The organism is Rhodanobacter sp. Root179, from assembly GCF_001428465.1.
GTDB lineage: Bacteria > Pseudomonadota > Gammaproteobacteria > Xanthomonadales > Rhodanobacteraceae > Rhodanobacter.
The window spans coordinates 1-56,213 of the sequence record NZ_LMHR01000083.1; the positions used below are offsets into that span (position 1 = coordinate 1).

The 56,213-nt window shown below is 65.5% G+C and carries 55 protein-coding genes, 1 tRNA gene and 1 pseudogene (1 of these 57 running past the window's edge); 16 read left to right on the forward strand and 41 right to left on the reverse strand.

The genetic code is table 11. The features are described 5' to 3' along the window. From ASD82_RS12055 to ASD82_RS18120, 5 genes and pseudogenes are all read right to left on the reverse strand, one after another. A pseudogene (locus tag ASD82_RS12055) lies at positions 1–342 on the reverse strand (nitrite reductase, copper-containing); the annotation flags it as partial. Between the two features lie 141 nt (positions 343–483). Then, a complete protein-coding gene (locus tag ASD82_RS12060; protein ID WP_056718073.1) occupies positions 484–1,734 on the reverse strand; it encodes an NnrS family protein in 1,251 nt (416 codons plus the stop codon). 149 nt (positions 1,735–1,883) lie between these two features. Continuing rightward, positions 1,884–2,654, reverse strand: a complete 771-nt coding sequence (locus ASD82_RS12065) for a helix-turn-helix domain-containing protein (RefSeq protein WP_056718074.1) — start codon at positions 2,652–2,654, stop codon at positions 1,884–1,886. Between the two features lie 39 nt (positions 2,655–2,693). Then, positions 2,694–4,094, reverse strand: a complete 1,401-nt coding sequence (gene hemN, locus ASD82_RS12070; RefSeq protein WP_056718075.1) for an oxygen-independent coproporphyrinogen III oxidase — start codon at positions 4,092–4,094, stop codon at positions 2,694–2,696. Between the two features lie 523 nt (positions 4,095–4,617). Continuing rightward, the gene (locus ASD82_RS18120; RefSeq protein ID WP_235580698.1) at positions 4,618–4,905 is read right to left on the reverse strand and encodes a hypothetical protein; all 288 of its coding nucleotides are present in this window, start codon (positions 4,903–4,905) and stop codon (positions 4,618–4,620) included. Between ASD82_RS18120 and ASD82_RS17775 the strand changes: the two genes are divergently transcribed. Continuing rightward, complete coding sequence (locus ASD82_RS17775; RefSeq protein ID WP_157599256.1) at positions 4,904–5,272, forward strand: STY0301 family protein; 369 nt, start codon at positions 4,904–4,906, stop codon at positions 5,270–5,272. The genes ASD82_RS18120 and ASD82_RS17775 overlap by 2 nt on opposite strands. A gap of 110 nt (positions 5,273–5,382) precedes the next feature. Here ASD82_RS17775 and ASD82_RS12075 read toward each other — a convergent pair whose 3' ends face one another. The 4 genes from ASD82_RS12075 to hppD all read right to left on the reverse strand — a co-directional run bounded on the left by ASD82_RS12075 (position 5,383) and on the right by hppD (position 9,497). Continuing rightward, a complete protein-coding gene (locus ASD82_RS12075) occupies positions 5,383–6,369 on the reverse strand; it encodes a fumarylacetoacetate hydrolase family protein (protein ID WP_056718076.1) in 987 nt (328 codons plus the stop codon). 81 nt (positions 6,370–6,450) lie between these two features. Continuing rightward, a complete protein-coding gene (locus tag ASD82_RS12080) occupies positions 6,451–7,083 on the reverse strand; it encodes a hypothetical protein (RefSeq protein ID WP_056718077.1) in 633 nt (210 codons plus the stop codon). Continuing rightward, on the reverse strand, positions 7,080–8,390 hold the full coding sequence (gene hmgA, locus ASD82_RS12085) for a homogentisate 1,2-dioxygenase (RefSeq protein WP_056718078.1): 1,311 nt from the start codon (positions 8,388–8,390) through the stop codon (positions 7,080–7,082). The genes ASD82_RS12080 and hmgA overlap by 4 nt, the downstream gene beginning before the upstream one ends. A gap of 12 nt (positions 8,391–8,402) precedes the next feature. Beyond that, on the reverse strand, positions 8,403–9,497 hold the full coding sequence (gene hppD / locus ASD82_RS12090) for a 4-hydroxyphenylpyruvate dioxygenase (RefSeq protein WP_056718079.1): 1,095 nt from the start codon (positions 9,495–9,497) through the stop codon (positions 8,403–8,405). A gap of 110 nt (positions 9,498–9,607) precedes the next feature. Here hppD and ASD82_RS12095 point away from each other — a divergent pair, with 110 nt between their 5' ends. After that, a complete protein-coding gene (locus ASD82_RS12095; protein WP_056718080.1) occupies positions 9,608–10,069 on the forward strand; it encodes a MarR family transcriptional regulator in 462 nt (153 codons plus the stop codon). Positions 10,070–10,120: 51 nt separating this feature from the next. On the opposite strand, the gene ASD82_RS12100 is transcribed toward ASD82_RS12095, so the two are convergent. From ASD82_RS12100 to ASD82_RS12110, 3 genes are all read right to left on the reverse strand, one after another. Then, entirely contained in the window at positions 10,121–11,629 is a 1,509-nt protein-coding gene (locus tag ASD82_RS12100; protein ID WP_056718081.1) for a peptide MFS transporter, read from the reverse strand. 134 nt (positions 11,630–11,763) lie between these two features. Further along, positions 11,764–13,263, reverse strand: a complete 1,500-nt coding sequence (locus ASD82_RS12105; RefSeq protein WP_056718082.1) for a peptide MFS transporter — start codon at positions 13,261–13,263, stop codon at positions 11,764–11,766. 73 nt (positions 13,264–13,336) lie between these two features. Next, a complete protein-coding gene (locus ASD82_RS12110; protein ID WP_056718083.1) occupies positions 13,337–14,185 on the reverse strand; it encodes a tryptophan 2,3-dioxygenase family protein in 849 nt (282 codons plus the stop codon). 323 nt (positions 14,186–14,508) lie between these two features. Between ASD82_RS12110 and pdhA the strand changes: the two genes are divergently transcribed. The 4 genes from pdhA to ASD82_RS12130 all read left to right on the forward strand — a co-directional run bounded on the left by pdhA (position 14,509) and on the right by ASD82_RS12130 (position 19,097). Then, positions 14,509–15,594 carry a pyruvate dehydrogenase (acetyl-transferring) E1 component subunit alpha gene (pdhA, locus tag ASD82_RS12115; protein ID WP_007808232.1) on the forward strand — a complete coding sequence of 362 codons (1,086 nt, stop codon included), beginning with the start codon at positions 14,509–14,511 and terminating at the stop codon, positions 15,592–15,594. A gap of 3 nt (positions 15,595–15,597) precedes the next feature. Continuing rightward, complete coding sequence (locus tag ASD82_RS12120) at positions 15,598–16,578, forward strand: alpha-ketoacid dehydrogenase subunit beta (protein ID WP_056718084.1); 981 nt, start codon at positions 15,598–15,600, stop codon at positions 16,576–16,578. A 112-nt stretch (positions 16,579–16,690) separates the two neighbouring features. After that, on the forward strand, positions 16,691–18,073 hold the full coding sequence (locus ASD82_RS12125; RefSeq protein WP_056718085.1) for a dihydrolipoamide acetyltransferase family protein: 1,383 nt from the start codon (positions 16,691–16,693) through the stop codon (positions 18,071–18,073). A 364-nt stretch (positions 18,074–18,437) separates the two neighbouring features. After that, the gene (locus ASD82_RS12130) at positions 18,438–19,097 is read left to right on the forward strand and encodes a HEPN domain-containing protein (protein WP_235580699.1); all 660 of its coding nucleotides are present in this window, start codon (positions 18,438–18,440) and stop codon (positions 19,095–19,097) included. 131 nt (positions 19,098–19,228) lie between these two features. Here ASD82_RS12130 and ASD82_RS12135 read toward each other — a convergent pair whose 3' ends face one another. The 5 genes from ASD82_RS12135 to ASD82_RS12155 form a co-directional block, all read right to left on the reverse strand. Further along, a complete protein-coding gene (locus ASD82_RS12135) occupies positions 19,229–22,498 on the reverse strand; it encodes a hypothetical protein (protein ID WP_056718087.1) in 3,270 nt (1,089 codons plus the stop codon). A gap of 8 nt (positions 22,499–22,506) precedes the next feature. Then, positions 22,507–23,922, reverse strand: coding sequence for a hypothetical protein (locus tag ASD82_RS12140; RefSeq protein ID WP_056718088.1), 1,416 nt, complete (start codon positions 23,920–23,922; stop codon positions 22,507–22,509). Between the two features lie 127 nt (positions 23,923–24,049). After that, positions 24,050–25,060, reverse strand: coding sequence for a WYL domain-containing protein (locus tag ASD82_RS12145; RefSeq protein ID WP_235580700.1), 1,011 nt, complete (start codon positions 25,058–25,060; stop codon positions 24,050–24,052). A 358-nt stretch (positions 25,061–25,418) separates the two neighbouring features. Beyond that, entirely contained in the window at positions 25,419–26,063 is a 645-nt protein-coding gene (locus ASD82_RS12150; protein ID WP_056718089.1) for a DUF6348 family protein, read from the reverse strand. Further along, positions 26,063–26,584, reverse strand: a complete 522-nt coding sequence (locus ASD82_RS12155; RefSeq protein WP_056718090.1) for a M48 family metallopeptidase — start codon at positions 26,582–26,584, stop codon at positions 26,063–26,065. Before ASD82_RS12155 ends, ASD82_RS12150 begins: the two co-directional genes overlap by 1 nt. Before the next feature lie 53 nt (positions 26,585–26,637). On the opposite strand from ASD82_RS12155, the gene ASD82_RS12160 reads away from it, so the two are divergent. Continuing rightward, positions 26,638–27,021, forward strand: coding sequence for a VOC family protein (locus ASD82_RS12160; RefSeq protein WP_056718091.1), 384 nt, complete (start codon positions 26,638–26,640; stop codon positions 27,019–27,021). A 7-nt stretch (positions 27,022–27,028) separates the two neighbouring features. Here the strand turns inward: ASD82_RS12160 and ASD82_RS12165 are convergent, their stop codons facing one another. The 3 genes from ASD82_RS12165 to ASD82_RS12175 all read right to left on the reverse strand — a co-directional run bounded on the left by ASD82_RS12165 (position 27,029) and on the right by ASD82_RS12175 (position 31,130). Beyond that, positions 27,029–29,257, reverse strand: coding sequence for a DUF5916 domain-containing protein (locus ASD82_RS12165; protein WP_056718092.1), 2,229 nt, complete (start codon positions 29,255–29,257; stop codon positions 27,029–27,031). Positions 29,258–29,408: 151 nt separating this feature from the next. Then, positions 29,409–29,732, reverse strand: coding sequence for a hypothetical protein (locus ASD82_RS12170; protein ID WP_056718093.1), 324 nt, complete (start codon positions 29,730–29,732; stop codon positions 29,409–29,411). Positions 29,733–29,765: 33 nt separating this feature from the next. After that, positions 29,766–31,130: a tryptophan--tRNA ligase gene (locus tag ASD82_RS12175; RefSeq protein ID WP_056718094.1), complete on the reverse strand. Its 1,365-nt coding sequence runs from the start codon at positions 31,128–31,130 to the stop codon at positions 29,766–29,768. Positions 31,131–31,266: 136 nt separating this feature from the next. On the opposite strand from ASD82_RS12175, the gene ASD82_RS12180 reads away from it, so the two are divergent. Beyond that, positions 31,267–31,596, forward strand: coding sequence for a YegP family protein (locus ASD82_RS12180; RefSeq protein WP_056718095.1), 330 nt, complete (start codon positions 31,267–31,269; stop codon positions 31,594–31,596). 51 nt (positions 31,597–31,647) lie between these two features. Here ASD82_RS12180 and rocF read toward each other — a convergent pair whose 3' ends face one another. The 9 genes from rocF to ASD82_RS12220 all read right to left on the reverse strand — a co-directional run bounded on the left by rocF (position 31,648) and on the right by ASD82_RS12220 (position 37,319). Continuing rightward, positions 31,648–32,580 carry an arginase gene (gene rocF / locus ASD82_RS12185; RefSeq protein ID WP_056718096.1) on the reverse strand — a complete coding sequence of 311 codons (933 nt, stop codon included), beginning with the start codon at positions 32,578–32,580 and terminating at the stop codon, positions 31,648–31,650. A gap of 287 nt (positions 32,581–32,867) precedes the next feature. Next, on the reverse strand, positions 32,868–33,326 hold the full coding sequence (locus ASD82_RS12190; protein ID WP_056718097.1) for a DUF3617 family protein: 459 nt from the start codon (positions 33,324–33,326) through the stop codon (positions 32,868–32,870). A 175-nt stretch (positions 33,327–33,501) separates the two neighbouring features. Next, on the reverse strand, positions 33,502–33,702 hold the full coding sequence (locus ASD82_RS17780; RefSeq protein ID WP_157599258.1) for a hypothetical protein: 201 nt from the start codon (positions 33,700–33,702) through the stop codon (positions 33,502–33,504). Between the two features lie 176 nt (positions 33,703–33,878). Further along, positions 33,879–34,115, reverse strand: a complete 237-nt coding sequence (locus tag ASD82_RS12195) for a hypothetical protein (protein WP_056718098.1) — start codon at positions 34,113–34,115, stop codon at positions 33,879–33,881. A 171-nt stretch (positions 34,116–34,286) separates the two neighbouring features. Further along, a complete protein-coding gene (locus ASD82_RS12200) occupies positions 34,287–34,538 on the reverse strand; it encodes a hypothetical protein (RefSeq protein ID WP_056718099.1) in 252 nt (83 codons plus the stop codon). Positions 34,539–34,763: 225 nt separating this feature from the next. Further along, positions 34,764–34,839, reverse strand: a tRNA-Thr gene (locus ASD82_RS12205). 39 nt (positions 34,840–34,878) lie between these two features. After that, complete coding sequence (locus tag ASD82_RS12210) at positions 34,879–35,544, reverse strand: SPOR domain-containing protein (RefSeq protein ID WP_056718100.1); 666 nt, start codon at positions 35,542–35,544, stop codon at positions 34,879–34,881. A gap of 36 nt (positions 35,545–35,580) precedes the next feature. Next, positions 35,581–36,324 (reverse strand): type III pantothenate kinase, encoded by a 744-nt coding sequence (locus ASD82_RS12215; protein ID WP_056718101.1) that lies wholly within the window; start codon positions 36,322–36,324, stop codon positions 35,581–35,583. Beyond that, the gene (locus tag ASD82_RS12220) at positions 36,321–37,319 is read right to left on the reverse strand and encodes a biotin--[acetyl-CoA-carboxylase] ligase (RefSeq protein WP_056718102.1); all 999 of its coding nucleotides are present in this window, start codon (positions 37,317–37,319) and stop codon (positions 36,321–36,323) included. The genes ASD82_RS12215 and ASD82_RS12220 overlap by 4 nt, the downstream gene beginning before the upstream one ends. A gap of 287 nt (positions 37,320–37,606) precedes the next feature. Between ASD82_RS12220 and ASD82_RS12225 the strand changes: the two genes are divergently transcribed. Next, entirely contained in the window at positions 37,607–37,852 is a 246-nt protein-coding gene (locus ASD82_RS12225; RefSeq protein WP_235577807.1) for a hypothetical protein, read from the forward strand. 27 nt (positions 37,853–37,879) lie between these two features. Continuing rightward, positions 37,880–38,638 (forward strand): M90 family metallopeptidase, encoded by a 759-nt coding sequence (locus ASD82_RS12230; RefSeq protein WP_235580701.1) that lies wholly within the window; start codon positions 37,880–37,882, stop codon positions 38,636–38,638. 10 nt (positions 38,639–38,648) lie between these two features. Here the strand turns inward: ASD82_RS12230 and ASD82_RS12235 are convergent, their stop codons facing one another. The 10 genes from ASD82_RS12235 to ASD82_RS12280 form a co-directional block, all read right to left on the reverse strand. Continuing rightward, entirely contained in the window at positions 38,649–40,070 is a 1,422-nt protein-coding gene (locus tag ASD82_RS12235) for an ATP-binding protein (RefSeq protein WP_056718105.1), read from the reverse strand. Continuing rightward, positions 40,036–40,728: a response regulator transcription factor gene (locus ASD82_RS12240; RefSeq protein ID WP_056391729.1), complete on the reverse strand. Its 693-nt coding sequence runs from the start codon at positions 40,726–40,728 to the stop codon at positions 40,036–40,038. The genes ASD82_RS12235 and ASD82_RS12240 overlap by 35 nt, the downstream gene beginning before the upstream one ends. Position 40,729: 1 nt before the next feature. Beyond that, a complete protein-coding gene (locus tag ASD82_RS12245; protein ID WP_056718106.1) occupies positions 40,730–41,047 on the reverse strand; it encodes a hypothetical protein in 318 nt (105 codons plus the stop codon). Between the two features lie 82 nt (positions 41,048–41,129). Beyond that, on the reverse strand, positions 41,130–42,110 hold the full coding sequence (gene dusA / locus ASD82_RS12250) for a tRNA dihydrouridine(20/20a) synthase DusA (protein ID WP_056718107.1): 981 nt from the start codon (positions 42,108–42,110) through the stop codon (positions 41,130–41,132). 63 nt (positions 42,111–42,173) lie between these two features. Continuing rightward, positions 42,174–42,422: a hypothetical protein gene (locus tag ASD82_RS12255; protein ID WP_056718108.1), complete on the reverse strand. Its 249-nt coding sequence runs from the start codon at positions 42,420–42,422 to the stop codon at positions 42,174–42,176. Positions 42,423–42,428: 6 nt separating this feature from the next. Continuing rightward, on the reverse strand, positions 42,429–43,787 hold the full coding sequence (locus tag ASD82_RS12260) for a C2 family cysteine protease (protein WP_056718109.1): 1,359 nt from the start codon (positions 43,785–43,787) through the stop codon (positions 42,429–42,431). A 197-nt stretch (positions 43,788–43,984) separates the two neighbouring features. Further along, positions 43,985–46,177: a hypothetical protein gene (locus ASD82_RS12265; RefSeq protein WP_056718110.1), complete on the reverse strand. Its 2,193-nt coding sequence runs from the start codon at positions 46,175–46,177 to the stop codon at positions 43,985–43,987. Between the two features lie 178 nt (positions 46,178–46,355). Further along, the gene (locus ASD82_RS12270) at positions 46,356–47,690 is read right to left on the reverse strand and encodes a hypothetical protein (protein ID WP_056718111.1); all 1,335 of its coding nucleotides are present in this window, start codon (positions 47,688–47,690) and stop codon (positions 46,356–46,358) included. Between the two features lie 246 nt (positions 47,691–47,936). Then, a complete protein-coding gene (locus ASD82_RS12275; RefSeq protein ID WP_235580702.1) occupies positions 47,937–48,914 on the reverse strand; it encodes a sigma-54 dependent transcriptional regulator in 978 nt (325 codons plus the stop codon). Positions 48,915–49,185: 271 nt separating this feature from the next. Next, entirely contained in the window at positions 49,186–49,818 is a 633-nt protein-coding gene (locus ASD82_RS12280; RefSeq protein ID WP_056718113.1) for a TMEM175 family protein, read from the reverse strand. Positions 49,819–50,056: 238 nt separating this feature from the next. Between ASD82_RS12280 and ASD82_RS12285 the strand changes: the two genes are divergently transcribed. Both ASD82_RS12285 and ASD82_RS12290 read left to right on the forward strand, forming a co-directional pair. Then, complete coding sequence (locus ASD82_RS12285) at positions 50,057–50,833, forward strand: ferredoxin--NADP reductase (protein ID WP_056718114.1); 777 nt, start codon at positions 50,057–50,059, stop codon at positions 50,831–50,833. Between the two features lie 129 nt (positions 50,834–50,962). Beyond that, complete coding sequence (locus ASD82_RS12290; protein WP_056718115.1) at positions 50,963–51,448, forward strand: DUF456 domain-containing protein; 486 nt, start codon at positions 50,963–50,965, stop codon at positions 51,446–51,448. A 22-nt stretch (positions 51,449–51,470) separates the two neighbouring features. Here the strand turns inward: ASD82_RS12290 and ASD82_RS12295 are convergent, their stop codons facing one another. Both ASD82_RS12295 and ASD82_RS12300 read right to left on the reverse strand, forming a co-directional pair. Continuing rightward, positions 51,471–52,139: a hemolysin III family protein gene (locus ASD82_RS12295; protein ID WP_056718116.1), complete on the reverse strand. Its 669-nt coding sequence runs from the start codon at positions 52,137–52,139 to the stop codon at positions 51,471–51,473. Positions 52,140–52,228: 89 nt separating this feature from the next. Further along, on the reverse strand, positions 52,229–52,612 hold the full coding sequence (locus ASD82_RS12300) for a hypothetical protein (RefSeq protein WP_235577827.1): 384 nt from the start codon (positions 52,610–52,612) through the stop codon (positions 52,229–52,231). A 365-nt stretch (positions 52,613–52,977) separates the two neighbouring features. Here ASD82_RS12300 and ASD82_RS12305 point away from each other — a divergent pair, with 365 nt between their 5' ends. The 4 genes from ASD82_RS12305 to cls all read left to right on the forward strand — a co-directional run. After that, positions 52,978–53,652: an energy transducer TonB gene (locus ASD82_RS12305; protein WP_056718118.1), complete on the forward strand. Its 675-nt coding sequence runs from the start codon at positions 52,978–52,980 to the stop codon at positions 53,650–53,652. A 133-nt stretch (positions 53,653–53,785) separates the two neighbouring features. After that, a complete protein-coding gene (locus ASD82_RS12310) occupies positions 53,786–54,361 on the forward strand; it encodes a cysteine dioxygenase (RefSeq protein ID WP_056718119.1) in 576 nt (191 codons plus the stop codon). Between the two features lie 25 nt (positions 54,362–54,386). Then, positions 54,387–55,754 (forward strand): FAD/NAD(P)-binding protein, encoded by a 1,368-nt coding sequence (locus ASD82_RS12315; RefSeq protein WP_056718120.1) that lies wholly within the window; start codon positions 54,387–54,389, stop codon positions 55,752–55,754. Positions 55,755–55,773: 19 nt separating this feature from the next. Next, positions 55,774–56,213, forward strand: the 5' portion of a protein-coding gene (gene cls, locus ASD82_RS12320; protein ID WP_056718121.1) for a cardiolipin synthase. It continues 955 nt past the right edge of the window; only the first 440 of its 1,395 coding nucleotides appear in the window; its start codon is at positions 55,774–55,776; its stop codon lies beyond the right edge, outside the window.

Below are 56,213 nucleotides of genomic sequence, written 5' to 3' on the forward strand. Positions count from 1 at the left end.
CTGGCGCACCCGGATGAAGCTGCCCGGCACGGTGCCGCCGAAGGTCCAGAAGGTGTAGCTGACGCCTTCGGAAATCGGCATCTCCTTCTCGACCACTTCCAGCTCGACGATGACCTTCGCCGGATAGTTGCGCTTCAGCGGTGGCGGCACATGCGGCGGGCTGGTCAGCACCGCGTGGATCGGTTCGCCCTGGGGCGGGCCGAAGTCGCCGCGGATCGACGCGGCAGTGGCCGCGTCGGCCGGGCTGGCCCCGGTCGTGGCCGTGGCTGGCGGCTTGCCGGAACAGGCCACCAGCGTGAACAGCGCCGCTGTGGCGAGTAGGAATAGACCTGGACGTGACATGGACGCTCTCCGTGAGTTCTTGCGATTGCAAGCCTAGGCTATCTCACGGAAGCCCATGTGACGTGAATCAACTGGCGGATCTTTTCCGCCCGACTGCGTCACCCTGCCACGGCTCAGGCTGGCCCGACCCACCCGGCACGCTCAACCCGGCTTGCCGTCCGCCCGCGGCGTCAGGTAGATCCACGCCGAGCGCAGCACCCACGGCAGGAAGGCCAGCAGCCAGCCGTAGGCGGCGATCACCAGCCACAGATAGACATCACCGCCCAGTTCGGCACGGATGCGCAGCAGGGTCACCACCTGCAGCAGGGCGAAACACAGCCACGCCACCTTGCCCATCTGCATCGGTCGGCCGGAATGGCCCTGGGTGACCCGGGTGACCATCGCCACCAGCATCGAGCCAAAGAAGCCGATGCCCAGCGCATGCAGCGGGGCGCGACCCAGGATCAGCTGCCCGTTCAGGGCGTACACCACGTCCTGGATGGCGAACAGCGCAAACGCCACCGGCAACCAGGCAAACGCCAGATGCAGCACCGCCAGGATGCCCGGGCGCATCGCCTTCCACGGCCGCCAACGCAGCGAATGCCAGGCAAACACCAGCGCCAGCGGAACGTCGACCACCCACAACCAGCCCAACACGCCACGCCAGTCCAGCAGCAGATGCGCCAGCAACAGCGCCCACACCACCGGCATGCTCCAGTCCGGCCGGATCACCTCGTACCCCTTCACCATGTTGCCGGTGAAGAACGGCAGCATGCGGTGCATCACCGAGAAATAGATCGGCAGCAGCAGGCCGAAGGTGCCCAGCTTGATCGCCAGCAGCGCGCACTCCGCCGGCGCGCCGAACAGATAGGCCAGGAAGATCGCCAGTCCCAGCGTGCCCAGGCACAGCGCCGCCAGGCAGGAACGCGCGTGACCCTTGCGCTCGGCCACCGAAGCACGCAACACCCCGGCCAGCGTCACCACACCGAGCAAATAGCCCGCCAGCATCACCGCGATGCCCAGCTTGAGCAGCCACCCCAGGTCGAGCAGACCCACATTCGCCAGCACGTAACCGCCGAAGACGCCGCCGGCGACCGGCAGGAAGCGCGTGCGCGGCAGCTCGGGGCGGCCCAGCCACTTGGGAAACGTGGTCATCAGGAAGCCGAACATGAACAGCGGAAACAGGCCGTACTGGATCAGCATCGCGTGCGCCCAGCCCGGCGGAATCGTGGGCTGCGGCCAGCCGGCCAGGCCGAAGCGCATCCAGGTCAGCTCCACCGCCCACCACGCCATGCTCAGCAGCACCGCGACGGTGCCGGCCAGGAACAGCGGCCGATGCGGGGCGGAGGCCAGCAGGCGGGCGGCTTCAGCGAACGCCGGCGGCGTGTTGCCGGCGGATGGCGAATCAGACATGGCGAGTCCACACGAATGCGAATGATTCGCCATGCTGCCACAGCGCCTTCGCCGGCAACCATGACATGCATCAACCACGCCCCGCGGCATGGCCGGCGCTTCAGCGAATCATCGGGTCGGGCAATGCCCGGACGGCATCCCGCTCGAGCTCAATCCGGCAACAGGGCTTCGCCGATCTTGCGCAGCGCCGCCACATTCAGCAGCTCCAGCTCGCGTCCCTCGATCGCGATCAGCTTCTGCGCGCGGAAGCGGCTGAGCACGCGGCTGACGGTTTCCGCGGCCAGCCGCAGGTAGTTGGCGATGTCGCCACGCGACATGCTGAGGTGGAACTGGGTGCCGGAGAAACCCCGCACCGCGTAGCGGTTGCCCAGGTCCAGCAGGAAGGCGGCGACGCGCTCGTCGGCGCTGTGGTCGCCGGCCAGCAGGCTGGCCGTGCCCAGTTCCTTGCTCAGCATGCGGAACAGGTGCTGCTGCACGGCCGGCACGCGCGAGGCCAGCGCGCTCATCGCGGGGAACGAGAAACGGCAGAAGTACGCCGTGTCCAGCGCCACCGCGTCGCACGGGAAATGCTCGGGATAGATCGCGTTGAGGCCGATCACCTCGCCCGGCAGATAGAAACCGAGCACCTGCTCGCGGCCTTCCTTGTCGACCATGCGCGTCTTCACCGTGCCCGAACGCACCGCGAAGATCGCCCGGAACGGATCGCCGGTACGGAAGATGTGCTCGCCGACGCGGAACGGCCCGACGTGTTCGACCAGGCATTGCAGCTCGGCCAGCTCGGGCTTGTCGTAGCCGGCGGCGATGCACGCGCTGGAAAACGCGCAGGTACCGCAGAAGCGCGTTTCATCGCCGTCGTCGGCAATCGGGCTACGCGGCTCGGGCAGGCGACCTGGCCGACCTGGCGTGGGCTTGAATTGCATGATTGTGATGAGGCCGGGTTGGGGCTGCGTCGTCGTCGATCAGATCACGCGCGAAAAACGCGGTGCCTGCGCCGCTTCGTCCAGATAGGCGTCGAAGCACATCGCGATGATACGCAACAGCAACCGTCCCCGCGAGGTGACCCGGATCTCGCGGTCACTTTCCAGCACCAGCCCATCGGCGACCAGCGCCTGCAGCCGCTGGCGCTCACGCATGAAATATTCGTCGAACACCAGCCGGTGGCGCGCCCCGAAGCCGTGCTTGTCCAGCACGCCGTGGCACATCAGTTCGTTGATCAGTTCGCGGCGGATCAGGTCATCTTCGTCCAGTTGCAATCCGCGCAGCAGCGGCAGGCGGCCGGCATCCAGCGCTGCGTAATAGCCGACCAGATCACGCGCATTCTGCGTGTAGCTGTCGCCGATGCGGCCGATCGCACTGACGCCCAGGCCCACGATGTCGCAGTCGCCGTGGGTCGAGTAACCCTGGAAATTGCGCTGCAGCGTACCCGCGCGCTGCGCCAGCACCAGCTCGTCGCTGGCCTTGGCGAAGTGGTCCATGCCGACGTAGACGTAGCCGGCGGCGGACAGGTGCTCCAGCGCGCGGCCGAACAGCGCCAGCCGGGTGGCGGCATCGGGCAGGTCGGCGGCGTCGATCTGCCGCTGCGCCTTGAACATCTCCGGCAGGTGCGCATAACCGTAGACCGCCACGCGATCGGGGTTGAGCGCCACGATCTGGTCGAGCGTGCGGCTGAAGCCGGCCACGGTCTGGAACGGCAGGCCATAGATCAGGTCGACGCTGGTGGAACGGAACGACGACTCGCGCGCCGCGTCCAGCACCTCGCGGGTCTGCTCGAAACTCTGGATGCGGTTGACCGCCTGCTGCACCACCGGGTCGAAATCCTGGATGCCGACCGAGATCCGGTTGAAGCCCAGGGCGCCCAGGTTGCGGATGTAGTCGCCGTCGGCGAAGCGCGGATCGATCTCGATGCCGTATTCGCGCTCCGCCTCGTGGCTGAAGCTGAAATGCCGCGCCAGCGACTCCAGCAGCTCGCTCATGTGCGCGGTATCGAGGAAGTTCGGCGTGCCGCCACCGAAGTGCAGCTGGCGCACCGGGCGATCGCGGTCGAACAATGGCGCGATCAGTTCGATCTCGCGATACAGCCGTTCGAGGTAGCGATCGGCCTGGGTCACGTCGCGGGTGATCACCCGGTTGCAGCCGCAGTAGAAGCACGGGCTCATGCAGAACGGCACGTGCACGTAGAGCGACAAGGGCCGCGGGATCGGCTCCTCGTTGGAGGCCCGGATCACGCCGCGCAGCACCGTCTCGTCGAAGCCGGCCTTGAACTGCGGCGCGGTCGGGTAGCTGGTGTAGCGCGGACCGGCCACGTCGTAACGGGCGATCAGCTCCGGGTCGAATTCGGGAGTGCTTATGGGAATGGCCATGGAGCGAGTCTGTCCCCGCTCCGATCCGGCTGCCTTGATCCGGATCAATTACGCCATCGGCCGCGACGCCACGCCGCAGCCGCCCTATTGCGGACTCGGCTCAGGGTACAGGCATTGAAGACGCACCATCACCGCAACTGGAGCGAAGCACAGAGAGGTTGTGAGTTTCTCAACCTCTCGGGCCAGCCTTCACAAGCTCTGATAGTTCTTCCGTCTTCAGCTCCCGCCTCGGCTCGTGCCGGCCGGCGTTTGCGACGAGCATGCAGAGTGGAATCGACGATGCGGTCACCCTGTAAATACCCGCCTCCGGAACACTTCCGTGATCAGCTGGCGTGTGGCAGGATGCCGAAACGACAGGTAGTCGCGAGTCGACAAGGAACAGTGTCATGCCATTTGTTTCGGCAAACTACAAAACCAACATCCAGGCACCCGTCGGCCAATGGGCTTGTACTCGCACTTCTTCGCTCGGGCCCTTCTCCAGTCATCCGCCGGCCAACAGCCGCAGCAATCCTGATTACTGTGGTCAGTGCGTTTCCTTCGTCACCACCGTGTGCCCAGCCTCCCGGTAAGCACATTGCAGTGGAAGATGGGCAGGCCAGTCAGGGGAAATACTGCCATCGTCGACGGAACCGTCATCGCAACGTTCAACACCCTGAATCATTACCACGGTCACGCGGCAATTTATGTGCGCCAGGATCACATGGGCATCTACGTCTACGATCAGTGGATCACAGGCGCAGGGAAAGGAATCGGCCCACGGCTCATCAAATGGAACGGACACGGTGTATCCAACAACGGAGAAGGTTTCCATGTTGTTGAGCCTTGATCGACGAGTCCGTCGAGCCGCAAGCCTCGCGCTTATCGTCGCGACCGGTTGCGCAGCGACGGCCTGTGCCACACCGGCATCCGTCTGTCCACAGCGCGGCCACGCCAGGGTGCAGCAAATTGATATCTTCGACGGCAACCCGAAAGACCAGGCCTTTCTTGCGCCCGACGACCCTGACAAGGCGCCCGATAGCTATACCCTTGGACCCATTCTTGATCACGGCGGCAAGGTGACGGTTCGCTGTCATTATGACGATGACGTCGTGCGAGACGTGGCGCTGACTTCGCATGAACGCACCTGCCGCTACTTGGAACCGCAGGGAAGGGTCTCGGCGGCCCTGGTTTGCAATTAAGGCTTGTGCAGGTACGGTGCCCGCACGCGTACTGAAACCATCGGCAGCGCAGAACTAGAACCCGGAAGCCGCCTCGCGGCGACTTTCGTTCATCCCATTACCCACACGCGTCAGCGCCCCATGGGCTCGACCTGTTGCTCGATCGAGCCGAAGATCGAGGCGCCGGCCGCATCGGTGACGTCGATCTTCAGACGGTCGCCGAACTTCAGGAACGGCGTGGTGGGATGGCCGTCGCGCAGGGTTTCCACCGTGCGCTGTTCGGCCAGGCACGAGGCGCCCTTGCCGGTGTCCTCGTTGGCGATGGTGCCGGAGCCCACGATGGTGCCGGCGGTCAGCGGCCGCGTCTTTGCCACGTGGGCGACCAGTTCGGCAAAGCTGAATTGCATGTCCACGCCACACTCGGCCTCGCCGAACCACTGCTCGTTGAGCCAGGTGCGCATCGGCAGGTGCAGCTTGTCGTTCTGCCACGCATCGCCCAGCTCGTCCGGCGTCACCAGCACCGGCGACAGCGCCGAGCGCGGCTTGCTCTGCAGGAAGCCGAAGCCCTTGGCCAGCTCGCCCGGGATCAGTCCGCGCAGGCTCACGTCGTTGACCAGTCCGACCAGCTGGATGTGCTCCGACGCCTGCGCCGGCGTGGTCGCCATCGGCACGTCATCGGTGACCACCACCACCTCGGCTTCCAGGTCGATGCCGAAATCCTCGCTGGGCACCACCACCGGATCGCGCGGGCCCAGGAAGCCGGCGCTGGTAGCCTGGTACATCAGCGGGTCGGTGTAGAACGACTTCGGCACCTCGGCGCCGCGGGCGCGGCGCACGCGCTCGACGTGCGGCAGGTAGGCCGAGCCGTCGACGAATTCATAGGCGCGCGGCAGCGGCGAGGCCAACGCGTGCATGTCCAGCGCGAAGGCATCGACGGCGTTGCCGGCGTTCAAGTCCTCCGACAGCGCATTGAGCCGTGGCGCGGCGTTCGACCAGTCGTCCAGCGCCGCCTGCAGCGTCGGCGCGATGGCGCTCGCCTTCACCGCGCGGGTGAGGTCGCGGCTGACCACGATCAGCGTGCCGTCGCGGCCGCCTTCCTTGAGACTTGCGAGTTTCATGGGTTATTCCGCTCTTCTGAAGAGTCCGCCATGGATGGCGGTTTTGTTCTTTGCCGTCAAGGAGGACGGCACCAGTCAATATCAACTACAACCTTCCACGTAATCGACCTGCGGCGGCACACCCATGCGCCATCGCTTCACCTTGCCATGTTCATCGGTTTCAAACAGCAACACGCCGTCACCTTGCGGCGCGGCGATGCGCAGGTATTTTGCGCCATCGACATACTTGTGCGGCTGCGCCTCGACACGCGTTCCGTACAGCGCGCGGATCTGCGCCTCGTCCATGCCGACCTTGCCACCGCCGGGCGCGAGCTCTTTCGCGCTGCCCACGTCGTAGCGCACGAAATGGCCGGCTTCGAACATGAAAGCGAAATCCCTCGGCGATTTCACCCAGGTCGGGGTCTTGTAGAAGCACGTTGACCCCTGCTCCGGCGCAGCCTTCAGCTCGCCGCTCCAAGCTTTATTAGAGCTGGCCTTATTGGAGCTGGCCTTTTCGAACGCGGCTTCGTCCATGCCGAAACGCAGGTCGCCGTAACCGTCGTAGCGGGCCATCGTGTCGGCAGCGCTCGTTGCCGGCGTGCTCGTGGCCACGGCCGGACGGGCGCCCGACGCGGCGACAGACGGGGCCTCCGCCGTCGGCGATGCCGGCGGGCCCGCCTGGCCGCACCCGGCCAACGCCAGCGCCGCGGCCACGATCAGCGCACGGCATTTCACGCCTTGCGACCTACATCGAAATGTTTCGCGATGCCCTGCCAGCACTCGTGATAATCCTGCTGCAGCTGCGGTGTCTCCAGCGCCTGCCGGGTAGGACGGATCACCTTGCGCGTCTCGAACATGAAGGCCATGGTGCCGCCGATCACGTCGGGCCTGGACAGGTCGGCGTTGGAGGCCTTCTCGAACGTTGCCGCATCCGGTCCGTGGCCGCTCATGCAATTGTGCAGCGAGGCGCCACCCGGCACGAAGCCCTCGGCCTTGGCGTCGTAGACGCCGGTGATCAGGCCCATGAACTCGCTGGCCACGTTGCGATGGAACCACGGCGGACGGAACGTGTGCTGCGCCACCAGCCAGCGCGGCGGGAAGATCGCGAAGTCGATGTTCGCCGTGCCGGCGGTGTCGCTGGGCGAGGTCAGCACGGTGAAGATCGACGGATCGGGATGGTCGACGCTGATCGAGCCGATCGTGTTGAAGCGGCGCAGGTCGTACTTGTACGGAGCGTAGTTGCCGTGCCAGCCGACCACGTCGAGCGGCGAATGACCGATCTTCGCCGACCACAGCCCGCCCTGGAATTTCGCCACCAGCTCGAATGCACCCTCGACGTCCTCGTACGCCGCCTCCGGGGTGAGGAAGTCGCGGGCGTTGGCCAGGCAGTTCGAGCCGATCGGGCCCAGATCCGGCAGGCGCAGCAGCGCGCCGAAGTTCTCGCAGACATAGCCGCGCGCCGTACCGTCGAGCAGGTCCACCCGGAAACGCACGCCGCGCGGAATCACCGCGATCTCCTGCGGCTCCAGCTCGATCACGCCCAGCTCGGTGGCCAGCCGCAACCGGCCCTGCTGCGGCACGATCAGCAACTCGCCGTCGGCGTCGTAGAAGAAACGCCCCTGCATCGAGCGATTGGCCGTATAGACGTGGATACCAATACCCGCCTGCTCGGCCGGGCCGCCGTTGCCGGCCAGGGTCACCAGGCCGTCGATGAAGTCGGTCGGCTGCTGCGGCAGCGGCAGCGGATTCCAGCGCAGCTGGTTCGGCGTGGCGGGAGCCTCGTCGAAGCGGTTATGGAACGTGGCATGCGCCAGCGGCTGGAACGGTTGATGCACCGCCGCCGGACGAATCCGGTACAGCCAGCTGCGCCGGTTGCTGTGGCGCGGCGCGGTGAATGCGGTGCCGGACAACTGCTCCGCGTACAGGCCATGGGCCACGCGCTGCGGCGAATTCTGGCCGACCGGCAAGGTGCCGGCGATCGCCTCGCTGGCAAACTCGTTGCCGAAACCCGACTGGTAGCCCTTGCTGACATCGATCGCCATGAGGAGAGACCCTTAGAGGAAACCGCGCTTCATCTGGTCGCGCTCGATGCTCTCGAACAGGGCCTGGAAATTGCCCTCGCCGAAACCTTCGTTGCCCTTGCGCTGGATGATCTCGAAGAAGATCGGGCCGATGTTGTTCTGGGTGAAGATCTGCAGCAGCTTGCGCTGCTTGGTTTCCATGTCGGCGTCGATCAGGATCTTGTTCTTCGCCAGCCGCGCCACGTCTTCGCCGTGGTTCGGCACGCGCACGTCGATCACCTCGAAGTAGGAGTCCGGGGTGTCGAGGAATTCCACGCCGGCGGCGCGCATCTTCTCCACCGTGTCGTAGATGTCGTCGGTGAAACAGGCGATGTGCTGGATGCCTTCGCCGTGGTAGGCGTCGAGGTATTCGTTGATCTGGCTCTTCGGGTCGTTCGACTCGTTGAGCGGAATGCGCACGATGCCGTCCGGTGCAGTCATCGCCTTGGACACCAGGCCGGTCTTGGCGCCCTTGATGTCGAAGTAGCGGATCTCGCGGAAGTTGAACAGGCGCTCGTAGTAGTCCGACCACTTCTGCATGTTGCCGAAGTACAGGTTATGGGTCAGGTGGTCGATGAAGGTGAGTCCGAAACCGGCCGGGTTCTGTTCGGCACCGGGAATCGCCTCGTAGTCGGCGTCGTAGATGCTGCCGGCGCTGCCGTAGCGATCGACCAGGTACAGCATGCAGTCGCCGATGCCCTTGATCACCGGCGCGCCGACCGCCTTGCTGTCGACCTTGTCGGTCACCGCCTCGCCGCCGTTGCCGAGCACCGTGGCGAGCACTTCGGCCGCGGGCTTCCTGAAACGGATCGCGAAGCCGCAGGCGCTGGGGCCGTGCTTGTCGGCGAAGTCGGCAGCGAACGAATCGGGGTCCTCGTTGACCAGGAAGTTCACGCCGTTCTGGCGGTACACGGTGATCGGCCGCGACTTGTGCTTCAGCACGGCGCTGAAACCCATCCGCTTGAACAGGTCGTGCAGCTCATCGGCGCGACCCGCCGGGGCGGCGAATTCGACGAATTCGAAGCCGTCGATACCCATCGGGTTTTCGAACGTGGTGACCTGCATGCCAAGGTTCGGCTGGGCGTTCATGGCGCTCTCCTGTGTGACGGTGCACGATGGCAGCACGAGAGCGTGGCACCATCGACGGTAAACCCTCGTTATAGTTTCATATGAAACCATTTGCAAGGACCATCGCCGCAATGCCCCGAAAGCGCAAGCCTGCCCCAGCCACCGCCGAGCACGCCCCGCTGCAGCTGGAGCATTTCCTGCCGTACCGGCTGTCGATCCTGTCCAACACGATCAGCCAGGCGATCGCCGACGACTACCAGCGGCGCTACGACATCTCGGTGACGGAATGGCGGGTGATGGCGGTGCTGGCGCGCTTCGAGGGCTTGTCGGCGCGCGAGGTGGCCGAACGCACGGCGATGGACAAGGTGGCGGTGAGCCGTGCGCTGGCCCGACTGGTCGAGGCCGGCCGGGTCGACCGGGCCACCCACGACAACGACAAGCGCCGCTCGGTGCTGAGCCTCACCGAAGCGGGCTGGGCCATGCACGACGAAGTGGCGCCGATGGCGCGTGCCCGCGAACGCGAAGTGCTGGCCAGGCTGGACGTCGAGGAACAGCGCTGGTTGACGCGGATACTTGACCGCTTGATGGAGTAAGAGCGGGAACGAACGCCGCGCCCGCTCTTGTTCTGCGTTCCCGCTCCTGCCTCACCTCACCCCGTGCATCAGCTTGTTGATCAGCGGGGCGATCAGGAACAGCAGCACGCCGCCGCCCAGCAGGATCCAGAAGCCGGAGGTGTAGCCGGACAACGCCGAGTCCACGGTCATGCCGCTATCGCCGCTGACGTGGGCGGCGAACAGGCCGGCCAGGTTGTTGCCGATCGCGGTGGACAGGAACCAGCCGCCCATGCCCAGCCCGACCAGGCGCACCGGCGCCAGCTTGGTCACCATCGACAGGCCGATCGGCGACAGGCACAGCTCGCCGGCCGTCTGCAGCACATAGCACAGCACCAGGGTCCACAGCGGAATCATGCCGTTGTCGCCGACCAGGCCGGACAGCGCATACATCAGCACCGCGAAGCCCAGCGCGTTGCCGATCAGCCCCAGGCCGAACTTGCGCGGGATCGACGGTTCGATGCGCCGCTTGTCCAGCCAGCCCCACGTCATCGCCACCAGCGGCGCCAGCAGCACGATCGCCACCGGGTTCACCGACTGGAACCAGCCGACCGGGAATTCCCAGCCCGCCAGGTTGCGATCCACGATGTGCTGGGCCAGGAAGTTGAACGAGCTGCCGGCCTGTTCGAAGAACATCCAGAACAGCACGTTGAAGGTGAAGATGATCAGCATCGCGATCACCCGCTGGATCTGCACGCGTCCGGTGCGGATCGCCTCGATCACCAGCATCACGCCCACGCCGATGAACAGCGCGGTCAGCAGCCACTGGATCGCCACCGCACCGGCCTGGTCCATCAGCAGGTAGACCAGCGGAATGGCCACCAGCACGCCGATGGCCACGTACACCACGCGCATCGGGTTGGCGATTTCCGGTGCCGGCTTGCCGACCGGGCCGAGCTGGCGACGACCGAACCAGAACCACACCAGGCTGATCAGCATGCCCACGCCCGACGCGGCGAAGACCACGTGGAAGTTGTCGTGCTGCGGCGTGCCGAAGACGCGTTCGGCCAGGTAGCTGGTCAGGATCGGCGCGATCAGCGCACCGGCGTTGATGCCCATGTAGAACAGCGTGAAGCCGCGGTCGCGGCGCGAATCGCCGGTGGCGTACAGCTGGCCCACCATCGAGGAGATATTCGGCTTGAACAGGCCGTTGCCCACGATGACGGTGGCCAGGCCCAGCATGAAGATCTCGTGCTGGGGCACCATCACCATGAACAGGCCCGCGGCCATCACCACCGCGCCCAGCAGGATCGAGCGCTGGTAGCCGATGATCTTGTCCGCCACGTAGCCGCCGAACACCGCGGTGGCGTAGACCAGCGCCAGGTAGGCGCCATAGGTGCGGCTGGCCGAAGCCTGGCCGGCTTCATCCCCGTTGAAGAACTGCGCCACGATGTACAGCGTGAGCGCCCAGCGCATGCCGTAGAACGCGAAGCGCTCCCAGAACTCCGACATGAACAGCATCCACAACGGACGCGGATGCCCCAGCATTTGCGGATAGTCGGGTACCGGCTTCGCGTCGCCGGCGAGTGTGCTGTTACTCATGCCTTGCCCCTGTACTCATCGGTGATTCGCAGGTTATTGCGAACGGCCAGATGTAACCGGCGGCTCCGCATCCGTCAAATGCGCTGCAGCACGCGGCCCGGGGAAAAGCCGCGCGCTGCCGGGGCCGGATCGCTTCAGCGCACGCCGTGCATCAACCGGTTGATCAGGGGCGAAATCAGCAGCAACAACACACCGGCACCGGCCAGCAGCCAGAAGCTGAAGGTGAAGCCGTCCAGTGCGGAGGCGGCGGTCATCCCGCTTTCGCCGCTGATCCTGCCGGCTAGCAGGCCGGACAGGTTGCCGCCCACCGCCAGCGACAGGAACCAGCCGCCCATCGCCAGGCCGACCAGTCGCGGCGGCGCCAGCTTGGTCACCATCGACAGGCCGATCGGCGACAGGCACAGCTCGCCCACCGTCTGCAGCACGTAGCACAGCACCAGCGGCCAGAACGGAATCAGCCCCTGCACATCGAGCAGGCGCGACAGCGCGTACATCAGCACCGCAAAACCCAGGCCGTTGAAGATCAGGCCCAGGCCGAACTTGCGCGGGATCGACGGCTCGCTCCTGCGCGACGCCAGGAAAGCCCAGACCACGGTGACCACGGGCGCCAGCACGATGATCGCCAGCGGACTGACCGACTGGAACCAGCCCACCGGGAAGATCCAGCCGCCGAACATCTGCCGGTCGACCAGGTTCTCGGCCAGGAAATTGAACGAGGTGCCCAGCTGGAAGTAGAACATCCAGAACAGGATGTTGAAGGCGAAGATGATCAGCATCGCGACCACCCGGTCGACCTGCACCCGATCGTGCCTGACCGCCTCGACCAGCAGCATCACCGCCACCGCGGCGAACAGCGCGCCCAGCATCCAGGACAAGCCGGTGGTGACGAAGGCCAGCAGCAGGTACACCAGCGGCACCGCGACGACCATGCCCAGCACCACCCACACCACGCGCATGTGGCCGGCCGCTTCCGGCGCCGGTCGGCCCACGCCCTTCAGGCCGCGCCGGCCGAACCAGAACCACAGCAGGCTGAGCAGCATGCCCACGCCGGCCGCGCCGAACACGATGCGGTAGTTCTGTTGCATCGGCGTGTCGGTGAAATGGCCGGCCATCCAGCCGGTCAGCAGCGGCGCCAGCAGCGCGCCGCCGTTGATGCCCATGTAGAACAGGGTGAAGCCGCGATCGCGGCGCGGATCGTCGCGCCCGTACAACTGCCCGACCATGGTGGAGATGTTCGGCTTGAACAGCCCGTTGCCCACGATCACCATCGCCAGGCCGAGCAGGAAGACACCGCGGCTGGGCAGCATCACCACGAACAGGCCCAGCGCCATCATCAGCGCGCCCAGCAGGATCGAGCGCTGATAGCCGATCACCCGATCCGCCACGTAGCCGCCGAAGATGCTGGAGGCGTAGATCAGCGCGGTGTACGCACCGAAGATGCTGGCGGCCCACGCCTGGCCGGAGGCATCGCCGTGGTAGAAGTGCGCCACGATGTACAGCGCCAGCGCCCAGCTCACGCTGTAGAACGCGAAGCGCTCCCAGAACTCGGTCATGAACAGCATCCACAACGGACGCGGATGCCCCAGCGTCTGCGGATACTCGGGTGCGGTGCTGGTCTGGACGGCTTCGTTCATGGGTGCTCCCGGATTTCAGGTGGCACATCATGACGGGATTCAGGCCGGGCTGCGCAAGCGGCGGGCGATTCGCTCAGCTGCCCAGCACGGTGCGCACGTCCAGCAGCTCCGGGAAGAATTCCAGATCGAGCGCCTTCTTCAGGAAGCTCACCCCGGACGAACCGCCGGTGCCGCGGCGATGGCCGATGATGCGCTCCACCGTCTTCATGTGGCGGAAACGCCAGAGCTGGAAGCTCTCTTCCACGTCCACCAGCTGTTCGCACATGTGGTATTCGGGCCAGAACCCTGCGCGATCCTCGTAGATGCGCTTGAGCACCGGCAGCAGCGCCTCGTTGCGACGATACGCCCGCGTCCAGTCGCGCTCCAGCAATTCGGCCGGTACCGCGTGGCCACGCCGCGCCAGGTAACGCAGGAACTCGTCATACAGGCTGGGCGCCTCCAGCACCGCGCGCAATTCCGCCTGCGCGGCCGGATCGTGCGCGAACACCTTGAGCATGTCGGCGTTCTTGTTGCCCAGCAGGAATTCGATCTGGCGATACTGCAGCGACTGGAAGCCGGACGACGGCCCCAGCACGCCACGGAACTCCAGGTACTCCGCCGGCGTCAGCGTCTCCAGCACCGCCCACTGCTCGAACAGCTGGCGCTGCACCTGCTTCACCCGCGCCAGGATCTTCAGGCAGGCATCGATGTCATCGGCCTGCAGGTGCAGCACCGCCGCCTTCAGCTCGTGGATCAGCAGCTTCATCCACAACTCGGAGACGTGGTGCTGCACGATGAACAGCATCTCGTCGTGATGCGGCGGCTGGCTCAGCGGCTGCTGTGCCGACAGCAAGGTGTCCAGATGCAGATAGCCGCCGTAGGTGATCTGTCCGTTGAGATCGGTCTGGATGCCGGCTTCGAGATCGCGCTGGTTGTCGGTCATGGTGTTCCGTCACGTTTCCGGAAAACGGCCATGGTAACGGCTGCCGCCCGCTCAGTCCCTGACCCAGGACATGGGGCTCGTCCTGGACACCTCGAATACTTGGCAACAGTCGCGGGAGACCCGCTTTGCAGCGCGTTTGACGTTCCGGGAAGCCGCGCGACAAGCCCATCCGTACGCCCACGAATGCTGCGCTGTACCTTGCAGCGCAACATGCCCGCCTGTTATCAAGCGCGGTCTTGTTCGGTCGTTTGTGTGCCCGAGGATGCGTCGAGGGCACGCCATCAACCAGGTTTTTCCCTCTCTTCCTCACCCCGGAGCGAGTCGTGACCATCGCCGCCAAGTTTGAAATCGAATACCTGCAATACCTCGACGCCGAGGGCAAGCAGGTCCGTGACGATCTGCCCGAGTTCGCCAAGGACCTCGAGCACATGGTCAAGCTGTACAAGCTGATGCTGTCGACCCGCGTGTTCGACGCCAAGTCGATCGCGCTGCAGCGCACCGGCAAGCTCGGCACCTACGCCAGCTGCCTGGGCCATGAAGCGGCGCACGTCGGCATCGGCAGCGCGATGCGTCCCGAGGACGTCTACGCGCCGAGCTACCGCGAGTACGGCGCGCAGCTGTATCGCGGCGTGCAGCCGCGCGAGGTGTACATGTACTGGGGCGGCGACGAGCGCGGCAACGATTACCAGCAGGAACCGGCGCGGCATGACTTCGCCTGGTCGGTGCCGATCGCCACGCAGTGCCTGCATGCGGCCGGCACCGCGCTGGCGTTCAAGATCCGCGGCGAGAAGCGCGTGGCGGTGTGCACCATCGGCGACGGCGGTTCGTCCAAGGGCGACTTCTACGGCGCCATCAACATCGCCGGCGCGCAGAACCTGCCGCTGGTCGCGGTGATCGTCAACAACCAGTGGGCGATCTCGGTGCCGCGCAAGATCCAGTCCGGCGCGCCCACGCTGGCGCAGAAGGGCATCGCCGCCGGCCTGTTCTCGATCCAGGTGGACGGCAACGACATCATCGCGGTGCGCAAGGCGATGGAAGACGCGCTGGAGCGCGCACGCAACGGCGAAGGCGGCAGCGTGCTGGAACTGGTCACCTATCGTCTGGGCGACCACACCACCGCCGACGACGCCCGTCGCTATCGCGGCGAGCAGGAAGTGAAGGACGGCTGGGAAAAGGAGCCGATGAAGCGCCTGCGCCACTGGCTGGTGGCCAAGGGCGTGTGGGACGACGCGAAGGAAGAAGCCTGGAAGGCCGAGTGCGACGACTGGATGGACAACGAGGTGAACGCCTACCTCGAGACCAAGACCCAGCCGGTCTCGGCGATGTTCGACTACATCTTCGCCGAAATCCCCGCCGATCTCGCCAAGCAGCGCGATTACGTCCTGTCGCTTGAAAACAAGGGTCATTGAGTCATGGCACAAATCACTCTCATCGAAGCCGTCACCCAGGCACTCGCCTATGAAATGGCGCACGACGATTCCGTCGTGGTGCTGGGCGAAGACGTCGGCGTCAACGGCGGCGTGTTCCGCGCCACCCAGGGCCTGCAGGAAAAGTTCGGCGAACTGCGCGTGCTGGACACACCGCTGGACGAAACCACCATCGCCGGCGTCACCGTCGGCCTCGCCGTGGCCGGCATGAAGCCGGTCGCCGAAGCGCAGTTCGAAGGCTTCATCTACCCGATGATGGAACAGATCGCCTGCCACGCCGCACGCATGCGCAACCGCACCCGCGGCCGCCTGACCGTGCCGGCCGTGTGGCGCGCGCCGTGGGGCGGCGGCATCCGCGCACCGGAGCATCACTCCGAGGCGAACGAGCATCTGTTCACCAACATCCCCGGCCTGCGCGTGGTGATGCCGTCCTCGCCCGCGCGTGCCTACGGCCTGCTGCTGGCGGCGATCCGCGATCCCGATCCGGTGATGTTCTTCGAGCCCAAGCGCATCTACCGCCAGTACAAGGAAGAGGTGCCGGACGACGGCGAGGCGCTGCCGCTGGACGTGTGCTTCGTGCTGCGCGACGGCACCGACGTGACCCTGGTGAGCTGGGGCGCACAGGTGAAGGAAGCGCTGGAAGCGGCCGACGAACTGGCCAGCCAGGGCATCAGCGCCGAAGTGATCGACGTGGCCACGCTGACCCCGCTGGACTTCGACACCATCGCCGAATCGGTGCAGAAGACCGGCCGCTGCGTGATCGTGCACGAAGCCCCGAAGACCGCCGGCTTCGGCGCCGAGATTGCCGCCCGCCTGGCCGAGGAATGCATGTACGACCTGCTCGCCCCGGTCGAGCGCGTCACCGGCTTCGACACCCACATCCCGCTGTTCCGCCTGGAAATGAAATACCTGCCGAACGTGGAACGCGTCGTCGACGCGGCGAAGCGTACGTTGGCGGCAAGCTGAGGCTTGCCGCCGGGAATCGGGAATAGAGAATAGGGAATGGGCAAAGCCAAAGCGCAATGCCCGCCCGCTCTTCCGATTCCCCATTCCCTATTCCCTATTCCCGGAAAAACCAATGGCTGACATCAAGACGTTCTACCTCCCCGACCTCGGCGAAGGCCTGCCCGACGCGACCGTGGTCGAGTGGCACGTGAAGGTGGGCGACACCATCAAGCTGGACGCCCCGCTGTGCTCGATGGAAACCGCCAAGGCGGTCGTCGACGTGCCCTCGCCGTACACCGGCAAGGTCGTCAAGCTGCATGGCGCCCCCGGCGACATCATCGAGACCGGCGCCGCGCTGGCCGAGTTCGAACCCGACCCGAACGCGAAGCAGCGCGCCGAGTCGCAGGACACCGGCCACCAGCATGGCCCGAAGAAGAGTGTCGGCAGCCCGGCCGCGGATGACAGCAGCAAGGTCGTCGTCTCCGACGAGGGCGGCGAAGTAGAGACCGGCGGCAAGGATCGCGAGGACGAAGGCACCGTGGTTGGCGCCATGGTCAGTGGCAACACCGTCCACGTCGAACAGGCCGCCAGCATCGGCGGCGTCAAGGCCGTGCCCGCCGTGCGTGCGCTGGCGAAGAAGCTCAAGGTCGACCTCACCCGCGTGCGCCCCAGCGGTGCGGACGGCGTGGTCACCATGAAGGACGTCAAGGACGCCGCCGCGAATGGTTCGGCCGCCCTCGGCGCCGCCCCCGCCCGCGCGGTGCCCGCCTCGGCCGGCCGTCACCTGGCGCCCGAGCTGCCGCAGCCGGAACCGCAGCGCGGCCCGGTCTCGCTGGCCGGCAAGCCGGTGCGCACCGCGCCGCCGTCACAGGCCGCCAGCGGCCAGCCGGAACAGCTCAAGGGCGTACGCCGCAACATGGCCCGCGTGATGGCCGACGCCCACGCCCAAGTCGTGCCGACCACGCTCGTGGATGACGCCGACCTGCACGCCTGGATCGGCAAGCAGGACATCACCGCGCGCCTGATCCGCGCCATCGTCTTCGCCTGCAAGACGGTGCCGGCATTGAACGCCTGGTTCGACGGCAAGAACCTCACCCGCACGCTGCACCCGCAGGTCGACATCGGCATCGCGGTCGACACCGACGACGGCCTGTTCGTGCCGGCCTTGCGCAACGCCGACATGCTCGACGGCGCCGGCATCCGCACCGCGATCAAGCGCCTGCGCAGCCAGGTCGAGGACCGCAGCATCCCGGCCTCGGAGTTGTCTGGCTACACCATCAGCCTCAGCAACTTCGGCATGTTCGCCGGCCGCTACGCCACGCCCGTGGTGGTGCCGCCCACGGTCGCCATCGTCGGCGCCGGCAAGCTCAGCCACGACGTGGTCGCGGTGATCGGCGGCATCGAAGTGCACCGCCGCATGCCGCTGTCGCTGACCTTCGACCACCGCGCCGCCACCGGCGGCGAAGCCGCGCGCTTCCTCAAGGCGATGCTGGACGATCTCTCCCTGCCGAACTGAGCAGGCGACATCCTTGTAAGGCGGGCACTGCCCGCCGGCTCTTCAACCACGCCTCGCGACAACCGCGGCGGGCAGTGCCCGCCCTACGCCAAGCCGACACGCTGACACCACCTGTCAATCGCCATCGTCATGATCCCCATGCGACGCCAGCGCATCAACGCCGGCCGGATACTGCACTCACTCATTCCGAAAGGAGACACACCATGTTCAAGTTCATCGGTGCCGCCGTGGTCTACGGCTTCGCCCTGTTCGGCCTGGCGAAATACCTCAACCGCGACGAGGCCGAAAGCCCGTAACCAGGTTCGCCAGCCTCGCCCCGAACCGATACGATCCCGTTATCGCAATCAGGGGCGAAGAGAATATGGTGGAACCGACCACAACGACCGACGCCAGCGCGCTCAAGCAGCGCCACCGCCAGATCCGCGACAACCAGCCGGAATCGCTGCGCATCCGCATCCATCGCGCCGTCAGCTGGGTGGCACGTGCGGAGCGCGAACAAGACGACCACGACGCCCGCTACATCTTCCTCTGGATCGCCTTCAACGCCGCCTACGCCAGCGAGTTCGGCTTCGAGCAGAAAGAACGCGACCAGGTACGCCAGTTCATCGACCGGCTGCTGCGACTGGATGACAAGCAGCGCCTGCACCACGCGTTGTTCAACCAGTTCAGCGGCCCCATCCGCACCCTGATCGATAACCGCTACGTGTTCGAGCCGTTCTGGAAAGCCCTGCGCAGCCACGACAGCAGCAAGGCCTGGGAAGAGTCCTTCGCCTCAAGCCGCAAGGTAGCCATGAAAGCCCTGCTGGGGAACGACACCAGCACACTGCTCTCGATTGTGCTGGACCGACTCTACGTACTGCGCAACCAACTGATCCACGGCGGCGCCACTTGGGGTAGCGCCACCAACCGCGCACAGGTGAAGGACGGCGTCGCCATCCTTGGCGTGTTGTTGCCGATCACCATTGAGCTGATGATGGAGGACGAGAAGAACGAGTTCGACGCCGTTGCCTATCCGGTGGCTTGAAGGCCTGAGAGGGTGTCGACAAAACAATCAGTTTGCCAGTCTGGTAACGAGCATACGTGCCTGGGCTAGCCAGACCCAAGCCACCGGCGCCCAAGCCGAGCGGTCGTTGTGCACCATCAGTCGGCGGGGGACTACCCCTCCTTTCCAGTGACACTTTGATGGGGCCCCTGCTCAACTTTCGGGACGAAACTGAACTCACCGGCTCGCAAGAAGGTCTCGTGACGGTTGGGCGCATAAACGCACAGCGCACCCTGCACATTGGCGCAGAAGTGGTTCCAGGAACCCTCCTCGAAAGTGAGTTCCTTGAAACTGCCCCCCTCGTCGCTCACATGAACGATGCCGCGGTCACCCCTGGAAGGAAAAAGCGTGAGGCCGTTCAGTGGAAAACACCCGTTAGGCTGCACATCCACGTCATAAGGGCTCCATTCGAACCCCTTCTCGGAACTCAGGCATTCGTTCGGATATCCGAGGAAGCAAAACAATCGACTGCCCATACGCATGACGACAGGCTCACTGTAACCGCTACTGTTCCCATGCCATGTGCAGGTACGCCAACCCTTTCCGGCCAAATAATATTTCACAAAAGAAGATGCATCGGTTTTTTTCTTCTGGCGTACATACGACGATTCGTATTCACAGAATGCCAGCAGCGATGCCGTGCCGGGTAGAGCACGAATACATTTGATCTCGCAGCCCTCCGGAAGCCTCGGGGTGTCTTCCCAAGGCTTCCACGGATCACCGAGATTTTTGGCTGCGAACAGAACCGACTCCCGATAGTTGGAAGTTTCAGTCGAATCGAAGATCAATCCTTTTTCGGTGTACTGATACTCTTTCCAACGATCCAACCGCCATAACCAAAGACCATTAAAATGGACGACATTGTCGGTTGACGAGAACTGCTCGGTCCAACGCCCGTCCGAAGGCGGATTCAACTCCGACGTACTCACGCGCTGCCAGCTCCTGGCGTCGAAGGAAAAGCAGAATCCTTCGTAGCAGCTGATGATCCAGGCTCCGTTGACCACCTCGACACTTCGGGCGTCCGAGCGGTCCTCCTCACCGAAAGGAAGCACCTTTTCCCAGTGGTCTCGATCCTCACTGCGATAGCACACCCCGTCAGCGCCGACGATCAACCACACTTTTCCGTCAGTCTTGATGTACCTGATGAGTTCAGGGTCGCAAGGTGGATTATCGACATCGTGCCATTCGACCGTGAAGCTCCCCTCCACACCATCGACAGAGACCGCAACAGTCCGTTTTTCTAAATCTTCCTGTTGCCGTTGCCGCAGGCGCTCTACCTTTTCACGCTTGCGTATCTCCAATACGGACTCACTGAACTCACCCTTGGCGAAGAGTTTCATCTGGGCTGCGGAGGCTTCGCAAGCACGAGAAAACGAGGAAAACGAATCTTCGACTTGGCGACATATGTGGTCGAATTGCGCATCCCAATCCTCGTTCTGAGCCGAGTTATCTAGATCAAAGTCGGAGTGAGGAATCTGATTGTCGAAATCTATCTGGTCGATATTCCAGCGCGCCGACTGCGAATTGGCTTGATAGAGCGCGCCCGATCTTTCGCTGATCACACTGCGGGATTTCGCCCTCAGTGCGTTTAGGCTGGCGACAGCCGACTTTCGACCCATTGCACAGGCGGAACTGGCCGCGGCGTTACGCAGCTTGTCTAGGATTCCATCGTCCTCGAAGGACATATCCACGTAGTAGCGGCAGTCCAAAGCCTTCATGGAGACCTCGTGCAACTCCATGTCCAGCGCAAAAATCGCATGGTTTGCGTTTTGCAGATTACGAGTGACCTCAGCAAAAGCATCCTCCAAACCGAGAGCACGATAATGAATAACGTTCTGCCAGCCGTGGGTCAGGCCCACCAGATGAGCGGCCGCGTCTAGCACCTGTGCCGGATCGCTTGCGGTAATGATGGTCAGCAACTTGGGTAGCACGTCTCTGAACTGATCTGGCTTCAGCGTATCGAGGATACGCGAGACCGGGGAGGTGTGAATGTCAGCGCGCTCTAGAGTCAACAAGAAGAATGCATCCAGCAACCATGCGTAAATCTTGTCGGTGTCATTCAGCAGCGTCAGCAGTGTTTGCATACCCTCCTGTCGTGCCTGCGGACCGGGTGCCCGATCTCGGAATCGTTCACCTAGCTCCGGGCAGCCAGCCTTCACGGCGAGCAACGCAATGAACTCTTGCCCTGCCCTGCCGATGGATGCCGGATCATCGAGGCACAAACCCAACGACCACACATATTCGCGCCTTGACTCTTGGCTGGCGAGGCTGTCGAGGACGCTGTGCGAGTGGATGTCAGGTAGAGACGACACCAAGGAGATGCTCTCCGGCTCTGGCTCCGACTCCTCGGACAACGACTCGTAAGGGGCGTTGAACCCGTTGATCTCCTTGTAGAGGTCTACCGAGAGGCGCGCGCATGCAACCATTTCGGCGACAAAATCGCGCAGGACATACTTGGCGGATAGACCGGAGAATTCCGCACCGAAGAATCGGGAGATTATCTCCTCGCGCACCTTGTCGCTGTTGCACACTTCGTGATCGAGTAGCCCGGCAATTCGTTCGTACTGATCCGCGAGATAGTATAGGGTGTTAAACCCTACAGCAGAAACGTTCTTTTGGATGAAGTCCGAACCAATGACGTGACCATCGAACGACAGCTCGATCGTCGATCGATAGCGATCCACCCCGATGGTCTCGATCTGATAGATCAAATCGACGATGAGATCAAGAACCCTGACTTCCTCGTCGCAGTTGATGCCGACGTTTTCAAGCGTGACCAAAAGATGGTTGGTGCCAGTCGATGTCAGCGGAACATCGTTATGGCGACGCAGGAAATCATAGGTCAGCTCCAGTACCCGACGCGCACTGGGAAGCGACCTGTAGCTCCGCTTGTTCGCTTCGATCTTCACCGACCAGTCGGTCAAGCGGGCGTTGTTCTCCACTTCACGAAGTCGGTTATTGATCCGCTCAACTGCCCGCTCCAGAAAGTCTCGAGTCTCGATGACGTAATCGGTCAGCGTGCCGAGATTGTTGCGAATGACGGCGATGCTCTGCGCGGTGATCAGGTTCTGCTGTTGCAACTGCTGAAGGTAGTGCCAGGCGTACTTCTGCATCTTCAGCATGTCGACCTGGTTCAAGAGCTGGTTCTCTCGAGTCTTGCCGCTGACTGCGCTGAAGAAGCGCATGAAGAAGCCAGTGTCCGACTGCTTGGCGAGTCGCTCCTGGCTGGTGGTGATCAGGCGCGAGGCATCCAAAGCCAACTGTTGGGTAACGACGACGTTGGCCCGGTGGTTGGCAACCAGGGCCTCGATCGCTGAGCATTCGGTTACGTCCAAAGGCTCGTGGAAAATTGCCTGCTGCGGTGCTGCGTCGGTGTCGTTCATCTTCAGCCTTAGAGATTCTCGATTTTTTGCTTCAGGCGGGCGCTCTGCGCCAGCAGCGTATTGACCTGCGAGGCGAAGTGGTGCTCGGACAGGTACAGCCCTCTATGGAAATCGGCGTAGTACTGCTGCGACACCTGCAGGTATTCCAGCACGTCGCGCATCAGCAGGCCCCCAGCAACCACTTGCTCGGTGCTGGCGAGGGTGAGACGGAAGCCGGTCTCTATGTGATTGTCCAGCGCGATGGTCGCTGCCAGCGAGGTGATCAGGCCGCCGACTATGCTGCCAACCAACACGCCGGGAGGCCCCGCCAGCGAACCGATCGCACCGCCGATCGATGCCCCCACGACACCCGCACCTGTTTGAAAGATGTTTTTTCCGATGCGGGTTTCCAGTTCGTCTCTGGTCATCCTGCCTGAGGCAAACAGAACAAGGCACTCAACCAGATCCACGGCGCAGATCGCTGCGCCGGCAATACCTCCTGTTGCAAGGCTGGAACTGAAGGCGGAGCCCGCGAACAGTCCCGGCAGCGAGCGTGCCGCAATGCCAGCGCTTGCGGTCGCCACGCCCGCCTTGAGAGCACTGTCGCCAGCGGCGATCACCGTGTTTTGCAGAATGCGCAGGACTGCCTCCTGGGCAGTGATCTCCCCTTTGTTCATCTGCTTGACATGCTGAAACACGTTGATGCTGCCAGCGATGACGGTCGTGATCATTGCCGCGGAGCCAGCCGCTCGCAGACTCTGGCGCCAGGCCACCTCGTTGAGGTAGGTCTTCTGCATCCGGTCGTGCGGGTTGTCAACTGTTTTCAATCCTGAACCAAGGTCCTCAGCCTCCCGCTTGCTGAGCGGCCTCGACTTGACGCCATCCACATCGATCTGTGCTGCCGAATTGTCCCGGACCTTTTCGGCGGCACTTGAAACGTGCGGTCGCGTGTCCCGGTTTTTGAGCACATCATGGTGCGCGGACGTGCGGACACCCTCGATCTGATCTGAGGGACCGAGAAATAGATCGCTGTCCTGGTAGCGATGGACGCCATCCTTAGTCGACCGGAACGCTTTTTGCGTCGCATCGGCATCCTTGAAGTACTTCAACTGGGTACCGAGCACTTGCCGGTCACCCTTCATCACGACGATGTCGTGAGTCGTATGGTTCCGTGTCAACGGCGTCCTGTCGAAGCTGTCCGTGAACGCCACCACATCCTTGTCTTTGAGGATGGCATCCAAATTGAATGACTCCGCGTGCCAAGTTTCTGCGGCGAAACCACCTTTTATAGCGGGGTTCTGCGCGGTCGACGCGACCTTCTGCAGGATGGCGTTGGCTTGGTCGATCTGAGCAACCATCCTCTCGACCTTCTGCACCGTCTGCGTGGGCCAGATGGGGCACACGGCCACCGATCCGGAAAGGGTCCTGCTGCGTTCGTTCTCCATGGATTTCCCCTTTTTTGGAAGAGCTCTGCGGTTTGGGCGCCCTGCCGCCAGCTCGGGAACTCGATCGGCGACCCACATGTGAAGGCAGAGGCCATAAATAACCGTTACGTCCGTGCCCCCCCCTGCACTAAGCCAAAAAATCTCGTAAGTTACATTCCAACTGCTCCCTCAACCACCCCGGCTCCAGAATCCGCACATGCGGTATCCAGTACCTGATGAGCGGCAATATCTGCCGCTCGTCACTGATGCGGCTGCTCACGATCAAACCACCGTTTTCGAGCTCCTTGTCGATGATTTGTAGCGGCAGCAATTTGCGGCGCTTGAAGTAATAGGCGGCCTGGGGAGCCACGGTCAGCAACACTTCGGTTTTTTCTTCGCTGAACCAGACGTCATCGTCCTCGTCGATCTGTCGCTGGACATCGGCGCTCGGATCGAACACGTCGTCGCCGACGACCAACTGACCGATGCGGCTCAGCGAGAAGGACTTGAGCGCGCAGTCCTCGGTGGCGGCGAGATACCAGATGCCTTTGCTGTTGATCAGCCGATAAGGCTCGACGGTGCGGCGCTTGTCGGCATAGGTGAGCACGCAGCGCCGGTGTTGCCGGATGGCGTCGTCGAGTTGCTGAAACGATGTGTCGTGGGGTTTCAGCTTCTCGTAGTGATGGCCACGCACGAGGAAGCTGCTTTGGCTGAGCGTGTCCAGCAACGCCAGCAGAAAACGAGAGCTGCTGCTTGGGAACAGGTCCTCGACACCCGCCAACTTGGCAAAGGTTTCCAGATCGCGTGAATTCAGCTTGCCTCGGTATTCCGGCACCAAGCGATACCGGCCGCTGGCATCACGTTCGACGACGCCTGCCAGACGGCACAGATCGCGATAGACCGTGCGCTCGCTCACGCGAAATTCGTCAGCCAGATCCTGCAGGTAGAGCGACTCGCCCTGATTCAATTTCAACAGTATGCCGGCCAGCCGGAATGCCAGCGTGTCGTGCCCCGAAACTTTCATGCCGTTCTCTTCGCCCATATACACGACAAAGGCTGCTGCCGCCCCGTGACAGGGTGTGACAATGTGCGCCCACGGGGAATCGCGGCCGGAACTGGTTTGTTCATGGCCAGGGCTGTGCCACTTGCCGACAACCATGCCCTTTTAAAGCTGATACCGCCGCATTCCATGCTCATACCCTGATTACCTTTCCCAGGATCCTGCCGACGACACCACGATAAGGTCCGGCAATGCGAATACAGCCAAGCAAGATGTCGGCCAGATCGCCTCATCGCTTTCACGAATAAACAGAGGCGGGGAATGGCTGGGGCGAGCATTGGGGGGCGGGCACGGCTCGTCGGTGCCTCCATAGCGCTTCGCGATCACCAGCGGCAGGCCACGACCGCCCTATAAGGCCGTGCCGCCACACGACGCCCTGCGGAAACCCGCTGGTATATGACACTCTTGAAGGTCGAAATCCTCCGGAAGACATCGCCCGCCAACGGGGAGATGTTCGTCAGTAATCGCGCACATCCAGCAGCATGAAACAGCGGGCGCTGTAGTCGCCGCCCTGCGGCCATGCCACCTCGTTCAACGCCAGCGTTCCGGCCGTCCACAGTTCATTGTCGAGCAGGGCTTCGCAGCGCGAATCGCCGTTTTCAGCGTGACTGTGCACCAGCCGAAGCCAGTGCAGTTCGGGGGTCAGCGCTTCGCGTTTCAGGGCAGCCTCGATCGATGCCAGTGCGTCGAGCGGCATGTCGGCGACGTCCGCACCGCGCACGCTGAACGGGCCGATGAAGACGTCCCAGCTGCGCACGCCGATCTCCCACGCGGTGATCTGCATGCGGCGGTCGTCGGTGACGTACCAGCAGGCGGCCAGCAACAGGTGGAACACGTTCTGCTCGAAGGTCTTCAGCGCATCGCGACAGCCCGCTTCGCCGCCGCCGAGGCCGGCGAAGCTTTCCTCGATGCGCCGTTCCTCGCCCAGCACCACGTCGACATCGAGCCGACCCGGTTCACCCGCCACGCCCTCGTGCCAGTCGGCGCGAATCGCGGGGAAGTCGCCGTCGGTGACCAGCCAGCCGTCTTCGTCGGCCTCTAGTTCGACGTCGTGTCGCTCGAACAGGCGAAGCAGGTATTTCTGCAGTGCTGCACTATCCATCATCGTTCCCGCACGTCGGTGTTGTCGGTCGAAGGCAATTCGCGCCAGGTCAGGTACACGCGCAGGTCGAACTCCAGTTGGTGATAGTCCGGCAGCATGTAGGTGCACAGCTGGTAGAACGCCTTGTTGTGGTCCAGCTCCTTCAGGTGCGCCAGTTCGTGCACCACGATCATCTGCAGGAATTCCGGCGCGGCGGCCTTGAACAAGCTGGCCACGCGGATCTCCTTCTTCGCCTTCAGCCTGCCGCCCTGCACGCGCGAGATCGCAGTGTGCAGGCCCAGCGCGTTGCGCAGCACGTCGAGCCTGGCGTCGTACAGCACCTTGTCGATGCCCGGCGCGTTCTTCAGGTGCTGCTGCTTAAGCGCAGCCACGTACGCGTACAGCGCCTTGTCGCTCTGCACCTCGTGGCGATCGGGATAACGCTTCGCCAGGTGCTCGCCCAGGCGCTCCTGCGCGATCAGCTCGCGCACCTTGTCCTGCAAGGTGACGGGATAAGCCTGGAGGTACTTGAGCGGTGCCATGCTGCGTATTCTCGCACTGCGCCGCACCGCGCGCCGTACAGCGGAGATGATCCATGCACCACAGCCGACTCAGCACCCTCGTCATCGACTGCCAGGTCGACGACCTCGCCACCGCCACCGCGTTCTGGAGCGAAGCTCTGGGCAAGCCGCTCGCCAGCCCCGACCAGGACGGCGACGGCAGGTACGCGGAATTGCGCACGGCCGCGGACGAGCCGATCATCCTGCTGCAGAAGGTGGAGCACGCCAGCCGCGTGCACCTGGACATCGAAACCGACGACCTCGATGCCGAAGTGGCCCGGCTGGAACGCCTCGGCGCCCGCCGCATCGCCTTCGTGCGCGAGCGCTGGTGGGTGATGGAGGCGCCCGGCGGCCATCGTTTCTGCGTGGTGCAACCGCAGCGCGAAACGTTCGGACCGCACCTCAACCGCTGGGAATGAGCGGCTGCTACATGTCGAAGCGGTAGCTCAGCTTGACCAGCAGTTGCTCGTCGTCGCGCAAGGCGAAGCTGTTGCCGAACGCGTCAGCGGTGTTGCGGGCGTAGCCGTCCAGCGCGTAGCCGCCGCGGCCATAGACCACGTACAGGTAGGACAGCGGGGCCAGCTCGTAGCGGTAACGGATCTGCAGGCCGAGGTTGCGCACGCTGAAATCGTCGACCGGCTCGTCGCTGGCCACCGCGCGGCCGTTTGCGCCGACGCGATAGCCGCCGCGCAGGCGTGCATCCAGGCCGATCGCCTGCAGCTTCACGCGCAATTCCTGGCGCGGGTCGATGGCCCAGTCGAAGCCGGCATCGAGCTGCAGCGTGTGCTCGTCGAAGCGGCCGATCAGGTTGTCGTGCTGCCACACCAGCCAGTCCGGCAGATGCTCGTAGTAGGGGCCGGCGTAGACGCTGAACGCGTCGCTGATGAAATAGGTGGGAATGAACTTGATGTCGTAGCCGAACTGGCGGTTGCCGCCGAGGCCGCCACTGACCACCTCCGCTTCCAGCTTGAACGCCCAGTCGCCGTGGCGTGGGCTGACCCGCTCATAGGCCAGGTCGATGCTGGGCGGCAGGAACAGCGCGCCATGGCCCCGCGTCAGCAGGTCGTCCCAGCCTGCGCTGTTGGCGTTGAGCTGCACCACTTCGGTGGCGCCGTTGCGCAGGTTGCTGTTGCGGCTGACGCGGAACTGGCGACGCAGGCGCAGGCCGTGATCGTTGTCCAGTGCGTCGATGCGGTAGCGCCATTCCTTGGAGCTGTAGGCCGAATCGGCCGGCAACGCGGTGTAGCGCTTGCGCACTTCCCAATGGGCGTAGTTGAAGTTGTTGCGGTCGAGGTAGCCGAAATCGTTGATCTGCAACTGATCGCCGAAATGCATGCCCAGCCACTGCTGGCGCCAGCCGTCGCCCATCTCGTAGTCGGCAATGATGGTGCCGCCGCTGTCGCGGGTATGCGTGCCCGACTGCAGGATGTCGCTGCCGACCACGTTGGTAGCGATGGTCAGTTGCGGCGTCGGCCGCCAGTGGTGATCGACACCCAGCACGGTGGCCTCGCGATCCAGCCACGGCCGGTCGACCCGGGTCAGCAGCATGCCCAGGCTCTGGTCGCCAAAATCGTGGGTCAGCCGAGCGGCGCCGAAGAAGCGCCCCGCCTCGCCGTCCTCGTCGGCGGCCAGCACGCCGTAGCTGGTGGAGCCGAAACTGCCGTTGAGCTTGACCGCCGCATTGATGTCGGCGGCGCCATGGCCGTCATCCGACGGGCCGCCCACGCGGCGCGTATAGACCAGCTGGCTGTTGTCGTCGAGCAGGCTGAAATCGAAGATGCCCTGGTTCTCGGTGAAGAACGGCCGCTTGTCGCTGACATAGGTTTCGGTGGCGCCGAAGTTGACCACCAGGTCGTCGCTCTCGACCTGGCCGAAGTCCGGATTCAACGCCGCGGTGAGCTGGAACTGGCCGTTCGGCTTCCACAGGATGTCGGCGCCTTCCTGGAAGTGGCTGCGGCCGCGCACGTTGTCATACAGCCCGGACAGGTAAGGCGTGACGGCGAACAGCGACTGGCTGTAGTGCGGCACCTCGATCTGCCTGAATTCGGACAGGAAGCGCGGCAGCGTGAAACTGGCCACCGGCCAGCCGTCGCGTTCGCCGGTCGAGCCGGTCACCCGGTCCAGATAGATCCCCAGCTTGCGCTGGCCGTCTTTCGCCGCATGCATGGGCGCGGTGTACCAGGGGATCAGGATCTCGACACTCCAGCCGGCAGCATCCTCGCTCACCGCGTGCTTCCAGTTGCCATCCCAGTCCTTGTTGAACTGGGTTTCGTTGGTGATCACCGCGTCGTTGATGCCGTCGGTGGAACTGACCACGAAGTCGTAACCGGTGCGGCCGTCACCGTTGAAGTCGACCATCACGTTGACCCGATCCACCTGGTCCTCGAAGTCGCGCTGCACGCGCTGATGCGTGCGCGGCACGCCAGGCGGCTGGTCGCAGCGGAAGGCCACCGCCAGGCCCTTCGGCGTGGCCAGGACCCAGGCTTCGGTATGCAGCGAACCGGGCTTGCCGCTGAGCGGCTGCACCTGGCGGAAATCGGTGATGTGCCGCGCACCTTTCCATTCGTCCGGCTGGATATGTCCATCGATATCGACGGCCAGTGCCGGCGCGGAAACTGCGGCCAGCGAAAACAGCAACAGGCATGCCACGCGCATGTGGGAACTTCCATGAGGTCTGGCGCAGGATCGCGCCTGGGCGAACGAGGCACTCGTCACCCGGGGATAGATGCACAGCTTGCCGTCAGCGTTTAAACGGGTCGACGGCCATTGGTCATTGCATGACTTGTGGCAGGTCGTCCGCGGCGGATCAGCGCCGGCGTCCCCACAGCGCATGCCGCAACAGCATCGCCAGCAACAGCACGACGGTGAACGCAGCGTAGCCATACAGCGCCGGCAGCACCTGCTGCCAGATCGCGCCGCTGGCGCGGCCGAAGCCGTCGACCGTGGGCAGCTCCACCCGATCGAAGCCGATCACCGCGCACTGCGCCGCGGCGATCAGCGCCAGCACGACGGCGGCGACGTCGAAGAACCGTCGCGCGGCCACGCGCGGCAGACTCTTCGGATAAGCCCAGTAGCCCCAGCACAGAATCAGCAGCCAGGGGGTCAACAGCAGGATGGCGAGGTAACGCATGGTTCGATCTCCGTGGGCCTGGATTGCCGCGCCTCAGTCCTGCGCGGCGAGCTGATCCAGCGCCTCGCGCAACGAGGCCAGCGCTTCGTCACGTGCCTGTTCGTCGCGGCAATCCGGCGTGCTGGCCACCGTCGCGCCGTCGAGCTCCAGGTCCACGCTCAGCGACCGGACCTGCAGCACGGCGGCACCGGCACCGAGCGCCCTAATCTGCTTCTGCAGCGCGCCGGCCGCCTTCGGATCGGCAAACGATTTCGACAGCAGCAGCTCCTCGCCTTCCGCGGAAAACAGGCGGAAGCGGAAGCCGCCATCGGCATCGCGGAAGCTGGCGAAGCGGGGCATTTTCCCCTGCTTCGGCGTGGCCTTCGATCCGATGGCCGGCGCAGGCGCGGTGGTCATGGCACGCAGACCAAGCACCTCGCGCAGTGCCGCCAGTTTCGGCGTGGCGATCGCCCGCGCCTTCTGCGCACCCTGCCGCAGGATCGTCTCGATCGCGGCCGGGTCGGCCATCAGTGCTTCATAGCGTTCGCGCATCGGCGCCACGTCGGTCTCGATGCGCTCGTACAGCACCTGCTTGGCCTCGCCCCAGCTGATGCCATCGAGCAGGGCCTGGCGGAACGCCGCGGTTTCGGTCTGGCTGGCGAACGCCCGGAAGATGGTGAACAGGGCGCAGTCGTCCGGATCCTTTGGCTCGCCGGGCAGGCGCGAGTCGGTGACGATGCGCATGATCGCCTCGCGCAATTGCTTCTTGCCGCCGGCAAACAGCGGGATCGTGTTGTCGTAACTCTTCGACATCTTGCGGCCATCCAGGCCCGGCAAGGTGGCCACCTGCTCCTCGATCAACGCCTCGGGCAGCACGAAGAAGTCATGCCCGTGCAGATGGTTGAAGCGCTGGCCAAGATCGCGCGCCATCTCGATGTGCTGGATCTGGTCGCGGCCCACCGGCACCTGGTTCGCATCGAACGCCAGGATGTCCGCCGCCATCAGCACCGGATACATGTACAGACCCGCGGTGATACCCGCATCGACGTCCTCGCCCGCGGCCGTGTTCCTGTCCACCGCGGCCTTGTAGGCATGCGCGCGGTTGAGCATGCCCTTGGAGGCGATGCAGGTGAGGAACCAGGTCAGCTCGGGAATTTCCGGGATGTCCGACTGGCGATAGAAGGTGACCCGTGCCGGGTCGAGTCCCGCCGCCAGCCACGTCGCGGCGATCTCCAGCCGCGAACGCTCGATGCGTCCCGCATCGTGGCTCTTGATCAGCGCGTGGTAGTCGGCCATGAAGTAGAACGCATCCACATCATCGCGCCGACTGGCCGCCACGGCCGGGCGGATCGCCCCCACGTAATTGCCAAGATGCGGCGTGCCGGTGGTGGTGATGCCGGTAAGAACTCGGGTATTCATGCTGCGTCGCGCGAGGAAAACGCCAGTCTACGACATCCGGTAGAGCGGCTCGACAGACCCAATCGCCGCCTTGTCAAAAAAATCACAAACGCCAGTCCAGATTCTGTCGGACACCACCACACCGGGAACCCAGCCGATGAGCGGAAAATTCGCCCTGTTTGCCGGCAAGAACGGCGAAACCTACTTCAACCTGAAAGCCGGCAACGGCGAAACCATCCTCAGGAGCGAGGGTTACAAGGACAAGGCCAGCGCGCGCAACGGCATCGAATCCGTGCGCAAGAACGCCCCCGATCCGGCTCGCTACGAGAAGAAGACCTCGACCAACGGCAAGTTCCACTTCAACCTGAAGGCCGCCAACCACCAGGTCATCGGCAGCAGCGAGATGTACGAAAGCGAGCGCTCGCGCGATGCCGGCATCGCCTCGGTGGCGGCAAACGCGCCGGAGGCCAAGGTCATCGAGGAGTAGGCGATTCGGCGTGGCTCTTCGCGAGTCCCGCCGATTTCCGGCGACGCCGAATCAGCGGATCAGCGTGGACTTGCCGAACAGCGACTCGACCAGGTCCACGGCCAGCTTGGCGGTGGCGTTGCGCTTGTCGAACGCGGGGTTCAGTTCGACGATGTCCAGTGACGCCATCCGCCCGGTGTCGGCGATCATCTCCATGCACAACTGCGCCTCGCGGTAATTCGGTCCGCCGCGTACGGTGGTGCCGACGCCGGGCGCAATGCTGGGGTCGAGGAAGTCGACGTCGAAGCTCACGTGGAGATGGGTGTTTTGGTCCATGCCGGACAGGGCTTCCTCCATCACCCGCTTCATGCCCACTTCGTCGATATGCCGCATGTCGTGGACCTGCATGTTGGCGCCGCGCACCAGCCGCTTCTCGCCTTCATCGACCGAGCGGATGCCGATGTAGCGAAACACGTCCGGCGTGGTCGACGGCACGACTCCGCCCAGACCGGTCAGCTCGGCCGGGCCGGTGCCGCACAGGCAGGCCACCGGCATGCCGTGGATGTTGCCGGTGGGCGTGGCTTCGGCGGTATTGAAGTCGGTGTGCGCATCCAGCCACAGCACCCGCAACTGCTTGCCCTCGTCATGGCAATGACGCGCCACGGCCGAGATCGAACCGATCGCCAGACAATGATCGCCGCCGAGCATGATCGGCATGCGCCCCGCCTGCAGCTCCTGATGAACAGCCGTATGGACGGCCGTATTCCAGGCCACCACTTCGTCCAGATGACGATAGCCCTGCTCGGGCGGCAGCCACGGGTTGAGCGGACCCTGCAGGTTGCCGCGATCGATGACCTTGAGTCCGCGACGTTCCAGCCGGCTGGCCAGATTGGCCACGCGCAGGGCTTCGGGTCCCATTCCGGCACCGCGATGGCCGGCGCCGATGTCGGTCGGCACGCCAATCAATGAAACGGTCTGCTTGTCCACGTTCGCCTGCTCCTGCATGCCTGGGGGCGACTGCGCCGTTGTCCGGGCGCGCACCATTGATGTGGGTGAGGCGGAGAGCAACGGGTCTGAGGCAACCGGCCCGGATGTGTCGCCAGCATCCCCGTGTGCAGAACTTTCGCAGCGAAAAGACTCCACCTATCCGGTGAAGTCTACCGGAATGGCTGGATTGACGCCGCAGCCCGGGCCGCGAAAGTGGCCTGGGAAGACGCACAGACCATCACGGCAGCAGGTTGCAGCCGTGCTGATGGCGCGACCACCCGGTGGTACCGCGCAGGAAACCTGGCTCAGTGCTTCTGCCGGCTCGCGGTGTAATCGCAACTGCCGGTGCGCTGACCGGCATAGGTCATGTCCATGACCATGGCTTGACCGTTCATGTTGCTGTCGGCGTGCATGCTGCCCTTGATGTCGCCACCGGGCAGCAACTCGAACTGCGCGTCACCGGTCATCCGTGGCGGATTGCCGCCGCAGACCACGTGATAGCTGATCACGTTGCCCTGCTGATGGTATTTGCTCACAACGCAGTCCTTCTGCTGCTGGAGCATCGAGCGCATGTCGTGATCCTTCGACGTGCATACATTCTGGTTGACCGTGCGGGCCGGCATGTCGCCCAGGCCGGCCATCTGCATCTTCATGGTGATGCTCATCTTCATCATGTTGCCGGAGTCGGACTGGGCGGCCGTCGTCGGGGCAATCACGCAGAACACGCCAAGGGCAGCGAACCGCAGCATCGGAAAAGACGACATCGGAATTCCCCGGCAATGGTTGAGGAGACGCAGCACGACAAACGGATGCTGCCATGTCCGTTGTGGTCGCATGTCGCCCGACGCGTCAGCCAGCGCAAAGCCGGCTCCGCGCCGCTCACGGCGAACAACCCGTTATCGCCCTTCGAATCCAGTCAGACCAGAAACGAATGCCGGATCAGCCTGCCTCGGCCTGGCGGCTGCGTGCCAGTTCATCTTCGCGACGTGACCGCGCAGACGAGCACCAGCACACCAGATCCGCACCCTCACGCGCCACCAGAACCCGGTGGCGGGAGTCGTGCAAGAGTTTCCCCATCAGCATCCCTGCAAACAGCGACACTCCACGCCAGAAGGCGGAATGTACGATCAGCGTTTGCATTTGATTGTCCCGGACTGCCCCTGTGCAGCCTCGAGCCAGATCCTAGCAAGATTTCACGTTGCATGCACATTCGAACGAACGCTGATTTCTATTCGGAAATTGGCACGAAACGTGCCTGAAATCATGACGCCAGGAACACCTGTCGCGGCCGTCGGATTTGCCCAACCGCCTGGTGGTCAGGCCGCCTGCTGCAATGCATTCGGGCGAGCGTAATGGACCAGCGAGATGGTGAATTCGGAGCAGGCCATCTCCACGCTTACCGGCTGCCCGGAGTTGGCGTGCTTCTCTCTGGCCAGACCCCGCGCCAGCCGAATCGCGTGCGCCAGACGCAACCTGTCGTAGAGCACTGCCTCGCCGCTGCAGATACGCCACAGGCCATGACTGGCCTCCCTGATCGTCAACACAGTCCGCATCGCCTCACCCTCCCGCCAGGCCGGCTCGGCGCAGTCACTGTCTCCCCCGTGACAGTGGTGATGTGCTTCCGGCAGGCGACCAGTGTGGGCAAGCTGCCGGGGGGAAGATGTCGGCGCCGGCCTACGGGTGGTGTGCGCCACCGGCGCGCCGGAACAGCGCCGATCGCCATGTCACCCGGACGCACGCAGCCCTTCCCCCTCCGCAACGGGAACGCGGCCGTAACTGGCAAGGATCACTGGCTCGGAGTACTCGCCCCGATCGACGTCGGCGCTCTGCGCATAGACGAGGACGCCTTCACATTCGCAGGCCAGTTGCTCGCCACGGCTAAGCGCCAGTTGCTGCAGTCCGTGGAGAATCGGCTTGTCTGCCACCATCTCACCACTGGCGTCGTGATAGCCCTGCACCACATAAAGCATTCCCATGTGCTGTCCTCGCATGCTCCTCAAGCCTGTAGCGTGGAGAAGGTCAGGTGGAGGAATCGCGATGATCGCGTAAAGCCGATGTGGAAGATTCGGCAGGCCGCCGGCTATGCGGTGGGCGGAGCGGCGGCGGGTTGCGAACTGCCGCACGCTCGATTGGCCCGGGCTTGGCGAGGCCCACAAACAACAGGGGCACCCCGAAGGAACGCCCCTGTTGTCCGCATGTGCTGGTGCCGGCAGCAGGAGTCGAACCCGCGACCTACTGATTACAAATCAGTTGCTCTACCAACTGAGCTATGCCGGCGAAGCGCAGGATTCTAGCAGGCTGCGCCGCATGGCGCGTTCAGAAACAACCGGTGCTGTGCGAGGCGATCCCGCTGGCGGAGACCCGGCTGCGCCAGTCGAAGCTGCCACCATCGGCGACGACCAGGTCCAGCCAGTATTCCGGCACGCTTTCACTGCGCTCGGTCATGCGTGGCGAGAAGCCCGCCGCGGTGACTTCATCGCGACGCTTGCGGGCATTCGCCGGGTCCTTGAACAGGCCCAGCGAGATGGTATTGGGCTGGTCGCCGGAGCTGACCACGAAGTAGTCATTGATGTTGCGGGCGGACAGCTGTCGTGCCACCGCCAACGCCTGGGCGCGGCTGCCGGCCGCCGGCAGGTAGACCCACCAGCCACTGGTCTGGGTGGCCTGCTCCTGGCGCGAACGCATGCGCGTCGCCTGGCCAGCCAGCGCCTGGCGCGCATTGCGCAGATCCTGGGGGGTCGCGAACGGGCCCAGCGCCACGCAGCTGTAGCTGAGATTGCGGGGGCTGGGCACGCCGCCAGACACCGTGGCCGCCGGGGCCACCACCGGTGTGGTGGCGGGCATTTCCGACAACAGACGCAACTCGGTCACGCCCGGCTCGGTCGGCAAGCCGCCCCGGGCATAGGGCTGGCCCAGCAGCAGCCAGGCGCCCACCGCGATATTGAGTGCGGTCAGCAGTACGAACAGCAATCGCAGGAACATCCAGCCTCCATCACCGGCAACCCGACACGGCCCGGTTCATTGTTGCGCCACAGCCCAGACCGCCAAGCCGCGCAGCACGCCATCCTGGCTGAGCCGGGCCGGCAGCGACAGCAGCGGCAGCAGGATCGGTGCGTCCCCGCCGCCCAGGACAAGTTCGGGTACGGTACCAAGCCGCGCCGCCGCGCGCGAAGCAAACCGTTCCACCAGCGCAGCGGCAGCCTGCCAGCAACCGGAGGCGACCGCGTCGGCGGTATTGTCGGCCAGCTCGACGATGGCACCGGGGTGCTCCGGCCTGATCCGTGCAGTGGCTTCGAACAGCGATTGCTGCATCAACTGCGGGCCGGGCGCGATCAGGCCGCCCAGATGTCGCCCTTCGGCATCGAGCGCATCCAGCGTCAGCGCCGTACCGACGCTGGCCAGCACATGCGGCCCCTGACCCGCCGCGCGCGCCGCTACCATCACCAGGAAGCGGTCCACGCCCAGGCGTTGCGGTTCGGCGTATGCGTTGCGCACCCCGCAGGCCTGCGCGGGCGTGCGCATCCAGTTCACGGAAAGTCCGGACAGCCGCCGGACCACCGCGGCCACCTGTTCCTCGCGGGAAACGTCGACCACCGAGGCCCCGATCACCTGGCTCGGCGCGGGCAGCTGCGCCCACGCTGTCGCCAGGGTGGCGGCGACATCCACGCGCCAGTCCACGGCTCCCTCCGCCAGCCATTCGCCTGATGGAGCCTGCCACGCCCATTTCAGCCGCGTATTGCCCAGGTCCAGCAGCAGCCTCATGCGCGACGCACCGTGACATCGGCGCTGTCGACCCGCCTGATGCTGCCGTCGTCGAGGCGAACCTGCAGCGCGCCGCGGGCGTCCACGCCCGCACCGACGCCACGGAAAGCCTCCAGCGCGCCACTGAGTTGCAGCGACTGGTCGCGCAACAGGTCGTATCGCGCATAGTCCGTCCCGAACGCGGCGAAACCGTCGCGCTCGAATTCCCGCAAACCCTCGACCAGGGCCGTGATCAGGGTCGCCACCAGCAGGTTGCGATCCGGCGGCATGCCGCCGCCAAGCTCGGCCAGATCGGCCACTGGCTGGCCGGCCTGCTCGCGCAGGGCCGGGGTCAGGCGCAGGTTGAGGCCGATCCCGATGATCGCCGCGCAAGGGCCCTGGTATTCGCCGCTGAGCTCGATCAGGATGCCGCCCAGCTTGCCGCCGGGCCCATCGTTGCGCTTGCCGGGAGCCACCAGCAGGTCGTTGGGCCATTTCAGGCCGGCACCGTCGATGCCGAGTTTTTCCAGCGCGCGCAGGGCGATCACGCCGACGGCCAGCGACAGCCCGGTGAGCGCGGCAAAACCCGCGTCGAAACGCTTGAGGCAGGACAGGTAGATGTTCATCCCGGGCGGGGAGAGCCATTCGCGGCCACGCCGGCCGCGACCGGCGTGCTGGGTTTCGGCCAGCACCACGCTGAAATCCCCCGCCGTCGCAAGGCGACGTTGCAGTTCGCTGGAGGTGGAATCGAGTTCCCAGTGCACGTCCAGCGCAGTCAGCGCCGACGCGGCGCTCGCGGGCAGCAGGGCCCGGATGCGCGCCGCATCCAGCATCTGCAACGGCCAGGGCAGGCAATACCCCGCGGCACCACGCGCCTCGACCGGAACGCCGCGGCGGCGCAAGGCCTCCACCTGCTTCCAGATCGCCGCACGGGTGACGCCGGCCGCCACGGCCAGCGCTTCGCCGGACAGTGGCTCCCCGGCGGCAAGCAGGGCCAGCAGTTGCGCAGGCTGCATCAGCGCAGCCCCGCAAAGAGGGCGATGCGACAGTGACGGGTATCGCGGGGCAGGAGGCGGAACAGGTTTGGCATCGGCGGATTCTAGCCCGGGCGGGCCGCCGTACGGGCCCACCGGCGGGCCGGCCGCCGTCGGGCGGTCCACAGCACTGGCATGGCCGCAGCGTTTCTGAGACGATCCGGGGTCTTCGCTGCGAGTCAGGGAGTTTGATCGCCATGCGTGCCGTTCACTGGTTGGTTGGTTGCGCCTTGTGCATTGCCGGGATCGGCGGTGCCAGTGCGGCGAGTATGGATTCCCAGGACCTGGACAGTTCCTCGCGCACCCTGGTCGACAGCGCCTCCGCGCACGACGGCAATACCGCCAGTGGCGGCGATGCCGCGGGCCTGAACCACGACTGCCCCCCGGCAAGCAGCAGCGACAACGCCGAACCGGCGTCCGGCAATGGTCGTTCCGGCGGCTCATCGTCCGCACCGACACCCTCCCGCCGGCCGCATCTGGGCTGGCAATCGCTGCTGCCTGGGTCGATCCAGTAAGCGCTCGGCGTCATGCCGGGACATTGGTTGCAGACACTGTGGGCGCGTTTCGAGCCCGCTCCGATCGCAGATCCGCTGTGGCGACGCGGATTGAGTGCCTGCCCGCTGGCCCGCGGACTTGATCCGGAACGGCAGCAAAGGCTGCGCCAGCTGTCCACCCTGTTCCTGGCACGCAAGCAATTCCACGCGCTGGCGGGCGCGGTGCTGGACGACTATTGGCGCCTGCTGATTGCCATGCAGGCCTGCCTGCCGGCCCTGCAGCAGGGCACGGGCAGCCTGCGTGGCTGGCGCGAAGTGCTGATCTATCCGGGCGAGTTCAAGGTGCGCCGGAATCACCACGACGATCGCAGCGGGATCGCCGGCGATGGCGGGGAGGCCCATGCCGGCGACGCGTGGGAACGTGGCCCGCTGGTACTGTCGCTGGCCGATGTGCAACTGGACCTGGAACAACCCTGGGACGGCTACAACGTCGTCGTGCATGAAATGGCGCACAAGCTGGACATGCTCGACGGCCCGCCCGACGGCGTGCCGCCGCTGGTGGACATTCCCCGGCGACGCTGGATCCAGCAATTCCAGCTGGCCTACGACCGCCTGGTCGCCATGCCGCCGGACAGTTGCGAAAGCCCGATCGATCACTACGCCACCGAAAGCGTCGCCGAATATTTCGCCGTGGTCAGCGAGATGCACTACTCGCGTCCGGCCCTGCTGCGCGAAGCCGAACCCGCGATCGCCGAACTGCTGCAGGCCTACTACGGCCGCTCGCCCGCCGAAGGCAGCGAACGCTGAGCCGGGCCGCTCAGGTCGCGGCCAGGCTCACGCTGAAACGGGCACCGCCGAACTCCGGCGAACGATCGACCACCAGCTCGCCCTGATAGGCATGGATGATGTCCTGCACGATCGACAGGCCGATGCCGTGGCCCTGCACCCGTTCGTCGCCACGCACGCCACGCTGCAGCACCTTCTCGATGTTGTCCGCGGCGATGCCGGGGCCGTCGTCTTCCACGCTGAGCAGCAGGCCCGAGCGCTGCCGTCCCGCCTCGTGGCGCATCCTGACCACCAGCAACACGCGATGGCCGGCCCACTTGAACGCGTTCTCGAGCAGGTTGCCCATCAGCTCCAGCAGGTCACCCTGCTCGCCGTAGAACACCGCACCGTCCTCGATGTCGAATTCGCACAGGACATTCTTGGCCGCGTAGACCTTCTCCAGGCCCTGCACCAGATCCTCGGCGTGCCCGGCGATCGGCACCGCGCTGGCGAAGGTCTGCCGGCCGGAGGTGGCCGCGCGCGACAGTTGGTAGGCGACCAGCTCGTTCATCCGTCGCACCTGGTCGAGCACGCTGTTGCGCCGTGCCGCGTCGTCCTCGCCGTTGGCCGATTCCAGTTGCGAGCGGATCACCGCCAGCGGCGTCTTCAGGCTGTGTGCCAGGTCGGCCAGGGTGTGCCGGTAGCGCGTGCGCTGCTCGCGCTCGTTGGTGATGAACGCATTGATGCGCTCGGTCAGGCCGGTCAGCTCCAGCGGGTACTGGCTGTCCAGCTGCTCGCTGTCGCCGCGCTCGACCCGGCTCATGTCGCTGGCCACCTTGCGCAACGGGGTGAGGCTCCAGCGCAGCAGCAACAGCTGCAGCACGATCAGCATCACGCCCAGGATCGACAGCCAGATCACCAGGGTGTGGCGGAACACCGCGTTCTCGCCCTCCAGCTGGTCTTCGGTCTGCGCCACCATCACGGTGAGCCGCACGGATTTCTTGTCCAGCGTGTCGAACGCCACGCCGTAGCTGTAGTAGTACAACCGCCCCATGCGCGTGTCGATCGGACCGACGAACACGCTCTGGCCCGGCTCCAGCGGCTTCAGGAAGGTGAAGTCGCGGCCGATCGCCGAGGAGGACTCCCAGTGGTAGCCGTTGTCGCCCAGGGCCACCGCATACAGGCCCGAGCCCGGACGCGAGAAATTCGGGTTCGGCGCGGTTTCCGGCTCCAGCAGCTTGCCGTACCGGTTGACGTCGGTACTGGTGATGTAGGCAATCGCGAAATTCTCGAGCCGATCCTGCAGCCCGCGCAGCGCGCGCGCCTTGGTGGTCTGGGTCAGGGTCAGCCCGACCAGGCCGAGGAAGCCGGCCAGCACGAAACTGGTGGCGATCGCCGCACGCGCTGCCAGGGACAGCGGACCGTGCGACGACCCACGCTCATTCGTCGTCGCCGTCGGTGCGCGGGATGGCAAAGCGGTATCCGCGTCCACGTACCGTCTCGATGGGTTTGAGGGTGCCTTCCGGATCGAGCTTGCGCCGCAACCGGCCGATGAACACTTCGAGCACGTTGGAATCGCGGTCGAAGTCCTGCTGGTAGATGTGCTCGGTGAGGTCGGCCTTGGAGACCAGCTCGCCCGCATGCAGCATCAGGTATTCCAGCACCTTGTATTCGTAGCTGGTGAGATCGACCAGCTTGCCTTCCACCGTCACCGTCTGTGCGGTGGTGTCCAGCTTGATCATGCCGCAGGCCAGGATCGGCTTGGACCAGCCGCTGGCACGGCGCACCAGCGCGTTGATGCGCGCCAGCAGCTCCTCGACGTGGAACGGCTTGACCAGGTAATCGTCGGCGCCGTACTTGAGCCCCTCGACCTTGTCCTGCCAGCTGCCGCGCGCGGTCAGGATCAGGATCGGATAACGCTGGCCGTGTTCGCGCAACGCCTTGACCAGTTCCATGCCGGACATCTTGGGCAGGCCCAGGTCGATGATCGCCAGGTCGAACGGCACCTCGCGGCCGAGGTAGATGCCCTCTTCGCCATCCTGCGCCGCATCGACGGCGAACCCGTCCCGTTTCAGGCGTGCCGCCAGCGTCTCGCGCAACGGCGCCTCGTCCTCTACCAACAGGATGCGCATATCAGCGTTTCTCCTTGCGACCCGCGTTCTTGGCGGGCGGATTCTTGATTGACTGGGCCGATGGGGGATTCTTGCCCGATTCGGACGAGACCACCACCACCTTGACGTGTCCCTGCGGCGTGAGCACCTTGATCCGGTACTCCTGCCGACGCCCGACCCCGCGCTGCTCGGCCGACAGGATCTTGCCACCCGTATCCTGTTGCACCTTGACCACCGCCTGATCCAGCGTCACCGCCGCCGACTGGGCCGCGACCACACCGGCCGCACCCACGCACAGCGATATCAGCAGAGCGGTGATGAAGTTTTTGTGCCCCGTCATGCGCGAAGTTCCCGTCTGGTTGCTGCCTGGACGCCCAGACTAGGCAATCAGGGCTGAATACTGACCGGATGGACGACGCCTGTCACGCCGCCGCACACGGCAGCGCAGCCCGCTCCAGCAGTTCCCAGCCCGCGCCGGGCAGGTGGGCGCCTTCGCTGATCGTGCGGCGGAACGCGCGGGCGCCCGGCTCGCCCTGGTACAGGCCAAGCAGGTGCCGGCTGATGTGCTTCAACGCGGTACCCCGGGCCAGCTCGGCCTCGACGTAGGGACGCAGGTGCTCCAGCACGCTCTCGCGGCTGGGCAGCGGTTCGCCATGCAGCTCGTGCTCGATCTGCGCCAGCAGGTAGGGATCGTGGTAGGCGGCCCGACCCAGCATCACCCCGTCCAGCTGCGCCAGGTGCCCGCGCACCTGCGCCACGCTGGTGATGCCGCCGTTGATCACCACCACCAGTTGGGGGAACTCGCGCTTGAGCCGGTACACCCGCTCGTAGTCCAGCGGCGGTACCTCGCGGTTTTCCTTCGGTGACAGGCCTTTCAGCCAGGCCTTGCGCGCATGCACCACCAGCACCTCGACACCGGCGCCCAGCATCTGTTCGGTAAAGTGCTGCAGGCCGGCGTAGTCGTCCTGGTCGTCCACCCCGATGCGGCACTTCACCGTGACCGGAATGCCGACCGCATCGCGCATCGCCCTGACGCAATCGGCGACCAGCGCCGGCTCGTACATCAGGCAGGCGCCGAAGCGGCCGGACTGCACCCGGTCCGACGGGCAGCCGACGTTGAGGTTGATCTCGTCATAACCCGCCTCGGCGCCGAAGCGGGCGGCCTGCGCCAGCTCCCGCGGATCGCCGCCACCCAGCTGCAGGGCCACCGGGTGCTCCTGCTGGCTGTGCTCCAGCAGGCGCAACTGGCGGCCACGGACCAGCGCCGCGCTGGTCACCATTTCGGTATACAGCCGCGAACGCGGCGACAGCAGCCGGTGGAAATAGCGGCAGTGCCGATCGGTCCAGTCCATCATCGGCGCCACGCTGAGGCGCCATGGCAAGGCAAAAGCAGGGTCATTCATGCGCCTAGTGTACGTGCTGGCGACGGCCAGCCCGGCGCGCCGCGGTACGTCGCCGGCCTGGCGTCAGCGCAGGGGCGAAGTGCCGGCCCGTCGTTCCAGGCCGTACAGCGCCTCGCCGTCAGGCAACGGATCGCGGCGCAGCAGTCCCGCGCTCACCAGCTCATCGAGCACCTGCTCGATGCGCCGGCGGCCGGTCTCCAGCCGTTGCCGCGGCAGCCACCAGCTGACGATGCCGCACAAGGTATCCGCCGCCTGCGGGTGTGAACGCAGGTAGGCGAGTACCTCGCGCCTCACCTCGGCATCGTCCTGCATGGCCGTTCAATGTGCCGTGCCAAAACCGGCGAAGTATCTCTTGAACGCCCCGATCTCCATCGCGAACACGCCGTCGTTGTCCTTCAGCGTGATCGGTCGCCACCAGCTCACGTCGTACATGGAAATCGTGGCGTCCAGCACGCTGCTGGTCGCCTCGGTGCTGCCCCAGGGATTGCGCAGCACGATCCAGCGCCGGCAGTCGCGATAGGCCCAGCCCAGCACCGTGTAGCAGTGCGAGCCGACGATGTGCGCGCTGGAATAATCCACGTGGTCGGGCGCGGCATCGCCGGTCGAGTAGGTCCACGCCGTCATCGGATTGAAGGTGCGGTACGACAGGCAGTTGGAGCGCAGCAGGTGCCACAGGTCGTCGGCGCTGCGGCTGGCCGTGTCGTAGTAGTGGCGCGCGCCGCCGTTGAGCTGGGCCGTGGCCCACACGCAGTCGCCCCAGGCGGTCTGCGTGATGTCGGGCATGTCGCTGGAGGTCCCCGTCTTCAGCTTGGCGTAGGCCTTCTCGTAGACGGCCGGCCATGACTCGCCCGCTTCCCTGGAGCGGCAGTAGATCGGGTAGCCGGACGCGGTCAGCGGCACCGCCTCGGTGACCTCGATCGACTTGTCCAGCGCACCGCCCGAGTCGGGCTTGCAGAAGTTGATCTGGTCATTGAACTGGGTCTGGCTGGTTCCGGTTGCCCGGGTCAGGTGCGCAATCCGGAACGGCGTTGCCCAGGCGATCGCCGAGAGCGCCGCGATGTAATAGCAGTTGGCCACAGCGCCCTGGACCGGGTCGAAGAACTCGGCGGTCTCGTGGAAGAACTCGCCCGAGGTGGCCCAGTGTGCACCCGGTGGCGTCCAGCCCTGGATCGCGTTGAGCACGATCTTCGGATCGAAGGTGATCGAACGGACGATGTCCGCCGACAGGGAGCGACCCAACACCAGCGCGCGCACGGCCGGCGGCAGGCTCAGCGAAACGCGCAGGCGCGAATAGCGTGACAGGTCGCCGCACAGGATCGGCCAGTCGAGGATGGACTTGAGCTCGGGCACCCGCGCCATCTCGGCCAGCGTCGTGTACTGGTCGAGGCTGGCCAGCCCGCCCGCCTCGGCGTCGTTGCCGTCCCGGGGCAGCTGCACATCCAGCAGCGGCGAGCGCTCGCGCACCAGGTTGAGCTGCTTGTCCAGGGCCAGGCCCACGTAGAGCGGACCGCCGTACTTGGGATCGAACAGCTCCTCGTACGGCGTGGCCAGCACCTGCTCCAGCACGCTGGCGGGGTCGGGTATGGCATTCCATGGAATCGGCTGGCCGGAAACCAGGTCGGCCAGCGCATACGGATTGATCACCGCGCAGTTCTGGCCCTGCGCTCCCGTCGACACGGTTGCCCGTGATGCGACGTCTTTCGCGGCCGACGGTTTCGGCGCCGACGATTTCGGGCTCGATGTTTTCGCTGTGGAAGTTCTTGACGTGGCCATGTCCCTCTCCTTTCAGTGGTTGTCGACGCATCCGCGTCGCGATTCATTCGCTTGCTGCATCCGGGTGGCAAGCAAACTTGCCGAGAACCCGTCCGCTGGATTTACGGGTGCGCGACAACGCCCCGCTCGGCGAGTGCAAAAGCGATCAATGCGGGGGCATCGGGCCCCAGTCGCTGGTACCCGTCGGTCACCTTGCGGTACACACCAAGACTCGCGGCGAAGGCCGCGTTCACGCAGGTACCCGCCAGCTCCGCCGGACTGAAATCACGCTGGTAGGACCCGGCCACCTTGATGTAAGGCGTGGTGGTGGTCGGCGCGCTGACCGCCGCCACTTCGACATAAGGTGCCAGTGTGGTGGCCGACGCCAGAGTGTTCGATCCGCGCTTGATGCCAAAAGCAAACACGGCATGCTGGTTGGGATGGGCTGCCTGGTACTGCACATGCACCAGATCGCCCGCGTGATAGCGCAGGAACCCGCAGTCGTCGCTGGCCGCCACGCCGCCGATGCTGGGCTGCGGCAGAGTGGCGCTCACATAATTGTTGTCCACATGTACGCGCAGCACGTAAGCACCGCCCGCTTCCTCGGCAGCGGTGGACAGACGAGTGGTGCTGCCATCGGCATTGCGCGCCAGGAAACGGAAGCTGCCCGCCCCCGGCATGACCTGATTGCCGTCGGAATCGAACACCTCGATCTTGACCTCGAAGACACCGGCATCGTCGATGACGTTGCCAGTCGACAGCGGAGGCGCGGCAAGCAGGGTGTTCCAGCTCGCCGCCACTTCGCTCAGATTGCCGCTGATCCATTCGCGCGTGACGACAGTAGTCGGATCGGTATCGAGCGTTGGCGGGGTTTGCGGTTTGAACTTGAACAGGCTGCTGTGCGGGCCAGGCGTGAACGGGCCAACGGAATAACTTTGGTAGGTCGGCAGTCGGTCCGAATACTCCATCCGGTAGCCACGTGCCAGCGACGCGCTGATCGGCGTCCAGCTCGGATCGGCAGCACCAGTGTTCGGCGTGCCGCTCAGGCGGCGGTAGGCATAGCGGTAGTATTTGATCCCGCTGGACGGAATGAAGTACGAGTCGTCGTGGATGAAGTTCAGCGTGCCGCCGAACGGAGCGTTGTAGAGCCAGCCCAGCGAGGTCCCGGTCTGGTAGTCGAGCATGCCGTCGGGCCGCACCCATCCGGCCGGCGCCGCCGGCGCGCCGGGCGGAATGCCCCAGATCGGCGCGTTGGCGATAGCGTACGGCAGCATGAACAGGGTGACCCCGGGCGGAACGTCGTACGGCGGTTCCTCGCAGGCCACGGCGCCCGGCAGGTTGATCACGACTTCCGAGCCGCAGGGATAATTCCAGTGCGTGCCGCAACCGATCGAGGGGCGGTACACCGTGGTCCAGACACCGCCCTGGAACTGCTCGACCCAGAAGTACAGGTCGGGCTGGTCGGCACAGTCGTGGAAAATCAGCGCCGCAAAGCGCCCGTCGCTGTCGGCATCGATCGTGGTCAGCGCATCGACCCGGAAGTAGCCCCACAGATAGGTGAGATCGCACAGGTGGATGGCGATGATGCTGGCCAGCCCGAGCAGCTGACGGCGGGCCTGCCCGGCCGACTGTGCTGCGGTTAGTGCCGCCGCGTGCAGGGCCAGGGTCTCCGCGTCGGTCGAAGCCGGCGCCTGCGGCAGCGGCGATTCCGCGGCGGCGGGACGTGCGGCACTGCGCGTCATGATCGGCCCGGCCAGCGGGCCGGGATCGGGGATCGGCGGAAACGGCAGCGGCCGCAACTGCAGCTTGTGCAGCAGGTCGTCGCGCAGGCGCAGGATCTCCGGGTCGGGCAGCTTCTCGATCACCAACCGGATGCGATCGACCTCGCAGACATGCACGCGGGCATGACAGACCGGCAATTCCCTGGCGCTGCCATCGGGGAGGTTGAAGCGCTTGACCAGCCGGCCCCGCACGTAGCACAGGCACCAGTGCGGAAAGATGTAGGTCGGCAGCTTCAGCTGAAGCACCGGCTTGTCCAGCAGCAGGCGGGTGGATTTTGCGTAGCCGCCCATCCGCTTCAAGGCTGCCGCGGTCGGCACCGGCTGGCCTTTCTCCGTGGGTGGACCGAGGATCAGCTCGACCATCTGGCCGTCCATTTCGGCGGGCAGCTCGATCACGGCAGCGCCGTCTTTCAACGGCGCCTGGCCCAGCGCGGCTCCCTGGCGATTGAAGGCATAGGCCTGCAGTGCCGGCACTTCGCCCTGGTCGCTGAATTCGACCTTGATCTGCAGGCGGGCGGACTTTTCGGATTTCATGGCAAGACTCCTGAATTGAGGGGTGCGGCTTGATGGTTGATATCCGCGACGAACCACCGCTCCGGCACGCACGCCCGGCTGCCATGCAAGCGGATGCCGGCGGGGTGCCTGTTGCGACTGGGGTGGTTGTCCGTTGCGACAGAGGGCGTTCGAAGCTGGCCCGAAGAACCGTTCGTGATTACGTGGTGCCGCTTTCGGCAACCGGACAGCAGCGGTATTCCTGCGCCTTGTCCAGCAACTCGATCTGCCGCTTGAGCAATTGGTTCTGCAGGTCGAGCCGGACGATTTCGAGCTGGGTCTTCTTCTGCAGCTCGGGCTCGCAGATGTTGCAGTCGTCGAAACAGCCCTTGACGATGACGCCGGCGGTCGGCAACGAGGTGTCACGCGTGTACTCGAACTGCGTGCGCGCATCGGCGGCAAACCCGCCGGTCTTGGGATCGAGCAGCTTGCGTTCGACCAGTTGCTTGTCCACCTCGGCCAGCGCGGCCTTGCGCACATCGTCCGGCAAGGGGGTCTGCACATTCACCGGCACCGAAAGTGCCGCCAGGTTGAAGCGCGACTGCAATGTGGCCGGGGCAGCGCCGGCCTGCGCCTGCAACGCCTCGCTTTGCAGCCCGCGGCTCTCGATATCGAGTCGCTTGGCATTCATCGCCGGCACTTCCTGCGGCATCACCGCCACCGCACCCTTGGCGCAGATGGGGTTGGCCAGCAACGGCGCCGGCGCCACCGGATCAAGCACCCGACGTTCGATCGCCACCAGCTCGAACGACAGCGTCTCGATCTTGTTGATGCGGTAGAACAGGAAGGTCAGCGCGTGGCAGGCATTGGGATTGGCGAACTCGCGCGACGAGGCCTCGTACTGGTCTTCCGTCTCGCCCTGCTGATGGGCGCGCGTGGACACCTCGCCCACGGACATCGAGTGCGCCTTGCGCGTGGATTCCACCGACAGGTTGTCGGCCATGCGGGCCTGCGCCGAATGCTGCTGGAGATATTCGAAGGTCGATTCGGCGTTGTGGCTGCCGTGGGCGTTGGCATCGGCGCTGGCGGACATGAAGCCGATCGAGCCGCTGGCGTCGCCGTGGAAATCCCACGAGCCCTGGTCGGTGTTGCGCGTCGAGCCATTGTCCTGGCTGTTCTGGTCCGACATGAACGAGCGCAGCGAAGACATGCGGTATTGCTCCTCCGACATCTGCTCGCTGCGGTAGCTGAGATTCGACTCGCTGTCGAAGCTGAAGCGACTGCGCCGGTCGGTGGTGGCCAGCCTTACCTTCTCGCCCGGGAGCAAGGTGGTGGTGTAGACGACATCGCCCAGGGCCATGGGCCCGGAACAGCGCTTGAAGCGCGTATGCAGGATGACTTCGACATTGACCTGCTGGCCGCTGCGCGTGCGTATCGTGGTGGGAAACAGCAGGCGGCGACGCATGTCCATCACGTCGCACACCGGCTGGGTGTCGAGGTTCGGGCAGCAGGGAATGTCCTTGTACTTGTTCAACGGGGTGGCGGGGGTGGCCATGACGATCTCCTTTCGTTCCGGATGACAGGTTCGCGTCGGAACGCAGGCTGTTTCGCCGCCGGTTCCGTGCTCGAGGGGAACCTACGCAACGAACATGCCAATGGCAGGAGGTCGCCAAACGGGCTGCCGCAACGGATCGGAACCGTGGTGCCGGAACGACCGGGTCAGGACAAACCCGTTTCGACAACGCACCCGGGGAAAACTTGACCCACGCAGGAACGCGACGGCGCGCGACATGCGTGCCGCTCAGTCGGGGCGAAACTGCCTGGTCTCGATGCCGTTCTTGAGCAGCAGCTTGCCGAGCTGGCGGCGCTCGGTGCCGGACAGGCGGGCGGCGGCGCTGATGTTGCCGCAGGCCTGCTGCATCAGCCGGGTGAGGTAGTCCAGTTCGAACTGGCGGATGGCATGCAGCTTGGCCGCGGCGAATGCCAGGTCCGGTTCATGCGCACGCCGGCGCGGGGCCGCCGCGATACCCGCGAATGCCGGTTCGACCGCGCGCAACTGGGCCAGTCCGATGACCGCCTCTTCGCTGCCCATGTAGGCGCGCAGCGCCATGTGGTCCAGTTCGCGCACATTGCCCGGCCACGCGTGCGCCATCATCGCCTCGATGGCGTCGTCGCCCCAGCACCTGGCCGGGCCCTGCAGCCGCCGCGCCACGTCGTCCAGGAAATGCCGGGCCAGCATGGCCACATCGTCGCCACGCTCGCGCAGGGGAGGCAGCCGCAGGTACAGCGCATTCAGCCGGTAATGCAGGTCGCGGCGGAAGCGTCCGGCTGCCACCTGTCGTTCCAGGCTGGCGTTGGTGGCGGCGATGATGCGGGCATCGGAGACGCGCGCCGCGCCACCGCCGACCGGCCGGTATTCGTTGTCCTGCAGGAAGCGCAGCAGGGTCACCTGGCCCTTGTCCGACAGCGCGTCGACCTCGTCCAGGAACAGGGTGCCGCCACGCGCGTGATCGACCAGCCCGGGCTGGGCCTGCTTGGCGTCGGTGAAAGCGCCGCGACCATGTCCGAACAGTTCGTTCTCGATCAGGCTGTCGGGGATTGCGCCGCAGTTGACCGGCACGAAGGGATGGTCGCGGCGGGCGCTGGCATAGTGGATTTCGCGGGCCGCCAGCTCCTTGCCGGTGCCGGTCTCGCCCTCGATCAACACCTGCACGTCGCAGCCGGCGTAGCGCTGCAGCTGCGCCCGCACGGCCTGGATAGCCCTGGATTGGCCGAGCATCACCGGCATCACCCGCCCCCGCATTCACCAAAGAGAACCCTGGCACGCCATCCCGGCATGCCGCGAAGTCCCCCTGGTATCCATCATGGTCCGGCCCTGGCCCACGACCAGCGGCGACGATGCGACAAGCGGGCCGTCGCCGCTGCCGTCCCGGGAGGCCGTTGTCTGTAGTACCTGCGCCCTGGACGCTGTAGTACATCGCCTTGTTCCGGCCTGGCCGCCGGCGAACCGCCGCCGTCCTTGCCGCGTCCGGTGTTCAGCGCGGCGGGCGTCAGCTCCGATCGCGCCCACGCAGGACCCGCAGCCGCTTGGCCGACAGCAGCGCCAGCGCCAGCAGGGTCACCACCACCGACGCCCAGCGCAGATGTGCCTCGTGCAGGGCAAGCGCACCGAAAATCAGCGCCCCCGCGAACAGTTCAAGCAGCCACTGGCGTGCCTTTTGCCGGGGCAGATCGGGCGCCAGCCGGGCGAAGAATGCGACATGCAGCCACAGCACCGCCATGCAGGCGTAGGTAGCGCCCAGCGCTACCCCGTAAACCAGCAGGCCCTGGCCCTGCTGAAAGCCCTCGAACACGAAGCGGATCACCACCGGCATCAGGGCCACCAGGCTGAGCAGCAGCAGGTTGATCGCCGTGCCCACCGGGTCGATGTCGCGCAGATGGGCCACGATGCGCCGGTGGAAGGCCCACACCGTGCCGATCAGGAAAAAGCTCAGGAAATAGATCAGCAGGGGCGTCGCCCAGACCTCCCACAGCGTTTTCCCCGGCACCGCCTCCGGCTTGATTTCGATCGCCGACAGCGTGATGGCGATGGCGAATACGCCATCGGAAAGCATGACCAGCCGATCCAGGTGACGCTGGCCGACGTGATGATCCGAAACCGCCTGCGTGACGCGATGATCCATCTTCTCCCTCCCTTCGTTCGCCTGTGGCCGAATGCCGCATGATGCCGCAGATCGCGGCGCGGGTCTGCGACAGGCGGGCGGCGGATCGCGTATCCTTGGCAGCTACGTCGCCGCGCTCATTCCGGCGCTCGCAAGGCACCGTGGCCATACTGCCGCCCTCCCCGCGAGTCCCCACTCCGCCCCGCCGGAGGACCCGGCGCGCGGCTCCCCGAACCAGCGACAACGCGAGACAACCGACATGGTGGCAATGGCAACCGAGCACGTGATCGACGTGCAGCACTGGAACGACAGCCTGTTCTCGTTCCGCACCACGCGCGATCCCGGCTTCCGCTTCGACAGCGGCCAGTTCGTGATGATCGGCCTGGAAACGGACGGCCGCCCGCTGATGCGCGCGTACTCGATCGCCAGCGCCAGCTGGGAGGAACACCTGGAGTTCTTCTCGATCAAGGTCGCCGACGGCCCGCTCACCTCGCGCCTGCAGCATCTGAAGCCCGGCGATCCGCTGATCGTCACGCGCAAGCCCACCGGCACCCTGGTGCTGACCGACCTCAAGCCCGGGCGCAACCTGTACCTGCTCGGCACCGGTACCGGGCTGGCCCCGTTCATGAGCATCATCCGCGACCCGGATACCTACGAGCGCTTCGACCGGATCGTGCTGGCCCACGGCGTGCGCCGGATCGAGGACCTCGCCTACGCGCACTATCTCGAACACGAGCTGCCGCAGCACGAATACCTGGGCGAGCTGGTGCGCGAGAAGCTGATCTACTACCCCACCGTGACCCGCGAGCCGTTCCGTCACCGCGGCCGCATCACCGACGCGATCGTCGACGGCGTGATGAGCGCGGCGGTCGGCCTGCCGCCGCTGAACCCGGCCACCGATCGCGTGATGCTGTGCGGCAGTCCGGCAATGCTGGACGACCTGTGCGCCCTGCTCGACGGCCGCGGCTTCCAGGCCTCGCCGCGCACCCGCGCGCCGGGCGACTACGTGATTGAGCGGGCCTTCGTGGAGAAGTAGCCGAGCGAGGAGTTAGTGGAGAGGAGTGAGGAGTTAGAGAAGAGCATCCGCGCACCCGCTCTCTCTCACTTCTCACTCCTCTCCACTCACTTCTGCTCCAATGCGGTCTGCGCCCGCGGAAGGCCACCCATGCTCGACATCGCCCTCTACATCCTTGCCGCCCTGCTGATCGTCGGCGGCCTCGCCGGGTCGGTGCTGCCGGCGCTGCCGGGCATCCCGATGGTTTTCGGCGGGATCTGGCTGGTCGCCGCCGTGGACGATTACCGGCACCTGGGCCTGTGGTGGCTGCTGATCATCGGGGCGCTGGGCACGATCGGCATCATCGTCGACTTCGTTGCCGGCACGCTGGGCGCCAAGCGGGTCGGCGCCAGCCACCGCGCGCTGTGGGGCGCCACCATCGGCACCTTCGTCGGCATGTTCTTCGGCATCCCGGGCCTGCTGCTCGGGCCGTTCGCGGGCGCGCTGGTCGGCGAGCTTGCCTCCGGCACCAGCGTGCTGCGTTCGGCGCACGTGGGCGCGGCGACGTGGCTCGGATTGTTGCTGGGCACCTTGTTCAAGCTGGTGCTGTCATTCCTGATGGTGGGCCTGTTCGGCCTGGCGATGCTGTTCGGCTGAACCGCTCGGCGACGCGGCGGACTCATACGGGCGCGTCGGGAATCACGTACAGCAACACGGCGAGGAAGTGCAGCACGCTGCCGGCCAGCACGAACACATGCCACAGCGCGTGGTGATACGGCAGTCGTCGCCACAGGTAGAACGGCACCCCCAGCGTATAGGCCAGGCCGCCGGCCAGCAGCAGCGCGGTGCCGCCGCCCTGCAGGTGCTTGCTGAGCGGCTCGAACGCGACCATGCCGATCCAGCCCATGCCCACGTAAAGCAGCACGGCCAGCTTGTGGTAGCGCTTGAGCAAGCCGAGCTCGAGCGCGCTGCCCGCCAGCGCCAGCGTCCACACCGCGGCAAACAGGCTCCAGCCCCACACGCCGGGCAGCGCGATCAGGGTGAACGGAGTGTAGGTGCCGGCGATCAGCACATAGATCGCGATGTGATCGAGCGCACGCAGGGTCGGCTTGGCGGCGACCGACGGGATCGAGTGATACAGCGTGGAGGCGGTGTAGAGCAGCACCAGCGAGGTGCCGAACACGGCGCAGGCCACCACCGTCAGCGCATTGCCATGCAGCGCCGCGAAGGCCACCAGGGTTGCCAGCCCGGCGATGCTCAGCACGATGCCCAGGCCGTGGATGATGCTGCTGGCAAGTTCGTCGCCGAAGCTGTAACTCGGCATGGCGGTGCCGGACAAGGCGGTCATGGGGTTTCTCCGGGGACGCGGGGCGCGCGGCTCTACCTTACCCGCGCGCCCGGCTCGTGCATACCGTGGCGCATGGTCGCGCCGTCACACTATTCGATGATGAAGGCACCGAAGGCCACGCCCAGGTTCCAGCCTTCGCCCTTGCCGCTGAGCGCCAGCGAGACGCTGCCCTTGGTCAGCACCTGCGCGGCGGCGGATTTCGACGCGCCCGCATGCGCCTCGGCATCGGCATAGCTGCCCAGCACGTCGCGAACACCGGTCACGCCGCTGAACTTGCCGATGCCGTTGCTGATCTTCGTCTTGCCGAACGTCAGGCCACCGCCCTTGGCCCGCAGCTTCACGTTGAGGCTCTGGCCGTTGCTGCAACGGACCGTGCCGGTGCCCTTGGCGGTCTTGTAGAACACCGACCAGCCGGACAGCTGGAAGGTCATCTTGCAGGAGACATCGCCCGCCCGCGCCGGCGTACCCAGCATCAGCCCGCCGCACGCCAGCACGACCACGCCCGCCCATTTGATCAGGTTCATCGTATTCCCTCGTCGCCGGCCGCTTGCCGTTGCCCGATTGCCGCTACCTGGTTGTTGCAGGCCCGCTTGCTGCATGACCGATGCGTGCATCGCGAGCACCGATGCCTGCATGGCAACGCAGACTGATGGCCGGATGCGCACGCGCAGAAAAAATCCGCGGCGGGCTGCGACACCCGACAAACCCGCATTTGGCCATCCAGACGTCCTGTTGCGCAAGTGCGGTTTGGGGGCATAGGCTCGGGTCGCGGCAGCACGATCCCCCTGCTCACGCAGCGTGACGCCGCAACATCCCCACCGATGTCAGGAGGTTGACCATGTCTCCCGCAAGCCTGGCTGTTGCTCACCGTACCCATCCCGACCCCGCGCGCATCGCGGCCATCAGCGCCGCCATCGCACTCAACCTGGCGGTGATCATGATCGCGACGAGGCCTTCGGGCCCGGCGTTCTTCCACGCGATCCAGCGGCTCAACCCGATACCCACGATCAGCTTCATCCCGCCACCGGAGCCGGTGATACCGCCACCACCGATCGAGGTGCTGCCGCTGCCGCTGCCGCATCCACCCGTCGCGCCACCGGTGGTCCACCACCAGACGCCGATCAGCCCGCCGGTGGCGACACCCGTCGCCGAGGGCAACGTCCCGGTGGCGCCGGTCACCACGCCCACCCTGCTGCCGGCCGGCACCACCACCGGACCCGCGGTGGACGCCGCACCGGTCGAAGCCAGCCTGGCCTATCGTTCGGCCCCGCTGCACTTCCCCACCCGCGCGCTGCAGCAACGCATGCACGGCACCGTGCTGTTGCGCGTGCTGGTGGATGAAACCGGCAAACCCGTCCAGGTGACGGTGGAGCGCGGCAGCGGTTACCTGCTGCTGGATCGCAGTGCCATCCAGCAGGTGCTGGACGGCTGGCGCTTCCAGCCCGCCATGGTCGACGGGCGGGCGGTGCGCGCGCTGGCGCGGGTGCCGGTGACGTTCAATCTGCGCGAATGAGGGGTCGCCACGACACGGCGCCCGGGCCGTTCCGGCGGCACACCGGGCGCCGTTGTCGTGGCTGTCCCGTTCAACAACCTGTTAACGATGCGCATGATCCACTTGCGGCCATTCACCCTGCCAGGTTCCACGCATGGGCACGCATCGACACATCCTGAAAACCCTGCGCAGCATCGCGCTCGAACACGCCGGCTCCGCCCACCCCGACCTTGCCTCGATGGCCCGCGAACTGGGCCGCGTGGTGCACCAGGACGCCTCGTCCATGGCCACCCGGCTGGCCTCGCTGCGCCGGCGGCAGCGCGGCTTCGAACAGATCCTGCTGAGCCGGCGCAACAAGCCGCCACTGAGCCTGTGGATCGTCGCCTGGCCGGCGAACCACGTTTCCCCGCTGCGCGAACATGGCGCGTGGGGCCTGGAGATGGCCCTGGTCGGCGCGCTTGAAGTGCAGTCCTGCCGGCGCGACGCCGCATCGAACGAACTGACGGTGCTGGATCGCCAATGGCTTGGCCCGGGTGACGGCGCCTGGTTCGACGGCGAGGCCCACCAGCTGCGTCGCTGCCGCAACCTGTCGCGCTACGAGACGGCCCTGTCGCTGCACGTCTACGGCGATGAAATGGCCGACTACGCCACACCCGGGCGGACCGGGCCTGCCGCTGCGCAACTGAAGGTCGCCCCACGCCACATCACCGCCAGCCGCCTGCACGGCTGATCTGGAACCCGACGAAAGAAGCACCATGTTTCGACGCCTTGCCCTCATCGGCGGTGGTGCCGCGGCCGCCAGTTTGCTCAGCGAACTGCTGGAACGCGACGCCACGCCACCGTTGCAACTGGACTGGTTCACCGGTGGTGGCCGCCCCGCGCGCGGCGTGGCCTATGCCACCACCTCCGAGCACCACCTGCTGAACGTGCGGGCGGCATCGATGAGCATGTTCGCCGGCAAGCCACGCGGCTTCCTCGACTTCGTGCAACACGGCGATCCGTCCGTCAACGGCACCGACTTCCTGCCGCGCCGGCTGTACGGCGACTACCTCGAGGCCGAGGTGGCGCGGGCGCTGAAGCAGGGCCAGGCGCGCGGCCACCACGTCAACCTGATTCCCTTCGCGGTGGACGCGCTGGTGCCTGAAACCGACGGCGTCACCGTGATCCATGGCGAGGAAAGCCATCGCGTCGACGCGGCCGTGCTGGCGCTCGGTGCGCTGCCGCCACAGCCGCTGGGCGTGGTGGGCGCAGCGGCGCTGGCCAGCGGCCGCTACATCGTCGATCCGTGGCGCCTGCTGGCCGGCGCCGACCAGACGCAGCCACCGCCGCGCAAGGTGGTGCTGGTGGGACTGGGGCTGACCGCCGTCGATGTCGTGCTGGAACTGTCCGCGCGCTGGCCGCAGGCCGAGTTCGTCGGCCTGTCCCGTCATGGCCGCTTTCCCGAAGTGCACCTGCGCAATGCGGCATTGCCCGTCGACGATGGCGCCGGGCTGGTCGAGGCGATGCGCGACGCGCCCGAAATCCGCCAGTGGACACGCCTGCTGCGCGAAGCCATCGGCCAGCCCGGCATCGAATGGCGGGCCGTGGTGGACAGCCTGCGCCCGCACCTGTCCGGCCTGTGGGCCGAACTTCCGCTGGAGCAGCGTTCGCGTTTCATGCGACACGCGCGCTGGGCGTGGGAGCGCGCGCGTCATCGCATGGCGCCGGCAGTCCACGACGCGGTTGATGCCCTGGAGCGCAGCGGCCGGCTGCAGCGCCGATGCGGGCGGTTGCACGCGGTGGAGGTCGATGGCGCCTCGCTGCGATTGACCATGGCCCACGCCGGCGTCGTCGAGGCGCTGGATGCCGACCTGGTGATCCAGACGGTCGGGCTGGACACGGACCTGCGTCGCAGCGACCATCGACTGATCAGCCAGTTGCTCACCAACGCACACATCGAGGCCGATCCGCTGGGCCTGGGTGTGATCGCCGACCGCAACGGCCGCCTGCAGCACGGAGACCGGCATTGGCCCCACCTGTTCGCCATCGGCAGCCTGTTGCGCGGCACCCTGTGGGAGTCCACCGCGATGCCGGAAATCCGCCAGCAGGCACGCCACCTCGCCGACCAGTTGCTGGACGGCTGAGCCACGCGCCGCGCCCCTGATGACGGCCGGCGCGCTCACTTTCTGCATCCTCCTGCTGCACGCGCTGGGCCTGCTCGCCGCGATGCATGCGGTGATGCACACGCGCACCCCGCAAGGCGCGATCGGCTGGGCGTTCGGCCTGTTGTTGCTGCCCTACGTCACCCTGCTGCCTTATCTCTATCTCGGCTCCAGCCGCTTCCTCGGTTACCGCGTGGGTCATCAGGCGCCAAGGGGACATCCGGCAACGACCGGGGCGGACGACGAACCGGCCACCGATCCGGCCTGCCCTAGCTACGCCGCGATCAGCACCCTGCAGGGCCGGCCATTCCGCAGCGACAACCGGCTGCGCCTGCTGATCGATGGCGACGCCGCCTTCGACACCATGCTGGCGGCGATGGCCGAGGCACGGCACTGCCTGCTGCTGCAGTTCTTCATCATCCATGACGATGCGCTGGGTCG

Coding starts and splice junctions, on each gene's coding strand:
- ASD82_RS12060 (WP_056718073.1), bottom strand. CDS start 1,734: ATGTCTGATTCGCCATCCGCCGGCAACACGCCGCCGGCGTTCGCTGAA.
- ASD82_RS12065 (WP_056718074.1), bottom strand. CDS start 2,654: ATGCAATTCAAGCCCACGCCAGGTCGGCCAGGTCGCCTGCCCGAGCCG.
- hemN (WP_056718075.1), bottom strand. CDS start 4,094: ATGGCCATTCCCATAAGCACTCCCGAATTCGACCCGGAGCTGATCGCC.
- ASD82_RS17775 (WP_157599256.1), top strand. CDS start 4,904: ATGTTGTTGAGCCTTGATCGACGAGTCCGTCGAGCCGCAAGCCTCGCG.
- ASD82_RS18120 (WP_235580698.1), bottom strand. CDS start 4,905: ATGGAAACCTTCTCCGTTGTTGGATACACCGTGTCCGTTCCATTTGAT.
- ASD82_RS12075 (WP_056718076.1), bottom strand. CDS start 6,369: ATGAAACTCGCAAGTCTCAAGGAAGGCGGCCGCGACGGCACGCTGATC.
- hmgA (WP_056718078.1), bottom strand. CDS start 8,390: ATGGCGATCGATGTCAGCAAGGGCTACCAGTCGGGTTTCGGCAACGAG.
- hppD (WP_056718079.1), bottom strand. CDS start 9,497: ATGAACGCCCAGCCGAACCTTGGCATGCAGGTCACCACGTTCGAAAAC.
- ASD82_RS12095 (WP_056718080.1), top strand. CDS start 9,608: ATGCCCCGAAAGCGCAAGCCTGCCCCAGCCACCGCCGAGCACGCCCCG.
- ASD82_RS12100 (WP_056718081.1), bottom strand. CDS start 11,629: ATGAGTAACAGCACACTCGCCGGCGACGCGAAGCCGGTACCCGACTAT.
- ASD82_RS12105 (WP_056718082.1), bottom strand. CDS start 13,263: ATGAACGAAGCCGTCCAGACCAGCACCGCACCCGAGTATCCGCAGACG.
- ASD82_RS12110 (WP_056718083.1), bottom strand. CDS start 14,185: ATGACCGACAACCAGCGCGATCTCGAAGCCGGCATCCAGACCGATCTC.
- ASD82_RS12120 (WP_056718084.1), top strand. CDS start 15,598: ATGGCACAAATCACTCTCATCGAAGCCGTCACCCAGGCACTCGCCTAT.
- ASD82_RS12125 (WP_056718085.1), top strand. CDS start 16,691: ATGGCTGACATCAAGACGTTCTACCTCCCCGACCTCGGCGAAGGCCTG.
- ASD82_RS12135 (WP_056718087.1), bottom strand. CDS start 22,498: ATGAACGACACCGACGCAGCACCGCAGCAGGCAATTTTCCACGAGCCT.
- ASD82_RS12140 (WP_056718088.1), bottom strand. CDS start 23,922: ATGGAGAACGAACGCAGCAGGACCCTTTCCGGATCGGTGGCCGTGTGC.
- ASD82_RS12145 (WP_235580700.1), bottom strand. CDS start 25,060: ATGGTTGTCGGCAAGTGGCACAGCCCTGGCCATGAACAAACCAGTTCC.
- ASD82_RS12150 (WP_056718089.1), bottom strand. CDS start 26,063: ATGGATAGTGCAGCACTGCAGAAATACCTGCTTCGCCTGTTCGAGCGA.
- ASD82_RS12155 (WP_056718090.1), bottom strand. CDS start 26,584: ATGGCACCGCTCAAGTACCTCCAGGCTTATCCCGTCACCTTGCAGGAC.
- ASD82_RS12160 (WP_056718091.1), top strand. CDS start 26,638: ATGCACCACAGCCGACTCAGCACCCTCGTCATCGACTGCCAGGTCGAC.
- ASD82_RS12165 (WP_056718092.1), bottom strand. CDS start 29,257: ATGCGCGTGGCATGCCTGTTGCTGTTTTCGCTGGCCGCAGTTTCCGCG.
- ASD82_RS12170 (WP_056718093.1), bottom strand. CDS start 29,732: ATGCGTTACCTCGCCATCCTGCTGTTGACCCCCTGGCTGCTGATTCTG.
- ASD82_RS12175 (WP_056718094.1), bottom strand. CDS start 31,130: ATGAATACCCGAGTTCTTACCGGCATCACCACCACCGGCACGCCGCAT.
- ASD82_RS12180 (WP_056718095.1), top strand. CDS start 31,267: ATGAGCGGAAAATTCGCCCTGTTTGCCGGCAAGAACGGCGAAACCTAC.
- rocF (WP_056718096.1), bottom strand. CDS start 32,580: ATGCAGGAGCAGGCGAACGTGGACAAGCAGACCGTTTCATTGATTGGC.
- ASD82_RS12190 (WP_056718097.1), bottom strand. CDS start 33,326: ATGTCGTCTTTTCCGATGCTGCGGTTCGCTGCCCTTGGCGTGTTCTGC.
- ASD82_RS17780 (WP_157599258.1), bottom strand. CDS start 33,702: ATGCAAACGCTGATCGTACATTCCGCCTTCTGGCGTGGAGTGTCGCTG.
- ASD82_RS12195 (WP_056718098.1), bottom strand. CDS start 34,115: ATGCGGACTGTGTTGACGATCAGGGAGGCCAGTCATGGCCTGTGGCGT.
- ASD82_RS12200 (WP_056718099.1), bottom strand. CDS start 34,538: ATGGGAATGCTTTATGTGGTGCAGGGCTATCACGACGCCAGTGGTGAG.
- ASD82_RS12210 (WP_056718100.1), bottom strand. CDS start 35,544: ATGTTCCTGCGATTGCTGTTCGTACTGCTGACCGCACTCAATATCGCG.
- ASD82_RS12215 (WP_056718101.1), bottom strand. CDS start 36,324: ATGAGGCTGCTGCTGGACCTGGGCAATACGCGGCTGAAATGGGCGTGG.
- ASD82_RS12220 (WP_056718102.1), bottom strand. CDS start 37,319: ATGCAGCCTGCGCAACTGCTGGCCCTGCTTGCCGCCGGGGAGCCACTG.
- ASD82_RS12225 (WP_235577807.1), top strand. CDS start 37,607: ATGGATTCCCAGGACCTGGACAGTTCCTCGCGCACCCTGGTCGACAGC.
- ASD82_RS12240 (WP_056391729.1), bottom strand. CDS start 40,728: ATGCGCATCCTGTTGGTAGAGGACGAGGCGCCGTTGCGCGAGACGCTG.
- ASD82_RS12245 (WP_056718106.1), bottom strand. CDS start 41,047: ATGACGGGGCACAAAAACTTCATCACCGCTCTGCTGATATCGCTGTGC.
- dusA (WP_056718107.1), bottom strand. CDS start 42,110: ATGAATGACCCTGCTTTTGCCTTGCCATGGCGCCTCAGCGTGGCGCCG.
- ASD82_RS12255 (WP_056718108.1), bottom strand. CDS start 42,422: ATGCAGGACGATGCCGAGGTGAGGCGCGAGGTACTCGCCTACCTGCGT.
- ASD82_RS12265 (WP_056718110.1), bottom strand. CDS start 46,177: ATGAAATCCGAAAAGTCCGCCCGCCTGCAGATCAAGGTCGAATTCAGC.
- ASD82_RS12270 (WP_056718111.1), bottom strand. CDS start 47,690: ATGGCCACCCCCGCCACCCCGTTGAACAAGTACAAGGACATTCCCTGC.
- ASD82_RS12275 (WP_235580702.1), bottom strand. CDS start 48,914: ATGCTCGGCCAATCCAGGGCTATCCAGGCCGTGCGGGCGCAGCTGCAG.
- ASD82_RS12280 (WP_056718113.1), bottom strand. CDS start 49,818: ATGGATCATCGCGTCACGCAGGCGGTTTCGGATCATCACGTCGGCCAG.
- ASD82_RS12285 (WP_056718114.1), top strand. CDS start 50,057: ATGGTGGCAATGGCAACCGAGCACGTGATCGACGTGCAGCACTGGAAC.
- ASD82_RS12290 (WP_056718115.1), top strand. CDS start 50,963: ATGCTCGACATCGCCCTCTACATCCTTGCCGCCCTGCTGATCGTCGGC.
- ASD82_RS12295 (WP_056718116.1), bottom strand. CDS start 52,139: ATGACCGCCTTGTCCGGCACCGCCATGCCGAGTTACAGCTTCGGCGAC.
- ASD82_RS12300 (WP_235577827.1), bottom strand. CDS start 52,612: ATGCTGGGTACGCCGGCGCGGGCGGGCGATGTCTCCTGCAAGATGACC.
- ASD82_RS12305 (WP_056718118.1), top strand. CDS start 52,978: ATGTCTCCCGCAAGCCTGGCTGTTGCTCACCGTACCCATCCCGACCCC.
- ASD82_RS12310 (WP_056718119.1), top strand. CDS start 53,786: ATGGGCACGCATCGACACATCCTGAAAACCCTGCGCAGCATCGCGCTC.
- ASD82_RS12315 (WP_056718120.1), top strand. CDS start 54,387: ATGTTTCGACGCCTTGCCCTCATCGGCGGTGGTGCCGCGGCCGCCAGT.